Raw genomic sequence first — 55303 nt, forward strand, 5'->3', positions numbered from 1 at the left:
AGCCAGCGTTGAATCTGATTTGCCAACCAAGGGGAATCCCTAGGTCGATTAAATTGTCACTGCGACCTAGAGCGTTTTCAGCAAAAGTGGATACCACCTTTTGCGATTCGAAAACGCGGCAATTCAAGAACTTAGAGCTCCCGTTCTGATTCAATCAGAACGGGAAAGGCTCTAGTGCTCGATGCCCTTCCACAGGCGGTTCTTGACCGCCCACATGAGGCCGGCGAAAACGACGAGAAAAAGAAGCACCCGGAAGCCCGTCTCCTTGCGCGAGACAAGGTGCGGCTCGGCCATCCACATCATGAAGGCCGATACGTCCCTGGCGTACTGGTCGAGCGTCTCGGGTACGCTTGCTCCGCCCTCGCCCTCCTCATAATCGACCGCGCCGTCGAAGAGCGGCGGAGACATCAAGATGGCGTTGCCGGGGAAGACCTCGTTGTAAAAGGCGGCGGGTGGCAGCTCGACGCCCTCGGGCGGTTCGTCGTGATAGCCAAGCAGCAGGGCGTGGATGTAGTCCGGCCCGCCTTCCTGGTAGCCGGTGAAATAGTTGAACGCCCAGAACGGGAACGCGTCGGTGACGCCGCGGGCCTTGGCCAGCACCGAGAAATCCGGCGGCACGGTCCCATAGATCTCGCGCGCCTCCTGCTCGGAGGCGAAGGGCGCTGGCCAGCGGTCCGCCGGAATGCCCGGGCGCGTGCCGCCCTCGACGCTCTCGTCGGGGATCTGGTACTCGGCCGCGAGCGCCTTGACCTGTTCCTCGGAAAAGCCGGGACCACCGGGTTCCGCCAGGTTGCGGAACGCCATCAGCCGGGCACTGTGGCACTGCGCGCAGACCTCGCGGAACACCTGGAAGCCGCGTTGAAGCTGATGCTCGTCATAGGTGCCGAAGATACCGGCGAACGTCCAGCTTTGCTTTTCGATATGGGCGGCCCCGTGCCCGCCGGCTTCCTCTTCCGCGGCGGTCACGGGTCCGGCAAGCAAGGCGCCGGCCAGGGCCAGCACCGCGATGATGGTCTTGGTGTCGATCATGATCTCTAATGCCCTGCCGTTACGCGTTTGCCTTGCCCAGGACGCTTTCCGAGATGCTGGCCGGCAGCGGCTTGGGCACCTCGATGCGCGCGAGCACCGGCAGGATGATGATGAAGTAGGCGAAGTAGTAGGCCACGCAGATCTTGGCGATGAGCACGTAGGTGCCTTCTGCCGGCTGCGCGCCGAGATAGGTGAGCGTGATGAAGTTGAGGACAAAGAGCCAGTAGAACCAACGGAACATCGGCCGGAAATTGCCCGAACGGACCGGCGAACGGTCGAGCCAGGGCAGGACCAGGAGGATCAGCAGCGCACCGCCCATGGCGATGACGCCGCCGAGCTTGGAGTCGATGAACAGCACGTTGAAGTCGATGGCCCGCAGGATCGTGTAGAACGGCAGCAGATACCATTCGGGCACGATGTGGGTCGGGGTCACCTGGCTGTTGGCTTGGATGTAGTTGTCCGGATGCCCGAGGATGTCGGGCGCAAAGAATACGAACCAGGCGAAGGGGATGAGGAACACCACCATCGCGAAGGCATCCTTCATCGTATAGTACGGATGGAAGGGCACCGTATCGCGGCTCGATTTCACCTCGACGCCGATCGGGTTGTTGTTGCCCGGCACGTGCAGCGCCCAGATGTGCAGGACGACGAGCGCGGCAATGATGAACGGCAGCAGGTAGTGCAGCGAGAAGAAGCGGTTAAGCGTCGGATTGTCGACCGCGAAACCGCCACGCAGGAGTTGCAGGATCGGGTCGCCGACGATCGGAATCGCCGAGAAGATATTGGTGATGACCGTCGCGCCCCAGAAGCTCATCTGCCCCCAGGGCAGCACGTAGCCCATAAAGGCCGTCGCCATCATCAGGATAAAGATTGTGACGCCGAGAATCCAGAGGATCTCCCGTGGGGCCTTGTAGGAGCCGAAATAGAGACCGCGGAAGATGTGGACGTAGACGGCAAAAAAGAACATCGAGGCGCCGACCGAGTGCACCGCCTGGAGTTCGCGGCCCGCGTTGACGTTGCGGCGGATATGCTCGACCGAGTCGAAGGCCATCTCGACATTGGGCGTATAGTGCATGGCAAGGATGATGCCCGTGACGATCTGTACGCCGAGGCACATGGCCAGGATCGCCCCGAAGGTCCACCAGTAGTTGAGGTTCTTCGGGGTGGGAAAATCCATCAGGTGTTCTTTGGTAAACCTGACGACCGGCAGGCGGTCATCGAGCCACTTCTCGACGCCGTTTGCCGGATTGTAAGTCGAATGTTCAGACATCTGGCTCCCCCTCACCCGATCTGGATCAGCGTATCGCTGAGGAATTCATACGGCGGAACCACCAGGTTGAGCGGCGCCGGCCCACGACGGATGCGACCGGCCGTGTCGTAGTGCGACCCGTGGCATGGGCAGAACCAGCCGTCGAAATCCCCCGATTCTCCGACCGGAACACACCCCAGATGCGTGCAGTTGGCGATCATGACCAGCCACTGCTCATGGCCGGGCTTGGTGCGCTCTTCGTCGGTCTCGGGATCCTTCAAGTCGGAAAGCGGAACCGCCTTGGCCTCCTCGATATCGGCCGCCGTGCGATGGCGGACGAACACGGGCAGGCCGCGCCAGAGGATGGTGACCGTCTGACCTTCCTCGATACCGTTGAGGTTGAACTCGATGGTGGCCAGGGCGAGCGTCGAGGCATCGGGATTGAGCTGGTTGATCAGCGGCCAGGTGACGGCAGCCGCGCCCACGGCCGCCACGGAGCCGGTCGCGACATAGAGGAAATCCCGCCGTGTCGGTTGGTGTTCTGCTTGCGTTGCCAAGATATGGTCCCCGTCCATTGTAAAACGGCAGGCCGGCGTTGGCAGCCCTGCCGCCTATGCCAAGCGGAATCGCGCGCCCCCGCCCTCAAGCGGCCCGTCTTTTGCGGACCCTTTTTGCACTGTCCCATGCGCTTGTCCAGTATGCCCCGGCGCGACAAAAGCGAACTGCGACACTATACCCGGTTTCGTCTGGTCCCGCCTTGCGCCACCAGCATTTCTGACCCGTCGCGGAAGGCCCTGCATGCCCTTCGAACTTGCGCTCTACCAGCCCGACATCGCCCAGAACACGGGCACGCTCATGCGCCTCGGCGCCTGCTTGGGCATCAAGCTCCACATCATCCACCCGACAGGCTTTGCCTTCTCGCGTGCGAGCCTGCGGCGCTCCGGCCTCGACTACCTCGACTTCGTCAATTTCGAGGAGCATGTGAGCTTTGCCCGTTTCGACGACTGGCGGCGTGAGGCGCGCAGACGCCTGGTGCTGGCAACGACGAAGGGTAAGCTTTCGGTCTATGATGCGACCTACGATCCGGGCGACATCGTCATGGTCGGACGCGAAAGTGCCGGCGTGCCCGACGCCGTGGCCGCGACAGCTGACCTCAAGGTGCGCATTCCCATGCGGCCCGGTTTGCGCTCGATCAATGTCGCCCTCAGTGCCACTCTCATTCTCGGCGAAGCCATGCGTCAAACCGACAGCTTCAAGGATCTGACATGACCATCGAGACGACCCTGCCCGACGACATCGACTCAAGGAAGGCCGAGGCGGCTGCCTGGTTCCGCGACCTGCGTGACCGTATCTGCGCCGAACTCGAGGCGATCGAGACCGAGGTTCGCGGCCCCAACGGCGTAATGGCTCCGGGCCGGTTCGAGCGCACGCCCTGGGACCGCGCGGCGGGCGGAGGCGGCGAGATGTCGATGATGAAGGGCCGCGTGTTCGAGAAGGCCGGAGTGCACATCTCCACGGTTCACGGGCAGTTCTCGCCCGAGTTCGCGAAGCAGGTTCCCGGCACCGAGGCCGGCGGCGCCTTCTGGAGCTCAGGCATCTCGCTCATCATCCACCCCTGGAACCCCCATGTGCCGGCGGTGCACATGAACACGCGCATGATCGTGACAGGCAAACTCTGGTTCGGCGGCGGTGCCGATCTGACGCCGGTGCTCGACCGGCGGCGGACGCAGGACGATCCCGATACTCTCGATTTCCACGCCGCGATGAAGGCCGCATGCGACGCCCATCCGCATATCGACTACCAGCGCTACAAGGACTGGTGCGACGAATATTTCTTCCTGCCCCACCGCAATGAACCGCGCGGCATCGGCGGCATTTTCTATGACCACCTCAATTCCGGTGACTGGCAGGCCGATTTCGCCTTCACCAGGGACGTGGGCCTTGCGTTCCTCGACATCTATCCCAAGCTCGTGCGACGCAATTTCGAGACCGCCTGGAGCGAAGCGGACCGCAACGAGCAGCTCATCCGGCGTGGGCGTTACGTGGAGTTCAACCTGCTCTACGACCGCGGCACGACCTTCGGCCTCAAGACCGGCGGCAACGTCGACAGCATCCTGTCGTCCATGCCCCCGGCCGTGCGCTGGCCATAGATCTGCGCTCCAGACTGTAGCCTCATGATCCCATGTCGCCGGACCGCTCGGCCCGGCGCGCGGCCATGCGCGCCTGTCGCAGCATGCGGAATCGCGTGACCAGCACGCGCACCAGCACGTAGAACACGGCATAAACGATGATCGCCAAGGGAACCGCGCCGACGAACATCGTCTTGAACGCCGGCCAGATGGCCGTGAGCCCGCCCGAGAACAGGCCCTCGCTCAACTTGTCGCCGGTCGCATCGAGGCTTGCCGCATCGATAGGCTCGCCGCCCAGGATCCAGTGGCCGATGTTGTAGGAGGCTGCAAAAAAGAAAGGGAAGGTGAAGGGGTTACCCCACGCGGTGCCGATCGCGGCGGCGATCATGTTGCCGCGCGTGAAGAATGCCAGCACGAAACCGAGGATGAAGTGCAGCCCGATGAGCGGGAACATCGAGACCGCCGCGCCCGAGGCGACCCCTGCCCCGACCGCGTGCGGGCTCGCCGAGAGCCGCAGTACGCGCTTGCGCAGATACGTTCCATAACGCCGGAAACCCATCCGCGGCCAAACCACGTTGCGGATCCTGTTCCACCTGCTGGACGCCATACGTCGGAGATCCTCTCCTTTCGGGCCTTTGTGTTGCGCGGACCCTTGATACTTGGTTAGCGTCGTGGCCGTTTCCACCTACCAACCCATCGGCTCATTGCAAAACGAAGATGCCGTGATCGTAACGATTGCTGAGAGGGCGCGGGCTTGAGCCTTACGGACATCGAAATCGTCGGCTATCGCTCGGTTCGCGCCATCCGTTTCCCGGTGCGGCGCCTGTCGGTGCTGGTCGGCGGCAATGGGGTGGGCAAGACCAATCTCTATCGGGCGCTCGAACTGGTACATGCGGCAGCGCTCGGCACGCTCGCCGAGGAGATTGCCCGCGAGGGCGGCCTTGCCTCGGCCTTCTGGGCCGGCGAGCGCAAGGTCGGCGACCAGTCGCGACTGACACTCAAGGTCAAGCTCGACGATATCGGCGAGGACGTGCCTGCAACTTACGAAGCCGAACTTGGCTTCGCGCCGCAGTATGAATTGGAAGTGGGCTTCCGCATGCCGACGGCGGCCGCCTTTCTGCTCGAGGCCCAGATCAAGCGGGAAGCCCTGACGATCCGCATGGGCAGGCGTGAGGTCACTGTGCTGGAGCGCAAGGGCAGTGCGGCTTGGATACGCGACGCGCAAGGCCGGCGCGTCGAGTTGCCGGGCACCTTGCTCGCCAGTGAAACGGCGCTTGCCAATGCGCGCGGCTTTCCCGAGATCGATGCCGTGCGCCAGACGCTTGCCGCGTGGCGCTTCTACCACAGCTTCCGCACGGATGTGGAAAGCCCGCTGCGCCGGCCGTCGCTGGCAGTGACTTCACCGCTGCTCAACGCGAACGGGTCGAACCTTGCGGCAGTGTTCGCAACCCTCCGGCACATCCGTGAGGACTCGGTGGACCTCGACGCGGCCATCGAGAACGCGTTCCCCGGCGCCAGCCTTGACGTGCCGATGCCGGATCAGGACGCGACGTTCTCGATGACCTTCCCCGACCTGCCCAAGCGGCCGTTCGCCGCGCGTGAGCTCTCGGACGGCACGCTGCAGTTTCTTGCGCTCCTTGGCGCCCTGCTTTCTTATCGCCTGCCGCCGCTCGTCGCGCTCAACGAACCGGAAACCAGCCTGCATCCGAGCCTGCTGCCGGCACTGGCCAAGACCATCGCGCGCGCAGCCGAGCGCACCCAGGTCTGGGTGGTGACCCATTCGCGCGAGCTGGCTGATGCGCTGGCCGCCGAGACCGGCGTGCTGGCGCGAGAGGTCGTGCGCCGCGACGGCGCCACCTGGCTCGAAGGACTGTCGCCACTCGGGATCTTTCCGGACGATGATTGACCTATAGGTCAACGGAACTGCCTTGTAGCTGTCGCGTTCCTCTGGTCCACTGACGATGTGACAACCCAGACGGGGAGAACGAGATGAAACGCTTCGATTCAGGAACCCTGATCCCCGGTTCCACCTGGCGCGCCGAGGCCGACAGCGAGGCCGAGGTGGTGCGCCGCGCCGTTGAAAACCTCAAGAACTTCCACGGGGAAACAGTGGTGCGCCCCGACATGATCGAACGGATCAAGGAGCGCATCGTCGACGTGGATGACAACGAGACCAGGCACTAGAACGGGATGCACTAGAACCCCTCGACCTTCGAAAGCAGCTCATCCCGGCCGAGGGCGAACTCGCTGTCGATCCATAGCCGTTCGAGGCGTTTCAACTCCCGGCCGAGCTCCGGACCGGCAGTGAGGCCATGTCCGACAAGGTCGGCTCCAGTGAGTGGAAAATCGCGCCGCTCGACCGCGGAGAGCCTTTCGTGCACGGCGGTCTTGCCCGCCCCCCCCCAGCCGGCGCGCACGGCGGCAACATCGAGGGCCGCTTCGGCAATCTGCGGGAAGCGGTAGACCGTCTCATGAAGCTTGAGTTCTTCGATGAGCTGCGCGGCCGCGCGCAGGTTCGTCGCCGCTGCGATGTCATCGTTCGAGAGGCGCCATCGCGCCTGCAGTAACTCCGCATCGCCGGCCTCGAGAATGAGAGCCAGGCGTGCCGGAAATGTCGGCTCGGCGATCTGCCGCTCATAGGCCCGCAGGGCCGCGACGATCGATTGCGACAGGTCCAGGAGCCCAATCTGCACCATCTTCCTTACGGTCGATGCCACGTGCGGCAGGCCGAGCATTCGCTTGAACTCGCTCCCCACCCGCTCGGCCGACAGGTGCCCGAGTGATCCGACGGCCGCCGCACAGGCTTCGAGCCCTTCCGGATCGAAGGTCTCGCGGCCATGGCTGGCGGTGAAGCGGAAGAAGCGATAGACGCGCAACCCGTCCTCGGCGATGCGCCGGGCCGGATCGCCGATGAAGCGCACGCGCGCATCAATGCAGTCGGCGAGCGCTCCCAGCGGATCGAAGAGGACCCCGTTCATGTCGGCATAAAGCGCGTTGAGGGTGAAGTCGCGCCGCGAGGCATCGGCGGTCCAATCGGTGCCGAAGTGCACACGTGCGTGCCGGCCGTCTGTCTCGATATCCTCGCGTAGCGTCGTGACCTCGGCAACCACCGATCCGTGCCGCAGCGTCACCGTGCCGTGGTCGATGCCGGTGGGATAGACCGCTATGCCTTCTGCACGAGCCCGGTCGGTCACCTGCTGCGGCGTAAGTTCGGTCGCGACGTCTATGTCCGATCTGTCGCGCGCCAGATCGAGAACCGTATCACGCACCAACCCGCCGACGACCCGCGAGCGCCCGGCCTCGCCGTCGAGCATGGCAAGAATGGCCCGCAGCTCGGGAAGCCTCACCCAGGCCGCATCGCGCAGCCGCGCCTCGGCTGTCGCCGCCCCGATCACGACCCCGCCTCCGCAGCAAGCACCATGTCGCGAAACCGGCGGGTGAGGTTGGCGGTGATGCCCCAGATAACATGCCCCTCGTGGTCGATCTGCCAGGTCCGGTGCTCCTTGCCGCCGCGCTTGATGCGGTAAGTGCCGTAACTCTCGTTGCTGAGGATGCGTGCGAGCGGCACCTCGAACACCGAGCGCACCTCACGTGGGTTGGGCACGAACGGCCGTCCGGGAGCGACCAGCGCTACTACCGGCGTGATCAGGTAGTTGGTGCCGGTGAAATAGGTCGGCATGAAGCCGATGACGTGCGCGTCGCCTCGCCGCAAGGCCACCTCCTCGCTGGCCTCGCGCAGGGCCGCATCGGCCGCGTCGGCATCGGTCGGATCGATCTTGCCGCCGGGAAAGGCCACCTGGCCGGAATGGGAGCGCAGGTCCGGCGACCGTTCGGTATAAAGAATCGTGTGGCCTTCCGGTCGCGCAACGAGGGCAATGAGCACAGCCGCGGCGACGGGTGGCCGATCGAAGGCGGTTGCCGGCGCCCAGTCGGGAACCAGTTCGCCATGGGCAGCAAGCGCCGGCGGCTCGGAAAGGAGCCGGCCGGCGATGCGGTCGATGTCAATGTCCTCGATGGCCACGCGGCGGGCTCCGGTATCGGGGAATCCGTTGCACCCGATCAATCTAGGCGACGAAGCGCCCGCCCGCATCCCCCCAAAATTGGGCAGCCGGTTTGAGCGAGGGTCAAACCAGCCTGCGCCTTATCAACGGAAGGCGGCGATGGGACCGGCGAGCGTCGTTGCCAGGGTCTCGTCATGGGTAAAGACCAGGACACGATCGTAGTCGACGGGGCCGGGAAAACCGATGGCGCCCTTGACCGTTGGCTGCCAGCCGAGCGGGCAGTAATAGTCCTGATCACCGATCAGCAGCACGAACTGCCCCTCTCCGCGCGCCAGCGCGTGGGCCGTGACCTCGCGCGCCAGGAGCTTGCCGGCGCCGCGCTTGCGAAAACCGGGATCGGTGGCGAGCGGGCCGAGGAGATAGCCGTTGACGCCCCCCACGCTGACCGGCGTCATCCACACCGCGCCGCACGGCACGCCGTCGACCTCGGCGATGAGGCTGAGGCTTTCATCTATCGGAAAGCGCTCGCGCACCCGGAAGGCCGTGCGCGCGAAGCGCCCGGGACCGAAGGCGATGGCGTGCAGTTCTTCGACAAACGTATCGTCGGCTGGGGTGGCCGGTCGGACGTAGGGAATGCTGGGAAGGTGCGTGACAAGGGGCGCGGCGACAGCGGCCTGGGGAGCGATCATGGTCGGAAGTCCGGATGAATAAGGGCAGAAACAAGCGGGCTGCCAAAGGGGCAGCCAAAAAGCGACCGGCTAGGGTCGTCGTGTTGCTCGTAAAACCTTTATCATCCTGGGCGCCTCCACGCCTGAAGGGCGAATTATCACCAAGCCGGCCCTCGCGCAAACGGAAAGATGCAACGCTCTGTCAACCGAACGGGCACTAGCAACGTTCCGGTCGACGCACCTATTTCAGCGGGCAAATGCGTCGCCATCACGACGGAAAGGACGACATCGTGGGACAATTGATCGACGGCCGCTGGTCGACCGGGTGGTACGACACCAAAAAGACCGACGGAAAATTCGTGCGCAGCGAGGCCGGCTTCCGCAACTGGATCACCGCCGACGGCAGCCCCGGCCCCTCCGGTGAAGGTGGCTTTGCAGCCGAGGCCGGGCGCTATCACCTCTATGTCTCCCTCGCCTGCCCCTGGGCGCACCGGACCCTGGTCTTCCGCAAGCTCAAGGAACTCGAGAACCTGATCTCGGTGTCGGTGGTCTCGCCCAAGATGCCCGACGAAACCGGCTGGAGCTTCAGGACCGACGAAGGCTCGACCGGTGACTCGGTCCTCGGCAAGGATTTCCTCTGGCAGGTCTATGCGCAGGCAGGCCTCGACTATACCGGGCGGGTGACGGTGCCGGCCCTTTGGGACAAGGAGCGCGGCACAATCGTCTCCAACGAGAGCTCGGAAATCATCCGCATGTTCAACTCGGCCTTCAACGAGCTGACCGGAAACACCGACGACTACTATCCCGAACCGCTGCGCGACCAGATCGACGCGATCAACGCGCGGGTCTACGACGACATCAACAACGGCGTCTACAAGGCTGGCTTTGCCACCACGCAGGCTGCCTATGACGAGGCTGTCTCCAAGCTCTTTGCGGCGCTCGACTGGGTCGAGGGTCTGCTCGGGGAGACCGCCTATCTGACAGGCGACACGATCACCGAAGCCGACTGGCGGCTCTTTACCACTCTGGTTCGGTTCGATGCGGTCTATGTCGGCCACTTCAAATGCAACAAGCGCCGCATCGCCGACTATCCCAACCTCTCACATTACCTGAAGGCGCTCTACGAGGTGCCCGGAGTAAAAGACACCGTCAACCTCGAGCACATCACCACGCACTACTATTGGAGCCACACCACCATAAACCCGCACCGGATCATCCCCATCGGGCCAGAACTGCCGTTCCTGAAATAACCCGCGGCGCCGCGCCAGGTGGATCCGCAGTCTATTGCATGCGGGCCTGACCACCCTCTTCCCTTGAGGGAGAGGGACAGATTTTTCGCGTTCAGCGAAAAACAGGGTGAGGGGTTGCGATGCTGCAAGAAGCACAAGGTCAGGTGCGTCTTGCGTCATCGCAAACCCCTCATCCGGCGCCACGCGCCACCTTCTCCCTCAAGGGGAGAAGGGAACACCGTGCCTCTGTCCGGTTCGGTGCCATATGCGATAGCCCTGGCTGGATCCGGGGCTGGCGCAACTCGCTTCAGTACCCCCAGATCGCTCGCTTCTCGACCCGGTCGAAATACTCGTCGATCCGCTGGGAGGTCGAGGGCGTGATCTTCTCGGGAAGGGCTGACTTATCGAACCAGCCGATCTCGGCGATTTCGTGGGTCGACTTGAACTCGAACGCTTTCTCGAACCGGCGCGCCACGAAGAACGCCACATGGTCGCGGTTGGTGATGGGGTTGTTGTTATGATAGAGCCCGAAGAGTTCCATGGCCCCGATAGGCCGGTAGCCGGTCTCTTCCACGACCTCGCGCAGCGCACTCTCTTCAGCCGTCTCGCCCGGCTCCACGCCACCGCCCGGAAAGGCCCAGCCCGGAATGTAGGAATGGCGAATGAGCAGCACCTTGTCCCCGTCGACCAGCATCACTCTGGACCCCAGCGTCATACGGCGGCGCAGGCCGACCGCGTTGAGATAGAACCAGACGCTGAGACGCTGCCAGCGATTCATCTGCATGAAGAGGGCTCCTTTTCGCCTACCGGTAGCAGACGATCGCGTGCGACAAAATCGGCTCGCGCGCCAATTGATCATTTTCTTGGCCGGCCGGTCGTGGCATTAGGCCCGCAATGACAACCCTTGCCCACATTTCGGACATCCATCTCGCCCCGCTGCCGCGAGTCAGGCCCAGGGATCTGGCGGGCAAGCGCATCACCGGCTATCTCAACTGGAAGCTGACGCGCAAGTCGGTGCTGAGCGGGGAGAGCCTCAAAACCCTCATCGACCATTTGCAGACGCAGAATGCCGATTTCATCGCCGTGACCGGCGATATGGTGAACCTGGCGCTCACCGAGGAAATCACCCGTGCGCGGGAGTGGCTGAAGACTCTGGGGCCCGCCGACAGGATCTGCGTGTCGCCCGGCAACCACGACGCCTATGTGCACGGCGCGCTGGAAAAGGCCCTCAATCACTGGGGCGACTACATCACCGGTGAGACGCTGGAAAAGAACACGCGTTTCCCGTTCGTGCGCCGCGTCGGGGACGTTGCCGTCATCGCCTGCTCGAGCGCTGTGCCAACCGCACCTTTCCTCGCAGTCGGCGAGTTTGGCCGAGATCAGGCGGCGCGCCTCGCCGGTATCCTGAAAGTCACGCGCGAGGCGGGCTATTTTCGCGTCGTCATGATCCACCATCCGCCCAATGTCGAGTTGCAGCATCCCTCCTTCGGGCTGCGCGGCCACAAGCTCTTTCGCGACATTGTCGAGCGCGAGGGCTGTGAGCTGGTGCTGCACGGCCATACCCACCGCTCGTCCATCCACTCGATTCACGGTCCTGAGGGCGAGGTGCCGGTAATCGGGGTCGCGGCCGCCAGCGCCGCCCAGGGCGGCCGCCTCGATGACCCGGCGCGCTACAATCTCTTCCGCATCGAGCGCAACGGCGCCGGCTGGGCCTGCACCATGCGCGAATTCGGCTTCCAGCGGCTCGGCAACGACATCGTCATGCGCCTGCAGATGCGGATTTACTGATCCTTCCGGCCAGCTCCCTAACCGGCCACAGTTGTCCTATATTGCCGGAATCAACGCTGCCACTCAGCGCACGGACCTGAACGAGATTTTGAGCCAGATCTTCCACATCGCGCCGCCGCAGTTCGACCCGACTACGGGTACCGCGCGTTTCGGCTACGGCCTCGACGGCCGGCTTTTCACCGAGATACTCGAGTTTCCGCGCGGCATCGACCCCGAAAAGTCGCGTTCGGACGCGTTCGTCAAGCTTCTGGGCCTGACGGCCATCGTCCTTGGCGTCTCCTATTTCAAGCTCAAGGCGCCGCTCGCGATCGAGATCGAGGGCATACCTCTCACCGCCGCCGAGCGAGATTTCGTCATCGACGTCTATGAGAACGGCCTCGGCGAGTTCTATGCCCGCAACAACCTCATCCGCTTCGGGCGTCTCGTGCTGGAGGCGCCCGAGGCTCCGGGGCCTGCGCCGGGAGCCGTGACCCTCGAGGACCGCACGCTGCTGCCCATCGGCGGCGGCAAGGATTCGCTGGTCAGCGTCGAGCTGCTGAAGGCTGCGGGGGTGGACTTCACCCCCTTTGCGGTCAACCCGAAGGGTCCGATCCTCGGCTGTGTCGAAGCGATCGACAAACCCGCGCTCTACGTCAGGCGCACGCTCGACGCCGAGATGATTCGCCTTTCCGGCCAGCCCGGCTTCTACAACGGCCACGTGCCCTCGACGGCCATCAACTCGATGATCGCGGCGCTCTGCGCACTGCTGTTCGGCTACAACCGGATCGTGCTCTCCAACGAGCGATCGGCGAGCGAGGGCAATGTCGTCTTCGACGGGCGCGAGGCCAACCACCAGTATTCCAAATCGCTCGAGTTCGAGACGCGGATCGCAGCCGTCCTTGCCGGGGCGACCGGAGGCGCGCTGACCTATTTCTCGCTGCTGCGCCCTTATTCGGAGGCGCGGATCGCCGAGCTTTTCGCACGCGAGACCCGCTACGACCATGTGTTCTCGAGCTGCAACCGCAACTTCCGCCTGTCGGGTCACGATGGTCCCCTCTGGTGCGGCGAATGTCCCAAGTGCCATTTCGTCTTCTTGATCCTGGCCCCGGTGATGCAGAAGGACCGGCTAGTCTCAATCTTCAAGCGGAACCTGCTCGCCGAGCGGCAGCATGAGGCTTCGTTCCGCGAGTTGACCGGCCTTGCCGGCCAGAAGCCCTGGGAGTGCGTCGGGGAGATCCTTGAGGCGGCCGCCTGCCTCCACGTGCTGACGGGACGGCCCGAATGGGCTGGGGATGCGATCGTTGCGGCTTTGCGAGACGACCTCCTCGCCCAGTATGGTGAGCCGGTGCTGCTGGAGGCGATGCGCGAGCTGATGACCGACAGCCCAGACCATCACGTACCTGCAGAGCTCGCGGCCAGGATCGCCACCCATGCGCTTTGACGAGCCCGTGCTGCTCTATGGAGCCGGGCGCGAGGCGCGCTCGACGCGCGCATTCCTCAAGGCCCGCCAACCCGACCTCAAGATTTACGTGACCGTCGACAGCGGCGAGGCTGGGATCGAGGAGGCCGAATTCCTCGCACCCGCAGAGCTCAAGGCGGCCATCGCCGCGCGCCGCTTCGGGCTGATCGTCAAGAGCCCCGGGGTCTCGCGCTACAAGCCCATATTCGACGCCGCCCGCGCCGCCGCCATTCCGGTGACCTCCAACCTCAATCTCTGGGGCCTTGCCTATCGCGCCGGACGCCGGGTGATCGCCATCACCGGCACCAAGGGCAAGTCGACGACGGCAACGCTGACGCATCTGATGCTGGAAAAATCCGGCATCGATGCCGGCCTTGCCGGCAATGTCGGGCTCGCGCCGCTCGACATCGCCGACAGGCACGAGACGGTCGTCTTCGAGCTTTCAAGCTACCAAACCGCCGACATGAGCTTCCTGCCCGACATCGCGGGCCTCACCAACCTTTATCCCGAGCACGTCGACTGGCACGGGAGCGTCGCCCGCTACTTTGCCGATAAACTGCACCTCATCAGTCGCGAGGGCGATTTTCGCGTCGGGCTCGGCGCCGGCGCGGCAACCAACGCGCTGGTGCTGGCTGCGGTGAGTGACCACCGCCGCTTGCTGCCGCCCCTCCCCCGGACCGAGGACGACGCCCTGACGGTCGCCGTCACCGCTTCGCGTCTCAAGGGCGCTCACAACCTCGACAATGCACGGCTCGCGGCCCAGCTCGCGCTGGCCGCCGGCGCGACGCGCGAGGGGATCGCCGAAGGCATCGCTGCCTTCCAGCCGTTGCCCCACCGGCTGGAGGAGCACAGGTTCGGCGAAACGCTCTTCGTCGACGATTCGATCTCGACGACGCCGGAGGCGACCAAGGCGGCGCTCGCCGCCTATCACGGCCGCCGTATCGCGCTCATCGCCGGCGGGCACGAGCGCGAGCAGGATTATGGTGAGCTCGTCCGGCTGATCGAGGGCCACGGTGTCACAACGCTCGTCTGCCTGCCGGTGACGGGCTTCCGACTGGCCCAGGCGGCACACGCCGCCGCTCCCGGCGTCGAGGTCGTCCCGGCCCATGACCTCACCGAGGGCATGCAGGGCCTCGCCGGGCGGAGGGGCCGGTTCGACACCGTCATCCTCTCGCCCGGCGCGCCGTCCTACAACCAGTTCAAGAATTTCGAGGAACGGGGCGACCGGTTCGTCGCACTGGCGCGCGAGCTGTTCGCGACGTCGCAGTAGCAGCCTCCGCATGGCGATGCCGGCCCGGCTACTCGGTATGCGGCGATGCGTCGGCCGACTTGCCTCTTGTTATCAGTAAGTGATAACCTAAATCATGTCTGGACAGAAACCCGATAGCAGTCTCAACACCTTGGTCGAGTTGCACGGTCAAAGGTTATTCATCGATGACGAACATTGGGTGAAGTTCATCGTCGTGCGCGTGGAGGTTACGCCTGAACGCCCGCATGGCCTGAGCTACTCGCTGACCTTGCATGATGGATCAGGCGAGAGACTTGTCGGTTTCGATAATGCCCATGCGGTGAGCGATGTCAAAGGTCCGAGCGGCAAAGGCAAGCGTAAGTTCGACCATAAGCATCGCCTGCGCACGATCCGGCCCTACGACTACAGAGACGCTGCCACTCTGCTACAGGACTTTTGGGCCGAGGTGGATGCGGTATTGCGTGAGAAAGGAGTTCTGAAATGACGACATTGCACGTCGGCATTGCCAGCTACGACGACATGAAAGCCCGCACCATGGCGATTGCGCGGGGCGAGTTGAAGCCGAAAAAGGGTGAGCCGACGGTCTGGTTCACCTCGGTAGAGAGTTTTGCCAAGATTTTGTCCCAGCGAAACCAGGCTTTGCTCGACCTCATCGCCAAGCGAAAGCCCGAATCTCTGGCCGAACTCGAAGAGCTTTCGGGGCGGGCAAAATCCAACCTCTCGCGTACTCTGCGTACGATGGAGCGCTACGGCTTGATTGAACTGGCCGACGGCGAGCATGGCCGCATTGTGCCGCGTGTGCGGTACGATCGGATCACGCTCGATATGCCCGTCCTTTCGCATAGTTGAGCAGTCCAAGTGCCAACCAAGCTCTATCGATATCGTTCTGGATCGTGACGCACGCCTACCTCAAGGGCATGGCCCGTGCGCGTTCTTCGACATCGTCGGCGGCGGTCTTATACCTGAACTCGACATTTTTGCCGATCGCGCTGCTGTGTTGCCGCTGGCTCGATCCGCGGTGGCCTCAATAAGGACCCTCGAGCGCGGCGACGGGAACGCCGGCCTCCAGCAAACCCCAGCGGATGCTGCCGATCAGGCCCCGATCGCCGATACGTTTGCGCAGTTGGGGCAGGATGCCATTGGCCTTGAAGCTGACGGTATCGAGAACCTGCGGCAGGAAGCGATTGACCATGTCGGCATTGCCCATGTTGAGGGCCGCCAGCGCCGCAAGCACCGCCCCCAATTCCCGGTCCGCGCGCGTATAGGTGCCGGCTCGTCCGGCGGCAGTGGCGAAATCGCCCGCGCGGAAGGCCGTAATCGCCGGTGCGCCATAATACCAGTCCGGCGGCGGCTGCGGCGTGCCGGTCAGCGCCACCGCGCCGAGCTCGGCGGAAGCATCGATGTCTCCGTGGAGCGCGAGCAACAGGGCAAAGGCCGCCATGGCGTCAGCGTTGGCCGGATTGAGCTGCAGCGCCGAGCTATAGGCCTGCCGCGCCAGATCGAGGTGCCCATGCGCCTGATGGATCCGGGCGCGCTGCTCCCAGACGAAGCTGCTCAGCGCGCCGTCGTCCATGGCTTCGGCAATGAGCGCTTCGGACGCGGCGGCGGGATCGCCGTCATCGATGATACCCCCTTCCGCGATGAGGCTGGCCATCGCCGCCTTCGCCACGGGGCTTACCCGCTCGGCATCCGGAAGGTCCGCAAAGCAGGCACTCGCGCTATCCGCCCCCTCAGTGCCGTTCGTGTCCCGGTAGCGGTGGAACATCATCAGGCAAACATAGAGGCTGCGCGGTTCAGCCGCCGGCACACCCGCTGCGATCAGCGAGCGCATGCTCGCGTGCAGCGGTCCTCGGGAGCTGCCGAGCAGCAGGCTGAGATCGCGTGAGAGGTCGTCGGCGAGGGCACGATTCGTTGCGGTTTCCGGGCGCTCGAGGACGTGGCTCCATTCCACCGCTTGCGAAGCCGACCGGGTGAGGATCGCGCTGTACTGCACGCGCCCGCCGCTGTCGCGCGCGATGCCCGTCAGCACGAAATCGCTGAGCGACCCGCCCGCTGCGCGGCCGCCATAGTGGGCATCGATCTCGCCGAAGAGGTCGAGGTCGGTCACCAGCTCGACCGCGAGCCCGGCCATCGCGGCGTCCAGATTCCTGTTGCCGGTCAGGTTCTGGAACTCGACGACGCCGACGCGCGGCGGCGCGATCGCCCCGGTAGCCATCGGCTCCTCCGGGGCCTGGCGCATCGCCAGCGCGAATACCGCGACGCCCGCACCGATGCCGATAAGGAGGATGAACTCCATGAGCCATGACATTTGGAAAGCAGGCCGGCGCGTCGGCGCGGGCGACGGTGCGGGCGAAATGGCCTCCGCGCTGCGGACGAACTCAGGGACGTAGCGACCGACCGGCAAGACGATGCGCAGCGGCTCGTTTCTTCCGGGACCCTCGTAATATTCTGCAAGCAGGTTCCGCAGCCGGCGCGCCTGCACCCGCACGATCGGATCACCCTGTGGATCGAAATCAGGCGGTCGATCGAAAACGTCGACTGCGATGGTATAGGCCTTGATCGCCTCCGCATTGCCGGTGAGCGTGCGCTCGACGATATAGTCGAGGAGCCGTGAGAGCTGAGGAGAGCGCGCAATTCCCTGCCAGCTCTGGAGCCGTTCCAGAGCCGCTCTGATCTCCCCGGCCGCCTGACCATCTGGCCCCGGCATAGATCCCAGCCTCCCAAGTACGGATTGTCCCGATTTTACATGTAAAACACAAGGCCGGTTACCTGGCTTTACCCGGTTTTGCCTTACGCACGCCGCGACGTGCGCGCATAAGCGCCACGCTGCTGGCCCATCAGGCCATGGATCGGCCAATGCTTCTATTGCCCGACCGACAGCGCCAACCAGACCGTCCGCTCGCCCCGCCGCCGATGCACCCGGCACCAGGAAGCGTTGCCGCTGTTCGGTTTGCCAATCCGCGCGGCGCGGATCGAGAGGTATGCGATGACTGTTGCCTTGGAGAAGGCGCCCTATCTGGCGCTGGTGGATGATGACGCGCATTCGGTGCGGCTGCTGACCCGCACCCTCGCGGCGCAGGGCGCGCCGCGTCTCGAATGGCTGGGTAACGCCGAGGACGGCTTGAGACGCCTCACGGAGCGGCTCTCCCCGCCGGTCACTACCCGCCCCGCCCTGCTGATCGTCGACTTGCGCGCCAAAAGCACAGCGACTCGCGACTTCACTGCCGCGGTTGCCGATGTTGCCTGCAAGGCCAGCATTCCGATCGTTGCCATGGCATCGACCGCTGATCCCGCAGAGCGCCAGGCGCTCATCGCGGCTGGAGCTGCCGCCGTGGTCCGCCGTGAGGCCGAACGCGAGGCCTATCGTCGCGAGGTCGCCAATATCGTCAGTTTCTGGGCGCGCAGCCAGCGCCTGGACGCAGTCGGCATGTAACTCCTGCGTCCAGGTTCATGCCTGGCAGGAAAACCCGTTGTGCCGGTTTGCCGGACGGCGTTCCCAAATGGGCTCCTGCCGTTTCTCCCGCCTCACGGCCTCGGACGCTGTGAGGCGGAAGCTGACAGCCTTGCTCCTGGGCTGTCGACGGCGCGCGGTCGCGGCTCTTCCTCCAGCCCGTCGATCGCGCAAGGGGAGAAGCACGGTTCGCGCGATGTCCCTCCCGCGCGCAAGGCCCTCCAGCCGCCGTCGCTTCTCCCCTGTCGCCGCGCTTGACGCGCATGAAGGCTTGCCGACATGGTGTCCGCCTCATCCCCTGGGGGTTCACATGCGCCTGCTTTCTGCGTTGCTATGTTCGCTGATCCTCGCGCATGCCGCTTCAGCCAAGGACAAGCTCGACTTCACCCCCTTGCAAGGTGTTGCCTTTGCCCAGGCCCCGGAAGCGGGCCTCGGCGTCTGCTTCGGCGAGGACGCCGTGGATACTATCTCCTGCGCGCAGACCAGATGCATGGACGAGAGCGGCCTTGGCCCCGAGGACTGCGTAGTCGACCTCTGGTGCTTCCCGCATCGCTGGGTCGCCGACATCGCCATGCTGCATCAGGAGGGCATCCATTGGCACGGCTTCGTGTGTGACGCCATGGACCGGCCCGAGCTCGAAGCCCTTGTCGCCACCAAATGCGACAGCGAGCGGCTGATCGAGTGCAGCATCGTCCAGATGTGGGACGACGACGGCAATGAGATCGCGCTGGAAGAGTAGAGACACGAGGGCTAACGGTCGTCGACACCGCTGACGAAGTGGTGCGAGAAGCGCCGCAGCAGCGCCAGCACCACGATAGCAAAGAGCGAGACCACGAGCCCGGTCACATAGTAGCCGAGCGCGCAGGCGACCCCCACCGCTCCCGCCAGCCACATGCCCGCGCCCGTCGTCAGCCCCTGCACGTTGCCGCCGCCGCGGAATATGGCACCGGCGCCGAGGAAAGCGATGCCGGCCGTCACCGCCTCGATCGCCCGGATAGGATCGGCCCGGTTCTCCGCCCCCTCGATAGTGTGAAAGATCTCGAAGGTGAGGATCGTGAAGAGACACGCCGCGACCGCGATCAGGATGTGTGTGCGAAGCCCCGCCTCCCCGGCGGTGTGCCTGCCGCGCTCGAAACCGATCATCGCTCCGAAAATGGCGGCGATGCCGAGGCGGATGAGAGTGATGCCTAGGGGCAGATGGCTTTCAACGAGGCCGAAGACATTGCCGCTATCCATTTGAAAGCCCCCACTGTTGAACCCTATCTGACAACTGCGCGCACGCGCTGTGGTTCCGGCGGAGCTCGTCCTGTGGACGGTCATGCAACCGTCACCAAACCGACATCACAGTTTAACCGGCCGATCCTAGACCCCCCGAAGTCAACTGCAAGGGGGACGGCCAGTGCTCGAGCTGCATCGCGTAACGCGCCGCTTCGGTGACAAGACCGCGGTCGACAACGTCTCCCTCGTCGTCTCCGAGGGCGAGATGGTCGGCATTATCGGCGCATCAGGCGCCGGCAAGTCGACGCTTTTGCGCATGATCAACCGGCTGGCCGATGTCAGCGAAGGCAGGATCGTCTATTCGGGCCGGCTGGTTTCGGGCTTGAAGGGCTCGGACCTGCGTCGCTGGCAGCGCGACTGCGCCATGATCTTCCAGCAGTTCAACCTGGTGCCGCGTCTCGACGTCATCACCAACGTCATGCTCGGCCGTCTCAACCAACGCAATTCGCTGATGAGCCTGTTGCGTATCTTCACCGAGGAAGAGCAGCTCCTCGCCCTCAAGGCGCTCGAGCGTCTCGGTATCGCCCAGACGGCAACCCAGCGCGCCGGCGAGCTTTCGGGCGGCCAGCAGCAGCGCGTGGCCATCGCCCGGGCCCTTATGCAGGGTCCGAGGATGATGCTGGCCGACGAGCCCATCGCCTCGCTCGACCCGCGCAACGCTCAGGTAGTGATGGAGACCTTGAAGTCCATCAACCGGCAGGACGGCATCACCGTCATCACCAACCTCCATACCCTCGACACCGCCCGCACCTATTGCGACCGCATCATCGGCATGGCGGCCGGCCGCATCGTCTTCGACGGCACGCCCGCAATGCTCACCACCGATGTCGCCCGCATGATCTACGGCGCCGAAGGCCTCGAGGACGCTTTCTCGGAGGCCATGACCTCCACCAGCCTTGCACCGGTCAGACCGCGCGCCGAACGCGCCAGCGCCAAGGGCAACAGCGACAAGGAACTCGCTTCCACCGGTCCCCTGTCGAGCTGACGTCGATCACTGCCCCTTCCCTCAGGAGAGAACCCTATGACCATGCTCCGCAAATCGATCCTCACCGCCGTGATGGCCGTTGCCGTCACCGGTACCTCCCTTGCCCAGGACAACGTCCTGCGCATTGGCCTGCTCGGCGGCGAGAACGAAGCCGACCGCCTGCGCGACAACCAGTGCCTCGTCGACCTGATGAAGGCCGAACTCGGCTTCTCCGACGTCCAGCTCTTCCCGGCTGCCGACTATGACGGCGTCATCCAGGGACTGCTCGGCGGCACCCTCGACTATGCAGAACTGGGCGCTTCCGGCTATGCCGCCATCCACCTGCGCGATCCTGATGCTGTCGAGCCGATCCTGACCACCGAGCAGACTGACGGCTCGACCGGCTATTATTCCGTCATGCTCGCCCGCGCCGACAGCGACATCACCTCGCTCGAGGACATGAAGGGCAGGAGCCTCGGCTTTGCCGATCCGGACTCGACCTCCGGCTATCTGATCCCGCTCGTGACCCTGCCCAACGACATTGGCGCGCCGGTCGAGGAGTATTTCGGCGAAACCGGTTTCGGCGGCGGCCATGAGAACAACGTTCTCGCGGTTCTCGACGGCCAGTTCGATGCCGGCGTCACCTGGGCTTCGGGCGTCGGCGAGTTCTCCGAGGGCTACACCTCCGGCAACATCCGTTCGATGGTCGACAAGGGCATGCTCGACATGGAGGACGTCGTGCAGATCTGGCAGTCGCCGCTGATCCCCAACGGTCCGATCGTCGTACGCTCGGGGCTGCCCGAGGAAACCAAACTGGCCATCAAGGACTTCCTGATGGCGCTCCCCGAGACCAACTACGAGTGCTTCCGCGCGGCCCAGTCGGGCGACTACAACGGCTTCGTCGAGGTCGACGCCTCGTTCTACCAGCCGATCATCGACGCCCGTAAGGCCACCATCGGCGGCTGAACCAATCCCGGCGCGGGTCGGCTTCTCGAGCAGGAGCCGGCCCGCTGCTTTTTTAAGGACTCGAGGGCCTCATGACCGACGCCACCGTGCCCCACGCCAGCCTCACACCCGAGACCATCGACGTTCACAACCACTACCGGCAGCTGGTGGCGACCCGCCGTCTTTATACGATCGGCACGCTCCTTGTTCTTGCCGTGGTGCTCGTCGGCGCGCTGATCTTTGCCAACGACGCCAGCGCCGGTAAATTCCTCGACCGGCTGCCCTATCTCCTCGATTTCATCAAGACCTTCACGCCCGACGATCCGGTCGAGATCGTGCGCGCGCTTTTCGACCTGCCCTCGCCCTACGCCGACGGCTCATTCAAATACGACTACGAGGAAGGCCGCCACTATCTCTTCGGCGACGTCTATCTGCCCGAGTATTTCTACCAGATGCTGGTGACGCTCAACATCGCGTTCCTGTCGACCCTCGTCGGGGGCTTGTTTGCCTTCTGCCTCTGCTTTTTCGCTGCCACCAACCTCGTTGGCGCTGGCCCCGTCCGTTTCATCGTGCGCCGCGTGTTCGAGCTGCTGCGCGCTTTCCCCGAGATCGTCATCGCCGGGCTCTTTGCCGCCATTCTCTCGCTCGGCCCCATCGCGGCGATCTTTGCCGTCTCGCTCCACACCATCGGTGCCCTCGGCAAGATGTTCTTCGAAATCGTCGAGAACGCCGACATGAAGCCGGACGACGGTCTCAAGGCCAGCGGCGCCAACTGGTTCGAGCGGGTCCGTTTCGGCATCGTGCCGCAGGTGCTGCCCAACCTCGTTTCCTATTTTCTCCTGCGCGCCGAGATCAATGTGCGCGCCTCGACCATCATAGGCGCCGTCGGCGGCGGCGGCATCGGCGAGGTCTTCCGACAGTCGATCGGCCGCGATCACGCCGCCAAGACCTATGCAATCGTCATCCTGCTGTTCCTGACCATCGTTGCTGTCGATCAGCTCTCCGGCTGGCTGCGCCACCGGCTCGTCGGCAACCAGGCCTTCCAGTTCGGCGGCACGTGAGAGGCTTAAAGAGATGAGCGCGATCACCCTGACCAACACCGAACGCCAGGCCTTGCGCGAAGCGCACGCGAAGGTGCTCCGCCCCAGCCTTGTCAAGCGCATCGCCGGTCCGCTCGTCATCCTTGGCACCATCGCCTATGCGGTCTTCTGCTGGTTCTTCTTCGATATCGGCACCACCATCGCCGAGGGTCGCTGGGATCGCACCGTTCCCTATCTTGCCGATTGGGTGACCTGGGAAGCCCAGCCGCGCTATCGCTTCCGCGACGGCGGCGTCGTCGAGATCGAGCATCAGCGCTTCTCGCCCCTGGGCGAGAACCCTGATCCTGACTGGATGCTGAGGCTGCCCGACGGGCGTGATGCCGTCACCTTCCGCGACTTTGCCGACCGCGTCGAGATCGCCCCGAGAGAGGTCCTCGTTTATCTCGCCGGTACACCGTACGGCGTGGCGTTGACCGACGGTGCGGCGGTAATGCCGCCCGATGCCCCGGCTGCGTTCGAAGAAAAGAACGGCCGCGTCACCGTCCATTTCGGCTTTGCCGGTTCGGCCGAGATCCGCAACACCCAGGTGCTCATCCGCCGCCGCTTTTTCGGCTGGGAGAACTTCTGGTTCGACACCCAGTCTCCCTTCTGGGACATGAGCCCGCCCGAGCTGATTGCTTCGGCCGTCTCGTCCGAACGTATCGATCCGGCCCGATCGAACCTGTCGCTGATCATCAGCGAGTTCCTCACCAATTCCGAATGGCAGCACGGCGACGTCTTCAACAAGCTGCTGCAGACCATCGTCATGGCCTTCGTCGGCACGCTCTTTGCCTGCCTCCTCGCTTTCCCGCTCGCCTTCATCGCCGCCCGCAACATCACCCGCAACCGCCCGCTCAGCTGGATCACCAAGCGCTTCTTCGACTTCACCCGGTCGGTCGACATGCTGATCTGGGCGCTGGTGTTCGTGCGCGGCTTCGGCCCCGGACCGCTGGCCGGCATATCGGCGATCTTCGTGACCGACACCGGCACCTTCGGCAAGCTCTATTCGGAAACGCTCGAAAACATCGACGACAAGCAGCGCGAGGGCGTGAAGTCCGTCGGCGCCGGCCCGATGAGCGTCCAGCGCTACGGCGTGATGCCGCAGGTCCTGCCGGCCTTTGCCTCCCAGGCGCTCTACTTCTGGGAGTCCAATACCCGCGGCGCCACCATCATCGGCGCGGTCGGTGCTGGCGGCATTGGTCTCAAACTCCTCGAAGCCATGCGCACCAATGCCGACTGGGAGAACGTCGCCTATATGGTCTGCCTCATACTCGTCGTCGTCTACGTCTTCGACGGCATTTCCAACGCCATCCGCTCCCGGCTCATCGGGCGCGCCTCCCGCTGAGCGTCCCCACCTGGGGAAAACCTTCAGCCACGCGCATTTGTGATTCGGCCTCGGGGCGTTTTCGCGCGGTTGTCACACGGATCAGCTAGCCAGAACAGATTCTGGAAGTACCCGATCATGCGTTGTGCCATCTACTTCATTCCTGCCCGCAACAATCCGCTGACTGTGGCGGCGACGCGCTGGCTGGGCCGCGACGCCTATACGGGCGAACGCGTCAAGAGCGGTGGCGTCGAAGGCCTGATCGAGGAGGACCGCGCGTTCCTGACTGCGCCGGTGCGGCGCTTCGGCTTCCATGGCACGCTGCGAGCGCCTTTCCAACTCGTGGAAGGCTTTTCGATCGAGGCCCTGGCCAGGGCTCTGGCGCGCTTTACCCGCCAGCGACCTTCTCTCCTCATCCCTCGTACCGACATCCGCCTGCTCGACAGCTTCTTCTGCCTCTTGCCCGACGCCCCTTCGCCGGAGGTCAATGCGCTTGCCGCGGAAGTCGTGATGAGCTTCGATCATTTCCGGGCGCCCATGAGCGAGGGTGAATTGGAGCGGCGCTATCCGCTCCGGTTGACCGACCGACAGCACGCCAACCTCCTCGCCTGGGGACACCCCTTTGTCCTCGACGACTACCGCTTCCACATGAGCCTGACCGGACCCGTGCCCCAGAACGAGCAAACCTACGTGCTGACGGTCCTCAAACGCTATTTCGGCACGCTGACCAGCGCGCCGCTGCTGATCGATCAGCTTGCGCTCTTTTATGAGCCCGAGCCCAACGCGCCCATGTGTATCCATTCGGTGCACAGGCTGGCCGAGCTGCGCGCCTTGCGCAGCGCCTGAGTGACAAACGCCAGCCCCACCGCCTAACATACCTCGATCCATACGGACCGACGGCGCAATGTCCCTTCGACGGGAACACTCATTTCCCCCTTTACCTCAACTGCACTTGAGGTTGTAGAGACTAACGTGATTCCGGTGGGCATCGGCCTCTCCGGCTCCAAAATGTCGAAGTCTGAGCAGGTTGAGGACCCAACGATGAGCGCAGATCAACAGGGCTGGCGCATGATGTTTGCCGAAGGCCGTGCTCTCGCGGTCGTCGTCTTTGCCGGCGGCGTCGGCCTCCAGGCCATCGAAACCTTCATCGGCTCGACCCTGCTGCCGTCGGTTGTCGCCGACATCGGGGGCCTGGAGCTCTTTGCCTGGAACACCACGGTGTTCATCGTCGCGTCGATCGTTGCCGCGATCTTTGCGGCGGTCCGGCCCTTCGGCATCGGTCCGAGGGGCAGCTACGTGCTGGCCGCATTGAGTTTTGCCCTGGGCAGCCTCATTTGCGGGGCCGCGCCCAACATGCAGGTAATGCTTGTCGGCCGGGCGGTGCAGGGCTTCGGTGGCGGGCTGATCACCGCGATGAGCTACGCCATGATCCGCATTGTCTTTCCCGAGGCGCTGTGGGGCCGCGCCTTCGCACTGATCTCGAGCGTCTGGGGTGTCTCGACTCTGATCGGCCCAGCGATCGGCGGTGTATTCGCCAGTCTCGACGCCTGGCGTTGGGCCTTCTGGCTCCTGGTACCACTGGCCGCCCTCCTCGGCGTCTTCGCTTTTCGCGTGATCCCGGCAAGGAGCGGCGAGGCCGGCATGTCGTCTTTTCCTGTTCCCCAGATCCTGCTGCTCGTTGGCGCCGTACTCGCCGTTTCCCTCGCCTCGATCCTGACCGAGAACGTGCCGACGTCCGCGCTGCTCATTGTGCTGGCGGTGCTGGCCATCGTTGTACTGGGCGTCCTCGACCAGCGCAGCAAAAGCCATCTTCTTCCACGAGGCACCTTTGCGCCTAGCAGCAGACTCGCTCCGCTTCTTGCCGCCATGCTGCTAGTCAATCTCGCCATCATCTGCGATATTTTCGTGCCGCTGTTCGTCCAGAACCTGCATGGCCAATCGCCGCTGATCGCCGGCTACATGGTGGCCCTCGTCGCCCTCGGGTGGAGCTCGGGCTCCGTCGTGGCCTCGAGCTGGACCGGCGCGCGAGCGCGCATCGTCCTCGTGCTCGGCCCGACCTTCCAGGCCGTCGCGACGGTCGGGCTTGCCCTCTTCCTCGGGCTCGACAATCGCAATGGCGATCTGCTGCCGCTGCTTCCGGTCGGCATCGCACTGATCCTGCTTGGTGCCGGCATCGGCATTTCATGGCCGCATCTGTCGACCCGTCTGCTGCGCGCGGCCCCGGAAGGCGAAGGCGATGTAACCACGGCGTCGATTTCGATGACCCAGGCTTTCGCTGCCGGGTTGGGCGCCGCTGTCGCCGGTGTCATCGTCAACGCCGCTGGCCTCGCGTCGGCACAGACCACCGCGGCACTCGTCAACGCCTCCACTTGGCTCTTTAGTCTGTTTACCCTGGTGCCACTCGTGGCGATCCCGATCGTCTGGACGATCGTGCGCGGCGAGCAGTTGGTCGCGGTGGAGGAGCCGGCCGAGTAGACGGGTTTCCTACACAGTCTTCAGCCATCCGCCATCGACGAAATAAGTCGACCCGGTCGAGTAGCTGGCCTTGTCCGAGCACAGGAACACGAAGAAATTCGCCAGTTCCTCGGGCGAGGCGAACCGCTTCATGCCGCCGGCCTCGTCGGCGACCGACTGCAGATAGGCTTGATACCCGTCTTCGCCATGCAACTGCTTTGCCGTCTTGATCCAGTCGGGGGTGAGGACCAAGCCGGGATTGACGCAGTTGACGCGGATGTTGTCGCCGACCACCTCGTTGGCCAGCGTCTTGGAGAACATCATCAGCGCCGCCTTGGTGGTGTTGTAGATCGGCTCGTACCACAAGGGCTGTACCGCACAGATCGAGGCGTTGTGGACCACCACCCCACCGCCACGCGCCTTCATTGTCGGAACGATGCCGCGCGCGAGCCGCACGGCAGCCATCACGTGCAGGTCCCAGTAGTACTGCCACTTGCCGTCGTCCGCTTCGAGGATGGTCTCGTTGGAACCAGTGCCGGCATTGTTGATAAGGATGTCAGCGCCGCCGAAGGCCGCGTGCGTTTCGGATACGACGGCATCGCATCCCTCAGCCGTCGCGACATCCGCGGCGACAGCGATGGTCGAGACGCCGAACGCCTCGGCAATGCGCGTTGCTTCAGCGCTGCCACGTTCCTCGTTCCGCCCGACCAGCACAAGACTGGCGCCTTCGGCCGCCAGTCCCTCGGCCACCGCCAGCCCGATACCGACCGTTCCGCCGGTAATAACCGCCACTTTGCCGGAAAGTCCGAGATCCATGGGATTACTCCACCATCCTGATCTGCAGCTTGACGTCGCCAGGGCGGCCCTCCACGGCCCTGTCGAACGCCTTGACCGAGTCCTCGAAGGTGAACGTCTCCGAAATCAGCGGCTTCAGATCCACCCGCCCCGACCCCATCAACGCGATAGCGCGCTCATATTGGTGGGCGTAGCGGAATACGTTCTCGATGCGCAGCTCCTTGGTGGAGGCGGCGGCGATGTCGACCGCTACGGGCTCCACCGGCAGGCCGACGACGACGATGGCGCCACCCGGACGCGGCAGGTCCATGATCGTTTCCCAGGCTTTGGGTGAACCCGAGCATTCGAAGACGACGTCGGCGCCCCAGTCGTCGGTCAGCCGCCTGACCTCCTCGATGATGGATTTTTCCCGGATGTTGACCGGAATGACGCCCTGATAGCGCGCTGCGATGTCGAGCTTGGGCTGGGCGAGGTCGGCAACGATCGCCCTGGCGCACCCACCGGCGAGCGCGGCGATGGCGACCATGGTGCCGATCGGACCCGCGCCCAGCACCACGGCGGTATCGCCCGGTGCAATCCTGGCTTTGTGCGCTGCCTGCATGCCGACGGCGAACGGCTCGACCATCGCCCCTTCGGCAAACGAGACGTTGTCGGGCAGCTTGAAGGTGTAGTTGGCCGGATGCACGACTTCGCGCGTCAGCACGCCATGCACGGGTGGGGTCGCCCAGAAGCGGACTGCCGGATCGACATTGTACATGCCCAGCCGGCTCGACTTGGAATTGGGATCGGGAATACCCGGCTCCATGCACACGCGGTCACCGACCTTGAGATGCGTCACCCCCTCGCCGACCTCGACGACGGTGCCCGCCGCCTCGTGGCCGAGGACCATGGGCTCCTTGACGACAAAAGGACCAATCTTGCCATGCGTATAGTAGTGGACGTCCGACCCACACACGCCGACCGTGTGGATGGCGACTTTGACCATCCCGGGACCGACCTCGAGCGGCAGCTCGATATCGCGCAGGGCCAGCTCATGCTGGCGTTCGAGAACGAGGGCACGGACTTGGCTCATATCTTATCCAGAAGCATCGGTTGGCAGGAATGGCCTGAGCTTCAGGTCAGGCCGAGTCGAGAGAGGCGGTTTACGAGAACCGGAGCGCAGCGTACTCCAAAGTACGTGAGCACCGGAAGCGCAGAAAACTGCCTCTCGCAGGCCGGCATCACCTGAAGATCAGGTCATTCCCGGGGGCTTCATCGCGCCGGTCATGATCGCGACCGCGTCGGACATCGTAAAGTCCTTCGGGTTGATGACCGCGAGGCGCTTGCCCAACCGATGGATGTGAATACGGTCGGCGACCTCGAACACGTGCGGCATGTTGTGCGAGATGAGGACGATGGGCAGGCCGCGCCGCTTGACGTCGAGGATGAGCTCGAGCACACGCCGGCTCTCCTTGACGCCGAGCGCGGCCGTCGGCTCGTCCATGATGACGACCTTGGAACCGAATGCTGCAGCTCGTGCCACCGCAACGCCTTGCCTCTGGCCGCCCGAGAGCGTTTCGACCGATTGGTTGATGTTCTGGATGGTCATCAAGCCGAGTTCCGAGAGCTTGGCGCGAGCCCGCCGGTTCATTTCGCCCCGGTCCAGCAGGCGCAGGAACCGCCCGAAGGGTCCACCCTTGCGCATTTCGCGGCCGAGAAACATGTTGTCGGCGATCGAGAGCGCCGGCGAGAGCGCCAGGTTCTGGTAGACCGTCTCGATGCCCGCCTTGCGCGCGTCCATGGGCGAAGCGAAATGGACGGGACTTCCGTCGATCTTGATCGTGCCGGCATCCGGAATCACCGCTCCGCAGAGCGCCTTGATCAGCGTCGACTTGCCCGCTCCGTTGTCGCCGATGACCGCCAGGATCTCGCCCGGCATCAGGTCGAAATCGGCGTGGTCGAGGGCGACGACGCGGCCGTAACGCTTGACGAGCCCCCTCGCCTCGATGATCGGATTCGGCCCGGCGATGGGCGTGGCGGAAAGGCTGGCCGGTTGCGTGTCCATGCTCATGCGGAGATCTTCCTGATCCACTGGTCGATGGTAACCGCGACGATGATGAGTCCGCCGACAGCAAACTCCTGCCAGAGCACGTCGACGCCCGCGAGCGCGAGGCCGTTGCGGAAAATGCCGACGATTAGCGCGCCGATCAGCGTGCCGATGATCGAGCCGCGCCCGCCGAAGAGCGAAGTGCCGCCGATGACGACCGCGGTAATGGCATCGAGGTTGGCATTCTGTCCGGCAAGCGGGCTTGCCGCTCCGATCCGCCCGATGACCACCCAACCGGCCACGGCACAGATGAGCCCGGCGATGGAATAGACGCCGATAAGCGTCGCCTTGGTGTTGATGCCGGCGAGCCGCGCCGCCTCGGGATCATCGCCCGTGGCATAGATGTGCCGCCCGAACGCGGTGTGGTTGAGGATGTACCAGACGAGGCAGGCCAGGAGGATCATGACGATCGACCCGGCCGTGAGGATCGCCCCTCCCCCGAGCGCGACGCGCGCGCCCATCCACTGCAGCATCGGGGCGATCGCCGCGATATCCTGCGAACGAATGGTCTCGGACCTCGATATGAGGATGATCAGCGCCCCATAGATCGACCAGGTGCCGAGGGTGACGATGAATGGCGGCAGCCGCACCAGCGCCACCAGCACGCCGTTGACGAAGCCGCAGGCTAGGCCGGTCAGAAGTCCGAGAACGAAGCTGATCTCGACCGGCACACCCGCCACCACCGACAGCCGTCCCATGACGATGGACGACAGGATCATGATGGCCCCGACCGAAAGGTCGATGCCGGCGGTGAGGATGATGAGCGTCTGGGCGATGCCTAGCACGCCGATGATGGTCACCTGCTGCAGCACCAGAGACAGGTTGAAGGGCGCAAAGAACCGGGTGCCGGCGGCAATGGTGAAGATCAGGATGCCGACAATGAGGACGATAAATGGGATCGCCGTCGGGTAGCTGTGCAGGAAACCCTGTATCCGGCGGAGCGGCCCGTGCCGCGTATCCTCGAAACTGGCGACGTCGTGAGCGCCGGCGTTCAATCCCTTCTCCGCCAGCGTCGAGCCGGCTGCGTCGTCACTCATGAGCTATCCCCTCCCAAGGATTCGTAGGGCAGGAAGGGCCGCATGCGCGCCCCTTCCGATCTCGTCCGCTCGGCAGGTCAGCCCCAGCAGAGCTCCATGCCCTCATCGGTATCGATCGATTCGACGCCTTCGACCGGTGCGTCCGTAACCAGCGTTGCGCCGGTATCGAAGAAATCGAGACCTTCGGTCACCGTCGGCTTTTCACCCGTTTCGGCGAAGTTCTTGATCGCTTCCATGGCCATCGATGCCATCAGCAGCGGATATTGCTGGCTGGTCGCGCCGATCACGCCGTCTTTCACATTCTGGACGCCGGGGCACCCGCCGTCCACTGAAACGATCAGCACTGAGCCGTCGTCCTTCCCGACCGCGCGCAGCGCTTCATAGGCCCCGGCCGCCGCCGGCTCGTTGATGGTATAGACGACGTTGATGTCAGGGCACTTCTGCAGTAGCGTTTCCATGGCCGTGCGCCCGCCGTCCTCGGCGCCGCCCGTCACTTCCGAACCGCAGATGCGCGGGTCATCCTCATCGCCGATCAGGTTGGGATCCTTGACATCGACGCCGAAGCCTTCGAGGAACCCCTGATTGCGCAAATAGTCGACCGTCGGCTGATTGGGCGACAGGTCGAGGAGCGCGATCTTGGCGTTCGCCGCCTCGTCGCCGAGCGTGCCCGCTGCCCACTCGCCGATAAGCTGCCCGGCCTTGCGGTTGTCGGTGGCGAAGGTCGCATCCGCCGCGTCGATCGGATCGAGCGGGGTATCCAGCACGATGACCAGCAGGCCCGCGTCACGCGCCTGCTGGATAGTCGGCACGATGGCGCTCGAATCCGAAGGCACGATGGCAAAGCCGATAGCACCGGCCGAGATCAGGTTCTCGATCGCCGCCACCTGGCTGTCATTGTCGCCATCGAACTGGCCCGCCGCCGTACGCAGTTGCAAGCCCAGTTCGTCAGCCTTGGCCTGGGCGCCCTCGCGCATCTTGACGAAGAACGGATTGCCTTCGGTCTTGGTGATGAGCCCGACGATTTCCTGGCCGTAGGTGGCAGAGCCGCCCATCAGCCCCATCATCACGGCCCCCGCGGCCGCGATCTTCATGAACCTACCCATCGATTTTTCCTCCCTTTCGATGAAATCTTGATGCCCCGATCGCGCGGTCCGCGCACGCCGGAGATTGCGTCTCCCCTCAGCCCTCCAGCCGTGAGCCTCTGCTTCCGGTCCGGAGGTGTTGAGATGGAACTGGTTATGTGATTGCGCCTGCCAGCGTGGTTCGTCGTGGCGTTCGCGCTTTGCGTTGCTCTCCTCTCGCGCCTCCTCCGGCGCCAACCTCATGCACTCCAACAGATCGATTTGAGGCTGTCAATTAGTTTATCCAATAGATTTATTAATTGACAGCCGTACCGGCTGTGTCGCATCGTTTGTGTCAGGGAGGACGGCAAGTGCATGAAATCGATTGCATTCCCGGGCGGAATGCGGCCAGGAACGTTCGCATGAACGTTGGCGGAGCGTGGCCGTGTCTACCGCAATGAACCAGGCCGGCCGCGGCAAACCGGGGGCGTTGAACCGGGGGACGAACCAGGCTGGCGGCCGGCTCTACAACGAGCGCCTGGTGCTTTCGCTCATCCGCCGGCACCGGAACCTGCCCAAGGCCGAGATCGCCAGGACGACCGGCCTTTCTCCTCAGACCGTCTCCATCATCGTCAATCAGCTGGAGGCCGATGGCCTGCTGAAGCGCCTGGCGCCGCTGCGCGGCCGGGTTGGTCAGCCGCTCGTCCCCTACGCGCTCGAACCGCGCGGGGCATTCTTCCTCGGATTGAAGGTCGGCCGGCGCTCGAGCGACGTCGTGTTGCTCGATTTCGAGGGCAATGCCCTCGGCAGGATTCACGAGCCCCACCCCTACCCGACACCGCATAGCGTCGTTGCGCTGGCGCAGCGCGGCATTGATGAACTGGGCGGAAGCCTCGCCGGGACCGAGCGCGCCCGCATCGCCGGTTTCGGCATCGCATCGCCCTTCGAAATCTGGAACTGGGAAAGCCAGTTCGCGGCGCCACCCGACGTGCTCGAGGCCTGGCGCGAGACCGATGTTCAGGCAAGCATCGCCGGAGTTTCACCCTGGCCGGTCTATTTCCACAATGACGGCACGGCCGCCTGCGCCGCCGAACTGGTGCTGGGCCAGGGCACCAAGCACGAGGATTTCCTCTATATCTTCATCGGTTCCTTCATCGGCGGCGGCGTGGTGCTGAATGGGCACCTGTTCCCTGGCCGTACCGGCTATGCAGGCGCCGTCGGTCCGCTGCCCGTGCCCGCCCCTGGGGGCGGCTTCCAACAGATCCTGAAGACCGCCTCGATCTATGTACTGGCCGAAAAGCTCGCTGCCAACGGCGCCGATCCCGCCGTACTCTGGCGCGACCCCGATACATGGGGCGATCTCGGCGCACCGCTCAATGAGTGGATCGAGGCGAGTGCCCGCGACCTCGCCCAGGCCATCGTCACCGCCGTCTCGATCATCGATTTCGGCACCGTCATCCTCGACGGCGCCTTCCCGCTTTCCGTGCGCACGCGGCTCATCGAGCGCACACGTGAGCTGATCGCCGGCTTCGACCTGCAGGGCCTCGCCGATTTCTCCCTGATCGAGGGCACTCTCGGCTCCGGCGCCCGCGAGATCGGCGGCGCCTGCCTGCCGCTCCTTGCCAATTTCACCCAGGACCGCGAAGTGCTGTTCAAGGACGCCTGACGGCTTAGTCCGGGCTTGACCTGACGATCGGGTGAGTTGAGGCTCCGGCAAAACAGCAGGGACGTTCGTATGACATCGCAGGCTATGCTTTCCCGTATGATCGAGGCCGGACAGGGCAAGATCCCGGCGGACCTCGTTATACGGGGCGTCAGGCTCCTCGATGTCGTTACCGGGCAAGTCAGCGACACCGACATCGCCATCGTCGGCGATCGCATCGTCGGCACCCATCACCGTTACGAAGGCAAGGCTGAAATCGACGGGCGCGGGCGCTTTGCCGTTCCCGGCTTCATCGACACGCACCTGCACATCGAGTCCTCGCTCGTCACGCCGCTCGAGTTCGATCGTTGCGTGCTGCCTCATGGGGTAACGACCGTTATCTGTGACCCGCACGAGATCGCCAACGTGCTCGGCGCGCAGGGCATCCGCTATTTTCTGGATTGTGCCGAGCGCACCGTCATGGATGTGCGCGTCAACCTCTCGTCCTGCGTACCGGCAACGGCCTTCGAGACGTCGGGGGCAGCTCTCGAGATCGCCGACCTCCTGCCCTTCCGCGACCACCGCAAGGTTATCGGCCTTGCCGAGATGATGAATTTCCCCGGCGTTCTCGCGCTCGATGCCGGCATCCTCGCCAAACTTGCGGCATTCCAGGACGGCCATATCGATGGTCACGCGCCGCTGCTCTCAGGGCAAGGCCTCAATGGTTATCTTGCCGCCGGCATCCGCACCGATCACGAGGCGACCACAGCTGCCGAAGCGCGCGAGAAGCTTTCAAAGGGCATGGCGATCCTTATTCGCGAGGGATCGGTCTCCAAGGATCTCAACGCGTTGGCCGAGGTGCTCGATGAGAACACGTCGAGCTTCGTTGCACTGTGCACCGATGACCGCAATCCGCTCGACATTGCCGAGGAAGGGCATCTCGACTCATCCATCCGGCGCCTTATTGCCAAAGGACGGCCGCTCCACCACGTCTACCGTGCAGCCAGCCATTCGGCAGCGCGCATCTTCGGGTTGAGGGATCGCGGACTTCTGGCGCCCGGCTGGCGGGCCGATATCGCGCTCCTCGACAGCCTCGAAGATTGCCGGGTCTCGGACGTCGTTGCCGCGGGCCGGCTGGTGACGCCGGAGCTTTTTGCCGCGCGCAGCGAAGTGGCCCCGGTTGGGCTGGCCTCGATGAAGGCAACCCCTGTCACTGCCGGGGCTTTTCTCGTGCACAACGAGCCCGGCCGCAACGAAACCCCGGTCATCGGTGTCAAGCCCGGCCTGATCCTGACTTATCGCGAAAGCGCAACGCTCGCCTCTGGCGAGAACGGCCTCGAGCCGGACCTTAACGCCGACGTCATCAAGGTCGCCGTCATCGAACGGCACGGCAAGAACGGCAATATCGGCCGAGGGTTCGTGACCGGCTTCGGCCTCAAGCGCGGCGCCATCGCCTCCTCGGTCGGCCACGACAGCCACAACATCACCGTCATCGGGGCGAGCGACGCCGACATGGCCAGCGCCGTCAACCGGCTGATCGAGATGGGCGGGGGCTTTGCCGTCGCCGACGACGGAGCGATCACCGCCGAGCTGGCGCTGCCCATCGCAGGCCTCATGAGCCTCAAATCCTTCGAGGCGGTCACCCACGACCTGCATGGCCTGCGCGAGGCGGCAAAGGCGCTGGGCTGCACGCTGCCGGAACCTTTCCTGCAGGTGGCCTTCCTCGCCCTGCCCGTCATCCCGCACCTGAAGATGACCGACCGCGGCCTCTTCGACGTCGATGCGTTCGACTTCGTGAGCTAGCGTCTTCTATTCCTATTCGCCATTGCTATCCGCTTCTCGCCTGTCGCGCCTTCACCTGCGCGCGCCGGGCATGGAGAACCGGTTCGGTATAGCCGGAGGGCTGATCAGCGCCGTGGAGAGCGAGGTCGAGTGCGGCCTGGAAGGCAACAGACTGGAAGTTCTCCGACATGGGCCGATAGAGAGGGTCTCCCTCGTTCTGCTTGTCGACGACCGCCGCCATGCGCTCGAAGACCGAGGTCACCTCGTCCTTGGAGACGAGCCCATGCCGCAGCCAGTTGGCGACCGCTTGCGAAGAGATGCGGCAGGTCGCCCGGTCTTCCATCAGCGCCACGTTGTTGATGTCGGGCACCTTTGAGCAGCCCACTCCCTGCTGCACCCAGCGCACGACATAGCCGAGGATGCCCTGGGCGTTATTCTCGAGCTCGCGCACGATCTCCTCGCGCGACAGTGCGAAGGGCTCGAGCACCGGCATCGAGAAGAGTTCAGCAAGCGGCGGCAGTGGTTCGCCACGGCGGACCTTCTGTGCCTCGAACACGTCGACCATGTGATAGTGCAGCGCATGGAGCGTCGCCGCGGTCGGCGAGGGCACCCAGGCTGTGTTGGCGCCCGACTGCGGATGCGCGACCTTGGCCTCCAGCATCGCGGCCATGTCCTCGGGCCGCGCCCACATGCCCTTGCCGATCTGCGCCCGGCCGGAAAAGCCGGTCGCAAGGCCGATCAGGACGTTGCGGTCCTCGTACGCCTGCAGCCAGCGCGCCGCCTTGATGTCATCCTTGCGCAGCACTGCGCCCGCTTCCATCGAAGTGTGGATCTCGTCACCGGTGCGGTCCAGAAAACCGGTGTTGATGAAAAAGACGCGCTGGCGGGCCTCGAAGATCGCGGCCTTGAGGTTGGCGGAGGTGCGCCGCTCCTCGTCCATGATGCCGATCTTGATGGTCAGCGGTTGCAGGCCCAGCATCTTTTCAACCGAGGCGAAGATATCGCAGGCAAAAGCGACCTCCTCGGGCCCATGCATCTTGGGCTTGACGACGTAGATGGCGCCGGTACGGCTGTTGACCTTGTCGCTCATGGCGCAGAGCGCCGTGACGGCCGCATCCATCAGCCCCTCGCCGATCGGCCTGCCGGCGGTATCGAGCACGGCGTTCGTCGTCATCAGGTGCCCGACATTGCGCACCAGCAGCAGCGCGCGGCCCTTGAGGGTCAGCGGTTTGCCATCGGGATCGGTATAGGTCTTGTCGGCGCGGAGCTTGCGGGAAATAGTCCGCCCGTTCTTCTCGAAAGTCTCCTGGAGCGTGCCGTTCATCAGGCCCAGCCAGTTGCGGTAGACATCGACCTTGTCCTCGGCATCGACCGCCGCAACCGAGTCCTCGCAATCCTGAATGGTGGTCAGCGCACTTTCGACGACGACGTCGGCAAGGCCTGAGGCCTGGCTGATGCCGATGGGGTGGGTCTTGTCGACGACGAGGATGGCGTGCAGCCCGTTGTGCCGCAATACGACCTCGGCACGCTCGCCCTGCTGGCCATAAGCGGCGAAGGCGGACGGGTCCTTCAGCATTGTCGGACCGGCCGCGGTGTCGATGACGAAATTGGCAAGCCCGGCCTGCTCGGCCACCACGTAGGCCGTCGCCTCTCTATGACTGCCTTTAGCGAGTGGAAAGGCGAGATCAAGGAATTCGGCCGCCTTGTCGATCACTGCCTGGCCGCGCGTGGCATTGTAGGACGAGCCCGGTGCAAGCTCTCCCTCACGGCTGATGGCGTCGGTGCCGTAATAGGCGTCGTAAAGGCTGCCCCAACGTGCATTGGCGGCGTTCAGCGCGTAGCGGGCGTTGGAGACCGGCACCACGAGCTGGGGGCCGCAGAGGGAGGTGATCTCCGGGTCGAGCCCCGTCGTTTCGATCTCGAAATCGGCCGGCTCATCGACGAGATAGCCGATCTCGCGCAGGAAGGTTTCATAGCCGACAGGGTCGCCGGCGATGGCGCCGTGGGCCCGATGCCAGTCGTCGATGCGGCCTTGCAATTCGTCGCGCTTGGCCAGCAGCCGCGTGTTGGTCACACTATGCTCACCGACAAGTCCGGCAAAGCCTGACCAGAACCGTTCGGCGAAAACACCGGTGCCGGGGAGCGCTTCGTTCTCGATGAAATCTACCAGGAGCGGATGAACCTTGAGACCGGATTTTTCCTGGTAGTCGCTCATGGTCGCATCCTTCCGTCGTACTCGCGGGTACGCGTTCTAAGTCACCGCCGCTGGCCTGCCAACCCTAGAGAACGGATTTGGCCCTTGCGCCTGCGACATAGGCTTCGGCAACGCTCCGATCGTCTCCTAGGGTCTGGAGGAGGAATAATTCCTCAGCGAGGGTTTCGACAGTCGACATTCGTAGGGCCATGGCGGGCGTCGCACGCGCATCGAGCACGACGAGGTCGGCGGAGGCACCCGGCATGATCGATCCGATAGTGCCTTCGAGCAAGAGCGCCCTCGCGTTGCCGAGGGTCGTCATGTAGAACGCATTGAGCGGCGTCAGCCTCTGGCCGCGCAGCTGCAGCACCTTGTAAGCCTCGTCCAGCGTGCGCAGCATCGAATAGCTCGTCCCCCCGCCAATGTCGGTCGCAACACCTATTCGCACCCCGCATTGTCTCAGACGCTGATGGTCGAAAAGGCCGCTGCCGAGGAAGAGATTGGAGGTGGGACAGAAGACCGCCACCGCCCCGGTCTCCCCCATGAGCTTGGCCTCGCGGTGGCTCAGATGAATGGCATGCCCCATCAAGCTCCTGGGGCTGAGGAGGCCGTAATCCTCGTAGATGCCCGCATAGTCCTTGGCCTGTGGATAGAGCTCCATGGCATAGGTCACCTCGGCGGCATTTTCCGAGAGGTGGGTCTGCATGTAGCAGTCCGGGTGCTCGCCGACGAGCGCGCGTGTGGCCTCCATCTGCTCGGGCGTCGAGGTCAGCGCGAATCGCGGCGAGATGGCATAAAGACCCCTGCCCCGTCCGTGCCAGCGCGCGATGAGCGCCGTGGTGTCGTCGTAGCCCGATTGCGCCGTATCGAGTAGCGGCTCGGGCGCATTGCGGTCCATCATCACCTTGCCGCCGATCATCAGCATGTTGCGCTTTTCGGCTTCGGCGAAATAGGCATCGACCGATTGCGGGTGCACCGAGCAATAGGCGACAGCGGTGGTCGTGCCGTGGCGGATGAGTTCGTCGTAGAAGGCGGAAACGACGTGGTCGGCGTGCCCTTGCTCGGCGAACTTCTGTTCGGCAACGAAGGTATAGGTATTGAGCCACTCGAGCAGCGAGCCGGCGTACGAGGCAATCATCTGGCTCTGCACATAGTGCAGGTGCGTGTCGATGAAACCGGGCATGATGAGGTGCGGCCGGTGGTCGAATATCTCGGCGCCGGCGGCGAGCGCCGGCGAATAATCGGTGAGCTCGACCACCTTGCCGTCTTCTATGACGACCGCGCCGTCCTCCAGATACCGGTAGCTTTCGGTATCCTCGAGACCCTGCGGCTCGTCGAGGAAGGTCAGCACGCGCCCGCGCAGGATCGTGCGGCTCATCGGCCCGAGCCCTCGCGGTACCACTCGACGAGGATCGCGCGTTCCTCGTCGGTCATCTCGGTCACGTTTCCCGGCGGCATGGCGTGGCTCCAGCCGGCCTGGATGACGACCTCATGCGCGGAGTTGGCAATGGCGATATCATTGTCGAGGATGACGTTCTTGGGCGCTTGGTGGATGCCGGGCCAGACAGGCTCAGCCGTATGACACATGGAGCAGCGGGTCTGGACCGTCATGCTGGCAGCTGCGAAATGCTCGGCCTCGAGAAACGGGCCGGCGCCATGAGATGCCACCTCCGCCGCTGAACCGTTGATCTTGGGGCCGGTCGAAAGCCAGGCGATCACCAGCATGAGGACCACGGCCGCCGCCCAGGTCCAGTGCGGGTTACCCTTGCGCGCATGCCTGGTGTTGAAATAGTGCCGGATGACGACGCCGACGAGGAAGATCAGCGAGGCGATGATCCAGTTCCACTGCGTGGCGAAGGCCAGCGGATAGTGGCTGGAGAGCATGAAGAAGACGACGGGCAGCGTCAGGTAGTTGTTGTGCAGCGAACGCTGCTTGGCGATCTTGCCGTATTTGGCGTCCGGCACGCGCCCGGCCTTGAGGTCCGCCACCACGATTTTCTGGTTCGGAATGATGATCATGAACACGTTGGCGCTCATGATCGTAGCGGTGAAAGCGCCCATGTGGAGGAGCGCCGCGCGGCCGGTGAACACCTGCGTATAGGCCCAGGCCATTGCAGTCAGCAGCACGAACAGCACCAGCATCAGCCCGTTCTGGCTCTCCCCGATCGGAGACTTACAGAGCGTATCGTAGATGATGAAGCCGACGGCGATCGAAGCCAAGGAGATGAGGATTGCGCCCCACTGCGGGACGTCGAGGACGTTGCGATCGATGAGGTAGATGTCGGCCCCGACATAGTAGACGATGACGAGGAGCGAGAAGCCGGACAGCCAGGTGGCATAGCTCTCCCACTTGAACCAGGTCAGGTGCTCGGGCAGGAACTCCGGCGCCACCAGGTATTTCTGAATATGATAAAAGCCCCCTCCATGCACCTGCCACTCCTCGCCATGGGCGAGCGGCGGCAGGCTCGAGGTTTTCCTCAACCCCAGGTCCAGCGAGATGAAATAGAAGGACGAGCCGATCCAGGCGATGGCCGTGACCACATGCAGCCAGCGCGCCGCAAAGCTCAGCCATTCCCAAAAGATTGCGAAGTCGCCCATTCTCGTTTCCCTGTTTCGGAGCCTTGACGTGCCACAAGCACGGTGGGCTTCCCTCCCCCTAGAGGGGAGGGATTGAGGGTAGGGGTGGTTCAGCTGGCCGCCGATGGACCCCCTCCCCCGACCCCTCCCCTCAAGGGGGAAGGGAGCCCCAGCCCAGGTGGTCAGCATGAAAAGAGGCGGGACAAGCCCGCCTCTCCCGATTTCCCACGGGCGCTAGTTACGCCGGCGGAATGACGCCCTCCACATACCAGTCCATGGTGAGCAGTTGCTCGTCGGTCATGGTCTCACCCGCCGCAACGCGCTCGGCACCGGTGTGGTCGTTGATCGGGCCGGTGAAGATGTGGAGCGAGCCGTCGATTTGCCCGTTCTTGACCGCCTCGGCCGCCGCGACGACGTCCTCGGGAATCTTCTCGTTGTAGGCCCCGATCTGCACCTCGCCCTCCTTGAGGCCAGGCCAACGGTCCCCGCTTGTCCAGGTGCCGTCGATCACCGCCTGCGCGGCTTCGACATAGTGCGGTCCCCAATTGTCGATGATGGAGGTCAATTGCGCGTTGGGCGCGAAAGCGCTCATGTCCGCGCCCTGGCCGAAGCCGCCGACGATCCCCCGTTCCTCGGCCACCTGCAGCGCCGCCGGCCCGTCGGTGTGCTGAGCGATGATGTCGATACCCTGGTCGACCATGGCGCGGGCCGCGTCCGCTTCGCGAGCCGGATCGTTCCAGGTCGAGATGTAGACGGGCGTCATCGTGAAATCGGGATTGACTTTGCGGGCGGCGAGCGCGAACGCATTGATGCCCATCACCACCTCGGGGATCGGGAACGAGCCGATATAGCCACCTTTGCCGGTCTTCGACATGTGCCCCGCGATGGTCCCGCACACCGCCCGACCTTCGTAGAAGCGGGCGTTGTAGGTGGCGACATTGTCCGAGCGCTGGTAGCCGGTCGCGTGCTCGAACTTCACGTCCGGGAACTGCTGGGCGACTTTGAGGACATAGTCGCCATAGCCGAAGCTGGTCGCAAAGATCAGTTTGTGACCCGACTGGGCCAGTTCTCGCAGTACGCGCTCGCTGTCCGGCCCTTCCGGCACATTCTCGACATAGGTGGTTTCGACAGCATCCCCGAGCTGCTCCTCGAGATAGATTCTGCCTTGGTTGTGCGCGTAGTTCCAGCCATTGTCGTTGATGGTCCCGATATACATGAACCCGACCTTCAAAGGACCATCCTGCGCCAGCGCGCGGCCGCCGACCAGCGGCAGGGCCGCCGCGGCCCCGCCCAGGACAAGGACGTTGCGGCGATTGAACTTCATCATGTTTCTCTCCTGATTTGATCTTTTTCAGTCATTAGGGAAGGCGTTGTCCGCTCTCCTAATTGGTTGCGAGGAACGGCTTGCCGAGGCAAGCGGGCGCGCTCGTGCTGCCCGCCCGCCGCAGCGAGATCAGCACCAGGACAACGACGGTGGCGATATAGGGCATCGCCGCCCACAGTTCGGCGGGAACCGCCGAGAGCGGACCGCCGCCGGCCTTGGAATAGAGCTCGACGGTCATGACCAGCCCGAAGAGATAGGCGCCGGCCAGCAGCCGGAACGGGCGCCACGAGGCAAAGACGACGAGGGCAACCGCGATCCATCCGCGTCCGGCCGTCATCCGCTCGGCCCATTGCGGGGTAAGAAGCAGCGGGAACGCCGCGCCGGCGATCCCCGCCATCGCTCCGCCGAAAGCAACCGCCGCGTAGCGGATGCTAATGACCGAATAGCCGATGGAATGGGCCGAAAGGTCGTTCTCGCCGACGGCGCGCAGGATCAGGCCGGGACGCGTACGCTTGAGGAACCACCAGACGACAAAGACCATGATGAGCGAGAAATAGACCAGCGGCGAGTGGCCGAAGACGAGGCGCCAGACCGGATGTCCGGCGAGCTCTGCCGGAAAGACCGAGCGGAAGATGCCGACCGGCCGGGCAGAATACTCCTGCCCGGCGAGCGCCGAAAAGCCGGTACCGAAAATGGTCAGCGCCAGGCCTGTCGCCACCTGGTTAGCCGAAAGGCTGAGGGTCAGGAAAGCGAAGATCATCGAGGACAATAGGCCGGCCACCGCCGCTGCGAACACCGCGAGCCACGGATTGCCGGTCGTGAACATGACGATGAAACCGGTGACCGCACCGATCAGCATCATCCCCTCGACCCCGAGATTGAGGACACCCGCCTTCTCGACGACCAGTTCCCCGAGCGCGGCGATGAGGATCGGCGTCGAGGCGCCGATAACCGTGATGACGACGGCGATGAGGAGATCGGTGCTCATGCCCGCGCCTCCGCGCTCTGGTGCACCACGCGTTTAACTCGATAGCGCACGAGGATGTCTCCGGCGAGGAGGAAGAAGAGCATCATCGCCTGGAAGATGCCGGCAGCCGCGGCCGGCAGGCCAATGGTCGTCTGGGCGAGTTCACCGCCGACGAAGGTGATGGCGAGCACGATCGCGGCGAAGATGACACCCAGCGGATCGAGCCGACCAAGGAAGGCGACGATAATGGCAGTAAAGCCGTAGCCGGTTGGAAAGCCGGGCACGAGCCGCTGGAAGGGCCCGGCGACCTCCAGCATGCCGGCAAGCCCCGCGAGCCCGCCGCTGACGAGAAACGCAAGCCAGATGGTGCGGTTCTCGCTGAACCCGCCATAGCGGGCAGCGTGCGGGGCCGCGCCCACTACCCGGATCTGGAAGCCGAACAGCGAGCGGGTCATGACGAACCAGACAAGGAGCGCAACGACAATGGCGATCGGCACCCCGAGATGGACGATGGTGCCGGGAATGATCGTCGGCAGGCGCGCCGCTTCCGAAAAGATCCGCGTTTGTGGAAAGCCCATGCCCATTGGGTCCTTCCAGGGCGCGCGTACGAGGTAATAAATGAGCTGCACCGAGGCGTAGGTCAGCATCAGGCTGGTCAGGATCTCGTTGACCCCGAGCCTGGTGCGCAGCACCGCCGGGATCGCCGCATAGGCCGCGCCGCCGGCGATACCGGCAATGGCCATCAGCGGCAGCACCCACCAGCCCGTGACGCCATAGGTGGTGAGTGCAACCCCGGTCGCGAAGACGCCGCCCATGACGTACTGCCCCTCGGCGCCGATATTCCACACGTTAGCGCGGTAGGCGACCGCGAGCCCCACACCGATGATGATGAGCGGTGCCGCCTTGATGCCGAGGTCCTGCCATTTGTAGGAGTTGGTGAGCGGGGTGAGAAAGATCTCCCTCACCGCTCCCATGCCGTCATAGCCGATGAGCGAAAAGATCGCCCCCCCGATGAGCATGGTCAGCACTACCGCCGCCACGGGTGTCAGATAGAGCATGGCCTGGCTCGGCCGCGGGCGCTTCTCAAGCTTGAACTGCAACGCCGCCTCCGGCTTCGATGCTGACCTGTTCGGGCGTGCCGTGCACCCCGCCCATCAAGAGGCCGAGCTCCTCGATCGAGGCCTCGCCGACCTCGAGCGTGCGACTGAGCCGCCCCTCATTGATGACGGCGAGCGTGTCGCAAAGCGTCAGAAGCTCGTCGAGGTCCTGGCTGATGACGACGATGGCCGAGCCTGCGGCGGCAAGGTCGACCAGCGCCTGATGGATGGCGGCGGCCGCGCCGGCATCGACCCCCCAGGTCGGCTGGCAGACGACCAGCACCGACGGGCGCTGCAGGATCTCCCGGCCCATGATGAACTTCTGCAGGTTTCCACCCGAGAGGGAACTCGCCATCGACAGCGGTCCCAGCGCCTTGACGGCGAATTCGGCGATGACGCGGCCCGTATAGGTTCGCGCCGCGCCTGAATCGATGAGGCCGCCAACGACCATTTTCAGCCTGTCGCGGGCGGTGAGCACGCTGTTGTCGGCAAGGGTGAAGTCGCCGACGGCAGCATGGCCGTTGCGCTCTTCAGGAACAGCGCAAAGTCCGAGCTTACGCCGTCCGGTGGTGTCGAGGAGCCCGAGCGGGTGCCCCTCGAGGGTGATCGCCTGGCTGTTCTCGCCGAGCACCTCGCCCGAGAGCGCATCGAGCAGCGCATTCTGCCCGTTGCCGGCAACCCCTGCGATGCCGAAGATCTCACCCGCCCTGACGCTGAAACCGACGTCTTCGACGGCGATACCGAACTCATCCTCCGCCTTGGTCGACAAACCGCTGACGATGAGTTTGGGCTCGCCGAACGTGCGGTTGGGATCCTTCTTGATGTCTTTGAGGCTCGCCCCGATCATCCTCTCGGCCATCGAGCGCGAGGTCTCCTGCTTCGGATCGCAGGTGGCGACGACCTTGCCACCTCGCAGTATGGTGGCCGTATCGCAGAGCGCCTTGATCTCGTGCAGTTTGTGGGAAATGTAGAGGATCGAGCAGCCTTGGGCGGCGACCTGCCGCAAGGTCTTGAACAGCGCCTCGACCTCCTGTGGGGTCAAGACCGATGTCGGCTCGTCCATGATGAGGAGCTTGGGATTGAGGAGCAGCGCGCGCACGATCTCGATACGCTGACGCTCGCCGACCGAGAGGGTGGCAACGATCCGACGCGGATCGAGGTTCAGGCCATAGGCAATCATGACCTCGCGGATGCGCGCCTCGAGGTCGCGCGATCGGATCGAAGCGTCCATGCCGAGCGCGATGTTCTCCAGCACCGTCAGCGCCTCGAAGAGCGAGAAGTGCTGGAACACCATGCCGATGCCGAGCTTGCGCGCCTGCTTGGGATTGGCGATCTCGACCCGCTCGCCATCAAAGGCGATCTCGCCGGCATCGGGAGCCATGATGCCGTAGATCATCTTGACCAGTGTCGACTTGCCCGCCCCGTTTTCGCCGAGCAGCGCGTGGATGTCGCCGGGCCGCACCGAAAAGGTGACACGATCGTTGGCGAGGACGCCGGGGAACTGCTTGGTGATGCCCGAAAGCTGCAACCGGAAAGGCAGGTTAGCGTCCATCGACGGCTCCCGATTCGATCGTGGCCGGCCGGCTTGCACCAGAAACTTCCCGTCGCCCAATGTGGACCATTATTTCGGCTGCCGCCAGAGCCGCAATGACTTCCGGCCGCTTATCCCCAATCCCCATCTGCCCGATGGGCAGGGTAAGCCGATCGAGCGCCGGGAGATCGCCGCCTTCGGAAAGGAACCACTTGGCAAAGCGCGCCCGCTTCGTCCTCGATCCGACCATGCCGACATAGGGCGCATCAGTCCGATTCAACGCTTCCGCGGCGATGAGGAAATCGAGCGCGTGGTCGTGGGTGAGGATCACATAGGCACTGCCGCGGGGCGCCGAGCGCACCACTGCTTCGGGCATGGCCGAAGCATGTGTCGAGACGTTCTCGGGCAGGTCGCTCAGTTCCTCGCGGCGGGTGTCGACAACATGCGTCTTGACCGGCAGCAGGGCGAGGCACCGCGCAAGCGCGCGTCCGACATGGCCCGCGCCGAAGACGTAGACATGCGGCCGCTCCGCTTCCTCCGCCGCGAGCCGCGCCGAGAGTTCCCGCGCCAGGTCCGGCGTCACGTGCCGAAGGCTCACCCCGACCCTGCCGCCGCAGCACTGGCCGATCTCGGGCCCGAGCGGCACGTCCATCACCTCGCTGGCGCGGCGTGCAGCGATAAGCCGCCGTGCATGGGCAATGACCAGGTATTCGAGCGCTCCGCCCCCTATGGTGCCAAAAATCGATTCTGCGCCGACGAGCATAAACGTGCCCTGCGCGCGTGGGCTCGACCCGCGGACAGTGGTCAGTTCGGCGACGATGGCGACGGGCTCGCGGGAAAGAAACGTGGCGACGTCCGGCACCAGACGGGTCATCAGTCTTTCACCTCCCGGCGCATCCGCTCGACCCCCATAAGCACACGCTCGGGCGTCAGCGGCGTATCGAGCCGGGGCGCGACCCGGTAGTCGGCGACCGAGGCGACGGCCATCGACAGCGCCTCGACCACAGAGATCGCCAGCATCAGCGGCGGCTCACCCACCGCCTTGGAGCGGCCGATGGTCGGCTCGCGATTGACCGACCATTCGGCAATCCTGACGTTGAAGACCGGCGGCACATCCGAGGCTAGCGGAATCTTGTAGGTCGATGGCGCATGGGTGCGCAATTGCCCCTTCTCGTCCCAGACGAGTTCCTCGGTCGTCAGCCACCCCATGCCCTGAATGAAGCCGCCCTCGATCTGGCCGAGGTCGACGGCCGCATTGAGCGACTTGCCGACGTCATGGAGGATATCGACCCGATCAACCGCGTACTCGCCCGTCAGCGTGTCGATGGTGACCTCGGAAACCGAGGCGCTGTAGGCGAAGTAATAGAAGGGATGACCGCGGCCGGTTGCACGGTCCCAGTGGATCTTGGGCGTCCTGTAGAAGCCGGCGGCCGAGAGCTGCACGCGGGCCAGGTATGCCGAGGCGATGAGCGATTTCCACGGCACGAATTCATCGCCCGCCATCAAACCGCCAGGCACCCACTCGCACGCGGCCTCTTCGCACTGATAGACCTGCGCTGCGTGAGTCATCAGCCGCTCCTTGATCTGCCGCGCGGCATCCCATGCGGCCATGCCGTTGAGGTCCGATCCCGACGAGGCGGCAGTAGCCGAGGTATTGGGCACTTTGCCGGTCGTGGTGGCGTTGATCTTGACGTCGGCGAGGCCAACGCCGAAGGCATCCGCCAAGACCTGCGCCACCTTGATGTAGAGCCCCTGCCCCATCTCGGTGCCGCCATGGGAGAGATGGACGGAGCCGTCGCGATAGACGTGCACCAGCGCGCCCGCCTGGTTGTACCAGGTCGCGGTGAAGGAGATGCCGAACTTGACCGGGGTGAGCGCGATGCCTTTGCGCAGCACCGCGTTCTGCCGGTTGAACGCCAGCACCTGCTGCCGCCGTGCCTGATAGTCGGAGCTTGCTTCCAGCTCCTCGACGAGGCGGTGGATGATATTGTCCTCGACCACCTGATGGTAAGGCGTGACGTTGTTGTCCTCGACACCGTAGAAATTTGCCTTGCGGATATCGAGCGGGTCCTTGCCCAAGGCATAGGCGATATCCTCGACCCAGCGCTCGCAAGCCATCATCCCCTGCGGTCCACCAAAGCCACGGAAGGCGGTGTTGGAGACGGTATTGGTATAAAGCGGCTCGGAGCGGGCCCGGACGGCTGGATACCAATAGGCGTTGTCGCAGTGGAACAGCGCCCGGTCGGTCACCGGACCGGTCAGGTCCGATGAATAACCGCCATTGCCGCCATAGACCGCATCGACCGCGAGGATCCGGCCGGCATCGTCGAAGCCGACCTCGTAGTCGACGACAAAATCGTGCCGCTTGCCGGTTGCGCTCATATCGTCGTCCCGATCGGGACGGATCTTGACGGCCCGGCCCCACGTCTTGGCCGCGAGCGCCGCGACCGCCGCGAAGAGGTTGCCCTGCGTTTCCTTGCCGCCGAACCCGCCGCCCATCCGCCGCACGTTGACCGTGACAGCATGCTGGTTGATGCCGAGCACTTGGGCGACCATCAATTGCACTTCGCTCGGGTGCTGAGTGGAGGAGAAGACGACGACATCCTCGTCCTCACCGGGGACAGCAAGGGCGATCTGCCCTTCAAGGTAGAAATGGTCCTGCCCGCCAATCCTGATCGCACCCTTGATGCGCTTCGGCGCGGTAGCGAGCCCGGCAGCGACATCACCGCGCTCGAGCTTCAAAGGCTCGGTGACGAGCCGGCCGCCCGCCGCCTGCGCGGCGCGGACATCGGGGATGAACGGCAGGTCGCGGTATTCGACCCTCACCTTCTGCGCGGCACGACGCGCCGCCTCACGGGTTTCGCCGATCACCGCGAACATCGGCTGACCGAAGAACTGCACGAGCTTGTCGGCAAAGACCGGTTCGTCATGCTTGTGCGAAGGGCTGACGTCGTTCTCGCCGGGGACGTCGGCGCTGGTCAGCACCCCGACGACACCGGGGGCGGCGAGAACATCGGCAAAGTCGATGGAGAGGATCTCCGCATGGGCGCGGGTTGAAAGTCCGAGATAGGCGTGGAGTGTGCCGGCCGGCTCGACAATATCGTCGATGTATTCGGCCGTGCCCGCCACATGTTTTGGACCGCTGTCATGGCGGGTCGCGGTATGGAGTTTGGTGGCGGTGATCGGGGTCTGCTTGTTCATCACGCGACCTCGCGCGTCAGCCGCGCGGCTTCACCCTGCGTCTCGAGGTAAAACCGGCGTAAGAGGTTCTGCGCGGCAAGCAGGCGGTATTGCGCCGAGGCGCGCATGTCGGTGATCGGAGTGAAGTCCTCGGCAAAGGCCGCGGCAGCCGCATCGATCGTCTCTGTGGTCCAGGGCTGTCCGACGAGCGCCGCTTCCACGGCCCTCGCCCGCTTGGGTATCACCGCCATGCCACCGAAGGCGATGCGCGCCATGCCGACCTGGCCGGCATCGTTGATGAAGACGCGGAAAGCCCCGCAGAGCGCCGAGATATCCTCGTCGCGCCGCTTGGTGAGCTTGTAGACGGCAAACCGTTCGCCCGCCGGCAGGTCGGGTATGGTGACGCTCTCGACAAACTCGCCCGGCTGCCGGTCCTGCTTGCCGTAGGCGAGAAAATAGTCCTCGAGCTTGATCTCGCGCCGATGCTCGCCTTTGCGCAGCATCAGCCTGGCGCCGAGCGCAATGAAGGGCGGCGGTGTGTCGCCGATGGGCGAGCCATTGGCGATGTTGCCGCCGATCGTACCCATGTTGCGCACCTGCTCGCCGGCGAACCGGTTCATCAGCTCGGCCATCTGCGGGAAATGCTCGGTGAGCACCGGCGCCGCCTGCGTATAGGTGACGCCGGCATAGAAGCGCACCTCCCCGTCATTCTCGGCGACGCGCTGCAGCTCGGGAATGTTGCCGATGAAGATCACCGGGCCGATCTCGCGCATGAACTTGGTGACCCAAAGGCCGACATCGGTCGAACCGGCAACCACCGTCGCCTCCGGCTCGGCCTCGTAGACCGCGGCGAAGTCGTCGAGGTTTGCGGGAACGATGAACCGGTCGTGCCCCTCCCCGATCTCGACGCGCCTGCCGTCCCGCAGGGCCGCGAGGCGGTTCCGGACCATGGTGCGATGGGCGTAAAGCGGGTCCGCTTCCACGGATCCGTAGCTCGCAACGGCCTTGGCCGCGCGGATGATCGGCGCATAACCGGTGCAGCGGCAGAGATTGCCCTGCAGTGCCGTCTCGATGTTCGCCCGCGACGGGTTGGCCTCGCGCATCCACAGGCCGTAGAGCGACATGACGATGCCCGGCGTGCAGAACCCGCACTGCGAGCCGTGGTGATCGACCATCGCCTGCTGCACGGGATTGAGCGCCCCACCCTTGGTGAGATGCTCGACGGTGACCACATGGCAGCCGTCGAGGCTGGCAACGAACCGGATACAGGCCGTGACCGACTCGTAGACCAGCTCGCCGTCGACGAGACGGCCGACGAGCACGGTGCAGGCCCCGCAATCGCCCTCGGCGCAACCTTCCTTGCTGCCCCGCAGGCGCCTGTCGAGCCGCAGGAAATCAAGCAGCGTCTGCGTCGGCGCCACCTCGGTCAGGGTGACCTCCTCTTCGTTGAGGAGGAAACGGATGGCGTTGCGGGTTTCGACCATCGTCAGCTCCCCCGATAGGTCGAATAGCCGAACGGGCTGACCAGCAGCGGCACGTGATAGTGCGCGTCCTCGCTGATGGTGAAGCGGATCGGCACCACGTCGAGGAACGGCGTTTCGAGCTCGAGCCCGAGCCGCGAGAAATACTGCCCCACGTGAAAGTGCAGCTCGAACTCGCCCTGCTGGAACTGGTCATCGGCGAGCAGCGACTGGTCGAGCCGCCCGTCCGCATTCGTATAGCTTTCCATCAGGTGATGCGTGTGGTCGCCATGGATGAAGAGAAGATCGATCCGCATGCCGCGCGCCGGCTTTCCGTGCGCGGTGTCCAGAACATGGGTCGTCAGGCGACCGGAACCCGCCATAAGCTGCTACCTTAAAATTGCCCCGAACTCCGACACTAACGCAAATGGAGCGTGTTCCAAGAGGGGCAACAACGATTTTTTACCAACTGGTCCAATTTCTGCGGGCTTGCGCGCCGCGGGCGGGCGATTAGACTTCGCCAAACCCTTGAGCGAGTTGACCAATGCGCTATCCCCGCGACATGTTGGGCTACGGCCCCAATCCCCCAACCGCCAACTGGCCGGGGGGCGCGAACGTCGCAGTGCAGTTCGTCCTCAACTACGAAGAGGGCGGGGAGAATAATGTCCTGCACGGCGACGGGCAGTCGGAGGCATTTCTCGCTGACGTCATCGGGGCCGCGCCCTGGCCCGGCCAGCGCCACTGGAACATCGAGTCGATGTACGAGTATGGCGCACGTGCCGGTTTCTGGCGGCTCCACCGGCTTTTCATGCAAAACCACATTCCGGTGACCATCTACGGCGTCGCCACCGCCCTGATCCGCGCACCGGCCCAGGTCGAGGCCATGCTCGAGGCCGGTTGGGAAATCGCCAGCCATGGCTACAAATGGGTCGAGCACAAGGACATGCCGCCCGACGTCGAGCGCGAGCAGATCCGCGAGGCAATCCGCCTCCATACGCTCGCGACCGGCAGCCGCCCGCTCGGCTGGTATACCGGCCGCTGCTCACTGAACACCGTCGACCTCGTCTCCGAAGAAGGCGGCTTTGCCTACATCTCGGACACCTATGACGACGACCTGCCTTATTGGCGCGTCCATGACGGACGCCCGCAGCTCATCGTCCCCTATACGCTTTCAGCCAACGACATGCGGTTCGTGACCGCCTCCGGCTTCAGCAACGGCGAGGAGTATTTCCAATTCCTCAAGGACAGCTTCGACTGCCTCTATGCGGAAGGAGAGGCCGGCAGCCCGAAGATGATGTCGATCGGCCTCCACTGCCGGCTGGTCGGTCAGCCTGGCCGTTTGCAGGGCCTGAAAAGATTCGTCGACTACATCAAGGGGTTCGACAAGGTCTGGACGCCGACGCGGCTGGAAATCGCCCGCCACTGGGCGAGCGAGCACCCCTATGAGGCGCCGGACCTCGTCCCCTCGCAAATGACCCGCGATGCGTTCGTCCACCGCTTCGGCTCGATCTTCGAGCACTCCGCTTGGATCGCCGAACGCGCCTTCGATGGGGAGCTGGGACCAGCCAACGACACGGCGCTCGGCCTGCACTTCGCCTTGAAGATGCAGTTCCGTGCTGCGAGCGAGGGGGAGCGCCTCGGCGTTCTGACCGCCCATCCGGACCTTGCGGGCAAACTCGCGGCCGCCAGGCGTCTGACGGCGGCTTCGAGCGAAGAACAGGCCTCGGCCGGACTCGATGCGCTGACCGACGGGGACCGGGAAACGTTCACCCGGCTCAATACGGCCTATACGGCAAAGTTCGGCTTCCCGTTCATCATCGCGGTCAAGGACAACACCAAGGCCTCGATCCTTGCCGCTTTCGAGCAACGGCTGAACAACTCGCGCGAGCAGGAGTTCGCTACGGCCTGCGCCCAGGTCGAACGGATCGCGCGTCTGCGCCTCGAGTCGCTTTTAGCCTAACCGTCCTCGCTTATCGTCGTATCGCCGGCGTCCGCGCCGGCGATGCCCGTCTCGAAGAGCGAGAACAGCAGGGCGAGGATCGCCAGCCAGGGCAGGTTGTGCTGCACCCAACCATGGGCGGTGTCGCCATGAAAAGTGAATGCTTCCATGGGCGACACTTTAACTGAGGAAAGTTGAGAATCCGGTAACGCTAACGCCGCGTTACCTTAATGGTCTCACCATGCCTCCGGCTCGCGCACCAGATGGACGATGCCGGCCGGATTGAAGAACCAGCCGCCACGGAATCCCTCGCCCAGCGGCTCGATGGCATCGTTGCGCGTGATGCCTGTTGCTGTGAGCTCGACAGCCGCCTGTTCAAAATCCGGCGTAAACAGCTCCAGCCACACCTCGGCCTGCGAGAGTGTTCCCACCTCATCGACCCACAGGCGATTGGGGCCGTAGATAAACCCAATATGAGGATGCTTTTCGGTGAACGTCTCGAGGCCGAGCGTATCGCGGTAGAACGCCACGGTCTCCTGGTACTGATGGGTCGGCACCTTCATGGCGATATTGATGCCGCCATAGATATCCCTAGGCATTTGCGTACTCCGATGTCGCAGCGCTATTTGTAGAACCCCTCACGCAACTTGATGCCGTGCTCGAGATAGACCTTCAGAGCGCAGAGCATGCCGGTCCAACCCTCGCAATTGCCGAACGACGCCTTGAGCGCAGCGGGGGTCTCGCGCCAGCCCTCCTCGGTGATCGCAACCAGCGTTCGACCGTCCTCGATCGGCGTGAACGTCATGGTGACCGTCGTCTTGTAGCCGGCCGGCTGCGCCATTTCGGGACTGTCGCCCTCGGCTGCATCCCAGCGCAGGACGATGCGCCTGTCCTTTTCGACCTCGACCACCTCGACGGGAAACGCGCCGGGGAAATCATGGAAGTCCCAGGTCACCGTCGCGCCCGTCTCGAGCCGGCCTTTGGCCCCGCCGGTGGTGAAATAGCCTGACAGCTGCTTGGGGTCGACCACCGCCTCGAATACCTCGCCGACGGGCTTGGCAATGCGGCCTGAAACCGTGAATTCGTAAGCCATCTGGTCCTCCTTTACGCTTGACCGCAACCACGATATGTTATAAAAATATAACATGTCAAGTGACGAATCGAACGACAAGGTTTTCAAGGCTTTAGGCAACGGCTTGCGTCGCCGCATGCTGGATGCACTCAAGGACAATCCGCAGACGACCGGAGCGCTCGCCGAGCGGTTTTCCGAGATCGACCGCTGCACCGTGATGCAGCACTTAAAGGTCTTGGAGGAAGCTGACCTCATCCTCGTCGAGCGGCGCGGACGCGAGCGCTGGAACCACCTCAACCCCCTGCCTATCCACGACATCCACGAGCGCTGGATCGGCCCCTATGCCGCCTATGCGGTGGAGAAGCTGGCCGATCTCAAATCGCGGCTTGAGCCTTGAAGGCAGGGGTTGCGGGCACCTCAACCGGAGGCTATCCGGGAGAACCATTTTCTCGCGGAGTATCCGACGGTGCAGACCCTTCACATCGCCAATAAGAACTATTCGTCCTGGTCGCTGCGTCCGTGGGTGCTGATGAAGGTGCTGGGTATCGCCTTCGAGGAGGTCCTGCATCCGTTCTCCCCCGGATCCAACTACGAGACCTTCCGCGCCTTCTCGCCGACCGGCAAGGTGCCCTGCCTCGTCGACGGCGACATCGCCGTCTGGGAATCCCTCGCCATCGTTGAATACCTTGCCGAGAGCCACCCCGCCGTCTGGCCGGCCGACAAGGCGGCACGCGCCTTCGCCCGCGCGGTGAGCGCCGAAATGCATGGCGGATTCTCGACCCTGCGCAACATCTGCACGATGAACTGCGGCCTGCGCGTCGCGCTCAACGAGATCACCCCGGCACTGAAGAGCGACATCGATCGCATCGATGCCATCTGGAGCGAGGGACTGTCGCGCTTCGGCGGCCCGTTCCTGGCCGGCGACAGCTTCACCGCTGCCGATGCCTTCTTTGCGCCGGTTGCCTTCCGGGTAAAGACCTACGGCCTCGAGCTCAGCGCTGCAGCCGCCGCCTATGGTGAACGCCTGCGCGCGCTGCCGGCGATGATCGAATGGTATGAGGCCGGCGTTGCCGAAACCTGGCGCGAACCCGGCCATGAGGCCGAGGCACAGGCGGCCGGCACCATCACAGCGGATTTGCGCGCCACCGCATAGCGCCGGACAAGGCGCACATTTTCACTTTCCGGAAAACCCTCTAGTGTCGAGCCAGTTTTCTCGCGGGTCGAAAGTGTCCATGTCACCATCCTACGCATCCCCGGTCGCGGGCCTCCCTTCGCAGATGGCCCTCCATACCGGCCGTGCCGTCTTCACCGAGGCCTATGCTCTGATTCCGCGCGGCGTAATGCGCGACATCGTGACCTCCACCCTGCCGCATTGGCGTGACACGCGCCTCTGGGTCATCGCGCGCCCCCTCTCCGGCTTTGCCGAAACCTTCTCCCAATACGTGGTGGAAGTCCTGCCCGGCGGCGGAAGCGAGCAGCCGGAAGCCAACACGCAAGCCGAAGGCATTCTCTTCGTGGTGGAAGGCGAGATCGAGCTGACCATCGGGAGCGATCGGCACCGGCTTGAAGCCGGCGGCTACGCTTTCCTGCCCCCCGGTTCCCAGTGGACGCTCACCAACACATCCGCCGCCCCTGCGCGATTCCACTGGGTGCGCAAGCGCTACGAGCCCGTGGAGGGCATCGATGTGCCGTCCGCCTTCGTCACCAACGAGCAGGACGAACCGATCCGCTGGATGCCGGATACAGGTGATACCTGGGGGACCACCCGCTTCGTCGACCCCGACGACGTGCGCCACGACATGCACGTCAACATCGTCACGCTTGCACCCGGCGCCGTCATCCCGTTCGAGGAAACCCACGTCATGGAGCATGGCCTCTATGTGCTCGAAGGCAAGGCCGTCTACCGGCTCAATCGCGACTGGGTGGAGGTCGAGGCGGGCGACTTCATGTGGCTGCGCGCCTTCTGCCCCCAGGCGTGCTATGCGGGACCGGAGCGTTTCCGGTATCTGCTCTACAAGGACGTGAACCGTCACGCCAAGCTCCCGTTCTAAAGCCATGGACACTGCGCACACCATCGCCATCGAACCGCTGACCGCAGAGGCCTTCGCCCCGTTCGGACAGGTCATCGAGACCGCAGGCGCCCACCATTATCCGATCAACAACGGCAAGACTGAGCGTTATCACGACCTGGCGCGGGTGGAACTGGCCGGCGTCCACGCCCGTCCGCTGATCTCGATCTTCCGCGGCCAACCTTATGACCTGCCGCTGACCCTCGCCATGGTCGAGCGCCACCCGCTCGGCAGCCAGGCCTTCTATCCGCTCTCGGAGCGTCCCTTCCTCGTCATCGTCGCGCCCGACGAGCCCGATGGTCCCGGCACCCCCCGCGCGTTCCTCGCCACTCCGGGTCAGGGCGTCAACATCGCCATGAATACCTGGCACGGCGTCCTGACACCCCTCGAGGCCGAGAGCGACTTCCTCGTCGTCGACCGCGGCGGCGAGGGCAACAATTTGGAAGAATTCAACTTTTCGACGCCCTACCAGATCGTACTGGCCGACTGAGCGGCTACCCCAACCCCTTGCGCGGCACGCGGCAATCGTCGAGCATGGCGCCATGAACGACCTGCTTCACGACACACCGGCTTTGATCGGGCGTCTCTTTGACGTGATCGAAACCGATATCGCCGCCAGGACCCGCGCCAGCGTTGCCGCCGGCAACAAGATCTTCGGCGCGGCCATCCTGCGCAAATCCGACCTCTCAGTGGTTGTCGCCGAGACCAACAACGAAGTGGAAAACCCGCTCTGGCATGGCGAGATCCACGCCATCAAGCGCTTCTACGAGCTTAGCCCCGGGAAGCGCCCGAACCCCAAGGATTGCCTATTCCTTGCCACGCACGAGCCCTGTTCGCTATGTCTCTCGGGCATCACCTGGGCGGGGTTCGACAATTTCTATTTTCTCTTTTCGCACGAAGAGAGCCGCGACAGCTTCGCCATCCCCTACGACATCCAGATCCTGCGCGAAGTCTACGCGGTACCCGACCCCGGCAAGAACGAAGCGCCGCCCGACCGGCCGCTCTACAACCGCACCAACCGCTTCTGGCAGAGCCACGACATCACCCGCATGATCGCCAGCCTCGACCGCGGCAATCGCGAACAGCTGCTTGCGCGGCTCGACGACATCGGCGCGCTCTATGCCGACCTCTCGGCCGCCTATCAGAAGGGCAAGGGTGGGCGAGGCATTCCCCTCGCCTAATGCCGGACGCGAAGAAGCCTGTCCCGGACTTGAT

55 protein-coding genes are annotated in these 55303 nt (G+C 64.2%); 26 read left to right on the plus strand and 29 right to left on the minus strand.

The annotated features are described in order from the left end of the window. Nucleotides 1–171: 171 nt before the first annotated feature. Genes QQK18_RS14410 through petA form a run of 3 tightly spaced genes read right to left on the minus strand, consistent with a single transcriptional unit; the run spans nucleotide 172 to nucleotide 2853 of the window. On the minus strand, nucleotides 172–1029 hold the full coding sequence (locus QQK18_RS14410) for a cytochrome c1 (protein WP_284341051.1): 858 nt from the start codon (nucleotides 1027–1029) through the stop codon (nucleotides 172–174). Nucleotides 1030–1048: 19 nt separating this feature from the next. Continuing rightward, the gene (locus tag QQK18_RS14415) at nucleotides 1049–2299 is read right to left on the minus strand and encodes a cytochrome b (protein WP_284341052.1); all 1251 of its coding nucleotides are present in this window, start codon (nucleotides 2297–2299) and stop codon (nucleotides 1049–1051) included. A gap of 11 nt (nucleotides 2300–2310) precedes the next feature. Further along, nucleotides 2311–2853, minus strand: coding sequence for a ubiquinol-cytochrome c reductase iron-sulfur subunit (gene petA / locus QQK18_RS14420; RefSeq protein ID WP_284341053.1), 543 nt, complete (start codon nucleotides 2851–2853; stop codon nucleotides 2311–2313). A gap of 223 nt (nucleotides 2854–3076) precedes the next feature. Here petA and QQK18_RS14425 point away from each other — a divergent pair, with 223 nt between their 5' ends. Then, complete coding sequence (locus QQK18_RS14425; protein ID WP_284341054.1) at nucleotides 3077–3547, plus strand: tRNA (cytidine(34)-2'-O)-methyltransferase; 471 nt, start codon at nucleotides 3077–3079, stop codon at nucleotides 3545–3547. Then, nucleotides 3544–4428 (plus strand): oxygen-dependent coproporphyrinogen oxidase, encoded by an 885-nt coding sequence (gene hemF, locus QQK18_RS14430; RefSeq protein WP_284341055.1) that lies wholly within the window; start codon nucleotides 3544–3546, stop codon nucleotides 4426–4428. The genes QQK18_RS14425 and hemF overlap by 4 nt, the downstream gene beginning before the upstream one ends. A gap of 22 nt (nucleotides 4429–4450) precedes the next feature. Here hemF and QQK18_RS14435 read toward each other — a convergent pair whose 3' ends face one another. After that, a complete protein-coding gene (locus QQK18_RS14435; protein ID WP_284341056.1) occupies nucleotides 4451–5014 on the minus strand; it encodes a DUF2062 domain-containing protein in 564 nt (187 codons plus the stop codon). Between the two features lie 147 nt (nucleotides 5015–5161). Here QQK18_RS14435 and QQK18_RS14440 point away from each other — a divergent pair, with 147 nt between their 5' ends. Next, nucleotides 5162–6313, plus strand: coding sequence for an AAA family ATPase (locus QQK18_RS14440; protein WP_284341057.1), 1152 nt, complete (start codon nucleotides 5162–5164; stop codon nucleotides 6311–6313). Nucleotides 6314–6396: 83 nt separating this feature from the next. Further along, nucleotides 6397–6591, plus strand: coding sequence for a DUF1059 domain-containing protein (locus tag QQK18_RS14445; RefSeq protein WP_284341058.1), 195 nt, complete (start codon nucleotides 6397–6399; stop codon nucleotides 6589–6591). 11 nt (nucleotides 6592–6602) lie between these two features. Here QQK18_RS14445 and QQK18_RS14450 read toward each other — a convergent pair whose 3' ends face one another. From QQK18_RS14450 to QQK18_RS14460, 3 genes are all read right to left on the minus strand, one after another. Next, a complete protein-coding gene (locus QQK18_RS14450) occupies nucleotides 6603–7802 on the minus strand; it encodes a CCA tRNA nucleotidyltransferase (protein WP_284341059.1) in 1200 nt (399 codons plus the stop codon). Continuing rightward, on the minus strand, nucleotides 7799–8428 hold the full coding sequence (locus QQK18_RS14455; protein WP_284341060.1) for a CoA pyrophosphatase: 630 nt from the start codon (nucleotides 8426–8428) through the stop codon (nucleotides 7799–7801). Before QQK18_RS14455 ends, QQK18_RS14450 begins: the two co-directional genes overlap by 4 nt. Nucleotides 8429–8551: 123 nt before the next feature. Next, on the minus strand, nucleotides 8552–9097 hold the full coding sequence (locus QQK18_RS14460; protein ID WP_284341061.1) for a GNAT family N-acetyltransferase: 546 nt from the start codon (nucleotides 9095–9097) through the stop codon (nucleotides 8552–8554). Between the two features lie 269 nt (nucleotides 9098–9366). Between QQK18_RS14460 and QQK18_RS14465 the strand changes: the two genes are divergently transcribed. Next, entirely contained in the window at nucleotides 9367–10326 is a 960-nt protein-coding gene (locus tag QQK18_RS14465; RefSeq protein ID WP_284341062.1) for a glutathione S-transferase family protein, read from the plus strand. A gap of 286 nt (nucleotides 10327–10612) precedes the next feature. Here the strand turns inward: QQK18_RS14465 and QQK18_RS14470 are convergent, their stop codons facing one another. After that, entirely contained in the window at nucleotides 10613–11089 is a 477-nt protein-coding gene (locus QQK18_RS14470; protein ID WP_284341063.1) for an NUDIX domain-containing protein, read from the minus strand. 110 nt (nucleotides 11090–11199) lie between these two features. Between QQK18_RS14470 and QQK18_RS14475 the strand changes: the two genes are divergently transcribed. The 5 genes from QQK18_RS14475 (at nucleotide 11200) to QQK18_RS14495 (ending at nucleotide 15629) form a co-directional block, all read left to right on the plus strand. Then, nucleotides 11200–12093, plus strand: a complete 894-nt coding sequence (locus QQK18_RS14475; protein ID WP_284341064.1) for a metallophosphoesterase family protein — start codon at nucleotides 11200–11202, stop codon at nucleotides 12091–12093. A gap of 88 nt (nucleotides 12094–12181) precedes the next feature. Then, nucleotides 12182–13513, plus strand: a complete 1332-nt coding sequence (locus QQK18_RS14480; protein WP_284341065.1) for a MurL-like N-terminal domain-containing — start codon at nucleotides 12182–12184, stop codon at nucleotides 13511–13513. Then, nucleotides 13503–14801: a UDP-N-acetylmuramoyl-L-alanine--D-glutamate ligase gene (gene murD / locus QQK18_RS14485; protein WP_284341066.1), complete on the plus strand. Its 1299-nt coding sequence runs from the start codon at nucleotides 13503–13505 to the stop codon at nucleotides 14799–14801. The genes QQK18_RS14480 and murD overlap by 11 nt, the downstream gene beginning before the upstream one ends. 94 nt (nucleotides 14802–14895) lie before the next feature. Then, nucleotides 14896–15264 (plus strand): toxin-antitoxin system TumE family protein, encoded by a 369-nt coding sequence (locus tag QQK18_RS14490; RefSeq protein WP_284341067.1) that lies wholly within the window; start codon nucleotides 14896–14898, stop codon nucleotides 15262–15264. Then, a complete protein-coding gene (locus QQK18_RS14495) occupies nucleotides 15261–15629 on the plus strand; it encodes an HVO_A0114 family putative DNA-binding protein (RefSeq protein WP_284341068.1) in 369 nt (122 codons plus the stop codon). The genes QQK18_RS14490 and QQK18_RS14495 overlap by 4 nt, the downstream gene beginning before the upstream one ends. A gap of 175 nt (nucleotides 15630–15804) precedes the next feature. Here QQK18_RS14495 and QQK18_RS14500 read toward each other — a convergent pair whose 3' ends face one another. Beyond that, nucleotides 15805–17487, minus strand: coding sequence for a hypothetical protein (locus tag QQK18_RS14500; RefSeq protein ID WP_284341069.1), 1683 nt, complete (start codon nucleotides 17485–17487; stop codon nucleotides 15805–15807). A gap of 279 nt (nucleotides 17488–17766) precedes the next feature. On the opposite strand from QQK18_RS14500, the gene QQK18_RS14505 reads away from it, so the two are divergent. Together QQK18_RS14505 and QQK18_RS14510 are read left to right on the plus strand one after the other, a co-directional pair. After that, nucleotides 17767–18213, plus strand: coding sequence for a response regulator (locus QQK18_RS14505; RefSeq protein ID WP_284341070.1), 447 nt, complete (start codon nucleotides 17767–17769; stop codon nucleotides 18211–18213). 328 nt (nucleotides 18214–18541) lie between these two features. Beyond that, the gene (locus tag QQK18_RS14510; protein WP_284341071.1) at nucleotides 18542–18970 is read left to right on the plus strand and encodes a hypothetical protein; all 429 of its coding nucleotides are present in this window, start codon (nucleotides 18542–18544) and stop codon (nucleotides 18968–18970) included. 11 nt (nucleotides 18971–18981) lie between these two features. Here the strand turns inward: QQK18_RS14510 and QQK18_RS14515 are convergent, their stop codons facing one another. After that, nucleotides 18982–19467: an MgtC/SapB family protein gene (locus QQK18_RS14515; protein ID WP_284341072.1), complete on the minus strand. Its 486-nt coding sequence runs from the start codon at nucleotides 19465–19467 to the stop codon at nucleotides 18982–18984. Nucleotides 19468–19630: 163 nt separating this feature from the next. On the opposite strand from QQK18_RS14515, the gene phnC reads away from it, so the two are divergent. From phnC to QQK18_RS14545, 6 genes are all read left to right on the plus strand, one after another. Next, entirely contained in the window at nucleotides 19631–20494 is an 864-nt protein-coding gene (gene phnC / locus QQK18_RS14520; RefSeq protein WP_284341073.1) for a phosphonate ABC transporter ATP-binding protein, read from the plus strand. 42 nt (nucleotides 20495–20536) lie between these two features. Next, nucleotides 20537–21439 (plus strand): phosphonate ABC transporter substrate-binding protein, encoded by a 903-nt coding sequence (gene phnD / locus QQK18_RS14525; protein WP_284341259.1) that lies wholly within the window; start codon nucleotides 20537–20539, stop codon nucleotides 21437–21439. Between the two features lie 71 nt (nucleotides 21440–21510). Beyond that, nucleotides 21511–22479, plus strand: coding sequence for a phosphonate ABC transporter, permease protein PhnE (gene phnE / locus QQK18_RS14530; protein ID WP_284341074.1), 969 nt, complete (start codon nucleotides 21511–21513; stop codon nucleotides 22477–22479). Between the two features lie 13 nt (nucleotides 22480–22492). Then, a complete protein-coding gene (gene phnE / locus QQK18_RS14535; protein WP_284341075.1) occupies nucleotides 22493–23842 on the plus strand; it encodes a phosphonate ABC transporter, permease protein PhnE in 1350 nt (449 codons plus the stop codon). Between the two features lie 117 nt (nucleotides 23843–23959). Further along, nucleotides 23960–24667, plus strand: a complete 708-nt coding sequence (locus QQK18_RS14540) for a DUF1045 domain-containing protein (protein WP_284341076.1) — start codon at nucleotides 23960–23962, stop codon at nucleotides 24665–24667. 195 nt (nucleotides 24668–24862) lie between these two features. Then, nucleotides 24863–26296 carry an MFS transporter gene (locus QQK18_RS14545; RefSeq protein WP_284341077.1) on the plus strand — a complete coding sequence of 478 codons (1434 nt, stop codon included), beginning with the start codon at nucleotides 24863–24865 and terminating at the stop codon, nucleotides 26294–26296. A gap of 9 nt (nucleotides 26297–26305) precedes the next feature. Here QQK18_RS14545 and QQK18_RS14550 read toward each other — a convergent pair whose 3' ends face one another. The 5 genes from QQK18_RS14550 to QQK18_RS14570 all read right to left on the minus strand — a co-directional run bounded on the left by QQK18_RS14550 (nucleotide 26306) and on the right by QQK18_RS14570 (nucleotide 31296). Then, nucleotides 26306–27091 (minus strand): SDR family NAD(P)-dependent oxidoreductase, encoded by a 786-nt coding sequence (locus QQK18_RS14550; protein ID WP_284341078.1) that lies wholly within the window; start codon nucleotides 27089–27091, stop codon nucleotides 26306–26308. Nucleotides 27092–27095: 4 nt separating this feature from the next. Continuing rightward, nucleotides 27096–28142 carry an NAD(P)-dependent alcohol dehydrogenase gene (locus tag QQK18_RS14555; RefSeq protein WP_284341079.1) on the minus strand — a complete coding sequence of 349 codons (1047 nt, stop codon included), beginning with the start codon at nucleotides 28140–28142 and terminating at the stop codon, nucleotides 27096–27098. A gap of 159 nt (nucleotides 28143–28301) precedes the next feature. After that, entirely contained in the window at nucleotides 28302–29114 is an 813-nt protein-coding gene (locus QQK18_RS14560) for an ATP-binding cassette domain-containing protein (RefSeq protein WP_284341260.1), read from the minus strand. Between the two features lie 2 nt (nucleotides 29115–29116). Continuing rightward, nucleotides 29117–30193: an ABC transporter permease gene (locus QQK18_RS14565; protein WP_284341080.1), complete on the minus strand. Its 1077-nt coding sequence runs from the start codon at nucleotides 30191–30193 to the stop codon at nucleotides 29117–29119. A gap of 77 nt (nucleotides 30194–30270) precedes the next feature. After that, on the minus strand, nucleotides 30271–31296 hold the full coding sequence (locus QQK18_RS14570) for a sugar ABC transporter substrate-binding protein (protein WP_284341081.1): 1026 nt from the start codon (nucleotides 31294–31296) through the stop codon (nucleotides 30271–30273). 415 nt (nucleotides 31297–31711) lie between these two features. Here QQK18_RS14570 and QQK18_RS14575 point away from each other — a divergent pair, with 415 nt between their 5' ends. Further along, nucleotides 31712–32920 carry an ROK family transcriptional regulator gene (locus QQK18_RS14575; RefSeq protein ID WP_379996102.1) on the plus strand — a complete coding sequence of 403 codons (1209 nt, stop codon included), beginning with the start codon at nucleotides 31712–31714 and terminating at the stop codon, nucleotides 32918–32920. A gap of 69 nt (nucleotides 32921–32989) precedes the next feature. Further along, entirely contained in the window at nucleotides 32990–34699 is a 1710-nt protein-coding gene (gene ade, locus QQK18_RS14580) for an adenine deaminase (protein ID WP_284341083.1), read from the plus strand. 25 nt (nucleotides 34700–34724) lie between these two features. On the opposite strand, the gene QQK18_RS14585 is transcribed toward ade, so the two are convergent. The 11 genes from QQK18_RS14585 to uraH all read right to left on the minus strand — a co-directional run bounded on the left by QQK18_RS14585 (nucleotide 34725) and on the right by uraH (nucleotide 49391). After that, nucleotides 34725–36893, minus strand: a complete 2169-nt coding sequence (locus QQK18_RS14585; protein ID WP_284341084.1) for a malate synthase G — start codon at nucleotides 36891–36893, stop codon at nucleotides 34725–34727. 64 nt (nucleotides 36894–36957) lie between these two features. Continuing rightward, nucleotides 36958–38250 (minus strand): guanine deaminase, encoded by a 1293-nt coding sequence (gene guaD, locus QQK18_RS14590; protein ID WP_284341085.1) that lies wholly within the window; start codon nucleotides 38248–38250, stop codon nucleotides 36958–36960. Beyond that, nucleotides 38247–39470, minus strand: a complete 1224-nt coding sequence (locus QQK18_RS14595) for a urate hydroxylase PuuD (protein WP_284341086.1) — start codon at nucleotides 39468–39470, stop codon at nucleotides 38247–38249. Before QQK18_RS14595 ends, guaD begins: the two co-directional genes overlap by 4 nt. A 217-nt stretch (nucleotides 39471–39687) precedes the next feature. Beyond that, nucleotides 39688–40776: a BMP family ABC transporter substrate-binding protein gene (locus QQK18_RS14600; RefSeq protein WP_284341087.1), complete on the minus strand. Its 1089-nt coding sequence runs from the start codon at nucleotides 40774–40776 to the stop codon at nucleotides 39688–39690. Nucleotides 40777–40831: 55 nt separating this feature from the next. Further along, nucleotides 40832–41761 (minus strand): ABC transporter permease, encoded by a 930-nt coding sequence (locus QQK18_RS14605; RefSeq protein ID WP_284341088.1) that lies wholly within the window; start codon nucleotides 41759–41761, stop codon nucleotides 40832–40834. Next, entirely contained in the window at nucleotides 41758–42840 is a 1083-nt protein-coding gene (locus tag QQK18_RS14610; protein WP_284341089.1) for an ABC transporter permease, read from the minus strand. The genes QQK18_RS14605 and QQK18_RS14610 overlap by 4 nt, the downstream gene beginning before the upstream one ends. Beyond that, nucleotides 42824–44389, minus strand: coding sequence for an ABC transporter ATP-binding protein (locus QQK18_RS14615; RefSeq protein ID WP_284341090.1), 1566 nt, complete (start codon nucleotides 44387–44389; stop codon nucleotides 42824–42826). Before QQK18_RS14615 ends, QQK18_RS14610 begins: the two co-directional genes overlap by 17 nt. Further along, entirely contained in the window at nucleotides 44379–45242 is an 864-nt protein-coding gene (xdhC, locus tag QQK18_RS14620) for a xanthine dehydrogenase accessory protein XdhC (protein WP_284341091.1), read from the minus strand. The genes QQK18_RS14615 and xdhC overlap by 11 nt, the downstream gene beginning before the upstream one ends. Then, complete coding sequence (xdhB, locus tag QQK18_RS14625; protein WP_284341092.1) at nucleotides 45242–47569, minus strand: xanthine dehydrogenase molybdopterin binding subunit; 2328 nt, start codon at nucleotides 47567–47569, stop codon at nucleotides 45242–45244. Before xdhB ends, xdhC begins: the two co-directional genes overlap by 1 nt. Then, nucleotides 47569–49032: a xanthine dehydrogenase small subunit gene (gene xdhA, locus QQK18_RS14630; protein WP_284341093.1), complete on the minus strand. Its 1464-nt coding sequence runs from the start codon at nucleotides 49030–49032 to the stop codon at nucleotides 47569–47571. Before xdhA ends, xdhB begins: the two co-directional genes overlap by 1 nt. Before the next feature lie 2 nt (nucleotides 49033–49034). Continuing rightward, nucleotides 49035–49391, minus strand: coding sequence for a hydroxyisourate hydrolase (gene uraH, locus QQK18_RS14635; protein ID WP_284341094.1), 357 nt, complete (start codon nucleotides 49389–49391; stop codon nucleotides 49035–49037). Nucleotides 49392–49552: 161 nt separating this feature from the next. Between uraH and puuE the strand changes: the two genes are divergently transcribed. Then, on the plus strand, nucleotides 49553–50968 hold the full coding sequence (gene puuE, locus QQK18_RS14640) for an allantoinase PuuE (protein WP_284341095.1): 1416 nt from the start codon (nucleotides 49553–49555) through the stop codon (nucleotides 50966–50968). Here the strand turns inward: puuE and QQK18_RS14645 are convergent. From QQK18_RS14645 to QQK18_RS14655, 3 genes are all read right to left on the minus strand, one after another. Then, nucleotides 50965–51117, minus strand: a complete 153-nt coding sequence (locus QQK18_RS14645; protein WP_284341096.1) for a hypothetical protein — start codon at nucleotides 51115–51117, stop codon at nucleotides 50965–50967. The genes puuE and QQK18_RS14645 overlap by 4 nt on opposite strands. 66 nt (nucleotides 51118–51183) lie before the next feature. Beyond that, nucleotides 51184–51546 (minus strand): VOC family protein, encoded by a 363-nt coding sequence (locus QQK18_RS14650; RefSeq protein ID WP_284341097.1) that lies wholly within the window; start codon nucleotides 51544–51546, stop codon nucleotides 51184–51186. Nucleotides 51547–51569: 23 nt separating this feature from the next. Then, nucleotides 51570–52040: an SRPBCC family protein gene (locus QQK18_RS14655; RefSeq protein WP_284341098.1), complete on the minus strand. Its 471-nt coding sequence runs from the start codon at nucleotides 52038–52040 to the stop codon at nucleotides 51570–51572. Nucleotides 52041–52092: 52 nt separating this feature from the next. Here QQK18_RS14655 and QQK18_RS14660 point away from each other — a divergent pair, with 52 nt between their 5' ends. From QQK18_RS14660 to QQK18_RS14680, 5 genes are all read left to right on the plus strand, one after another. Beyond that, nucleotides 52093–52416, plus strand: a complete 324-nt coding sequence (locus QQK18_RS14660) for an ArsR/SmtB family transcription factor (RefSeq protein ID WP_284341099.1) — start codon at nucleotides 52093–52095, stop codon at nucleotides 52414–52416. Nucleotides 52417–52485: 69 nt separating this feature from the next. Continuing rightward, nucleotides 52486–53172 (plus strand): glutathione S-transferase family protein, encoded by a 687-nt coding sequence (locus QQK18_RS14665; RefSeq protein WP_284341100.1) that lies wholly within the window; start codon nucleotides 52486–52488, stop codon nucleotides 53170–53172. 79 nt (nucleotides 53173–53251) lie between these two features. Next, complete coding sequence (locus QQK18_RS14670; RefSeq protein WP_284341101.1) at nucleotides 53252–54070, plus strand: bifunctional allantoicase/(S)-ureidoglycine aminohydrolase; 819 nt, start codon at nucleotides 53252–53254, stop codon at nucleotides 54068–54070. A gap of 4 nt (nucleotides 54071–54074) precedes the next feature. Beyond that, the gene (locus tag QQK18_RS14675; RefSeq protein WP_284341102.1) at nucleotides 54075–54578 is read left to right on the plus strand and encodes an ureidoglycolate lyase; all 504 of its coding nucleotides are present in this window, start codon (nucleotides 54075–54077) and stop codon (nucleotides 54576–54578) included. A 52-nt stretch (nucleotides 54579–54630) separates the two neighbouring features. Then, the gene (locus QQK18_RS14680) at nucleotides 54631–55269 is read left to right on the plus strand and encodes a nucleoside deaminase (protein WP_284341103.1); all 639 of its coding nucleotides are present in this window, start codon (nucleotides 54631–54633) and stop codon (nucleotides 55267–55269) included. Nucleotides 55270–55303 lie beyond the last annotated feature (34 nt).

The sequence above is a fragment of the Devosia nitrariae genome, assembly GCF_030160115.1.
Classification (GTDB): Bacteria; Pseudomonadota; Alphaproteobacteria; order Rhizobiales; family Devosiaceae; genus Devosia; species Devosia nitrariae.

Excerpts from the sequence above, each read along its gene's own strand:
- QQK18_RS14410 (WP_284341051.1), bottom strand. The coding sequence starts at position 1,029 with ATGATCGACACCAAGACCATCATCGCGGTGCTGGCCCTGGCCGGCGCC.
- QQK18_RS14415 (WP_284341052.1), bottom strand. The coding sequence starts at position 2,299 with ATGTCTGAACATTCGACTTACAATCCGGCAAACGGCGTCGAGAAGTGG.
- petA (WP_284341053.1), bottom strand. The coding sequence starts at position 2,853 with ATGGACGGGGACCATATCTTGGCAACGCAAGCAGAACACCAACCGACA.
- QQK18_RS14425 (WP_284341054.1), top strand. The coding sequence starts at position 3,077 with ATGCCCTTCGAACTTGCGCTCTACCAGCCCGACATCGCCCAGAACACG.
- hemF (WP_284341055.1), top strand. The coding sequence starts at position 3,544 with ATGACCATCGAGACGACCCTGCCCGACGACATCGACTCAAGGAAGGCC.
- QQK18_RS14435 (WP_284341056.1), bottom strand. The coding sequence starts at position 5,014 with ATGGCGTCCAGCAGGTGGAACAGGATCCGCAACGTGGTTTGGCCGCGG.
- QQK18_RS14445 (WP_284341058.1), top strand. The coding sequence starts at position 6,397 with ATGAAACGCTTCGATTCAGGAACCCTGATCCCCGGTTCCACCTGGCGC.
- QQK18_RS14460 (WP_284341061.1), bottom strand. The coding sequence starts at position 9,097 with ATGATCGCTCCCCAGGCCGCTGTCGCCGCGCCCCTTGTCACGCACCTT.
- QQK18_RS14470 (WP_284341063.1), bottom strand. The coding sequence starts at position 11,089 with ATGCAGATGAATCGCTGGCAGCGTCTCAGCGTCTGGTTCTATCTCAAC.
- QQK18_RS14475 (WP_284341064.1), top strand. The coding sequence starts at position 11,200 with ATGACAACCCTTGCCCACATTTCGGACATCCATCTCGCCCCGCTGCCG.
- murD (WP_284341066.1), top strand. The coding sequence starts at position 13,503 with ATGCGCTTTGACGAGCCCGTGCTGCTCTATGGAGCCGGGCGCGAGGCG.
- QQK18_RS14490 (WP_284341067.1), top strand. The coding sequence starts at position 14,896 with ATGTCTGGACAGAAACCCGATAGCAGTCTCAACACCTTGGTCGAGTTG.
- QQK18_RS14495 (WP_284341068.1), top strand. The coding sequence starts at position 15,261 with ATGACGACATTGCACGTCGGCATTGCCAGCTACGACGACATGAAAGCC.
- QQK18_RS14500 (WP_284341069.1), bottom strand. The coding sequence starts at position 17,487 with ATGCCGGGGCCAGATGGTCAGGCGGCCGGGGAGATCAGAGCGGCTCTG.
- QQK18_RS14505 (WP_284341070.1), top strand. The coding sequence starts at position 17,767 with ATGACTGTTGCCTTGGAGAAGGCGCCCTATCTGGCGCTGGTGGATGAT.
- QQK18_RS14510 (WP_284341071.1), top strand. The coding sequence starts at position 18,542 with ATGCGCCTGCTTTCTGCGTTGCTATGTTCGCTGATCCTCGCGCATGCC.
- QQK18_RS14515 (WP_284341072.1), bottom strand. The coding sequence starts at position 19,467 with ATGGATAGCGGCAATGTCTTCGGCCTCGTTGAAAGCCATCTGCCCCTA.
- phnD (WP_284341259.1), top strand. The coding sequence starts at position 20,537 with ATGCTCCGCAAATCGATCCTCACCGCCGTGATGGCCGTTGCCGTCACC.
- phnE (WP_284341074.1), top strand. The coding sequence starts at position 21,511 with ATGACCGACGCCACCGTGCCCCACGCCAGCCTCACACCCGAGACCATC.
- phnE (WP_284341075.1), top strand. The coding sequence starts at position 22,493 with ATGAGCGCGATCACCCTGACCAACACCGAACGCCAGGCCTTGCGCGAA.
- QQK18_RS14540 (WP_284341076.1), top strand. The coding sequence starts at position 23,960 with ATGCGTTGTGCCATCTACTTCATTCCTGCCCGCAACAATCCGCTGACT.
- QQK18_RS14545 (WP_284341077.1), top strand. The coding sequence starts at position 24,863 with ATGAGCGCAGATCAACAGGGCTGGCGCATGATGTTTGCCGAAGGCCGT.
- QQK18_RS14550 (WP_284341078.1), bottom strand. The coding sequence starts at position 27,091 with ATGGATCTCGGACTTTCCGGCAAAGTGGCGGTTATTACCGGCGGAACG.
- QQK18_RS14555 (WP_284341079.1), bottom strand. The coding sequence starts at position 28,142 with ATGAGCCAAGTCCGTGCCCTCGTTCTCGAACGCCAGCATGAGCTGGCC.
- QQK18_RS14560 (WP_284341260.1), bottom strand. The coding sequence starts at position 29,114 with ATGGACACGCAACCGGCCAGCCTTTCCGCCACGCCCATCGCCGGGCCG.
- QQK18_RS14565 (WP_284341080.1), bottom strand. The coding sequence starts at position 30,193 with ATGAGTGACGACGCAGCCGGCTCGACGCTGGCGGAGAAGGGATTGAAC.
- QQK18_RS14570 (WP_284341081.1), bottom strand. The coding sequence starts at position 31,296 with ATGGGTAGGTTCATGAAGATCGCGGCCGCGGGGGCCGTGATGATGGGG.
- QQK18_RS14575 (WP_379996102.1), top strand. The coding sequence starts at position 31,712 with ATGAACCAGGCCGGCCGCGGCAAACCGGGGGCGTTGAACCGGGGGACG.
- ade (WP_284341083.1), top strand. The coding sequence starts at position 32,990 with ATGACATCGCAGGCTATGCTTTCCCGTATGATCGAGGCCGGACAGGGC.
- QQK18_RS14585 (WP_284341084.1), bottom strand. The coding sequence starts at position 36,893 with ATGAGCGACTACCAGGAAAAATCCGGTCTCAAGGTTCATCCGCTCCTG.
- guaD (WP_284341085.1), bottom strand. The coding sequence starts at position 38,250 with ATGAGCCGCACGATCCTGCGCGGGCGCGTGCTGACCTTCCTCGACGAG.
- QQK18_RS14595 (WP_284341086.1), bottom strand. The coding sequence starts at position 39,470 with ATGGGCGACTTCGCAATCTTTTGGGAATGGCTGAGCTTTGCGGCGCGC.
- QQK18_RS14600 (WP_284341087.1), bottom strand. The coding sequence starts at position 40,776 with ATGATGAAGTTCAATCGCCGCAACGTCCTTGTCCTGGGCGGGGCCGCG.
- QQK18_RS14605 (WP_284341088.1), bottom strand. The coding sequence starts at position 41,761 with ATGAGCACCGATCTCCTCATCGCCGTCGTCATCACGGTTATCGGCGCC.
- QQK18_RS14615 (WP_284341090.1), bottom strand. The coding sequence starts at position 44,389 with ATGGACGCTAACCTGCCTTTCCGGTTGCAGCTTTCGGGCATCACCAAG.
- xdhC (WP_284341091.1), bottom strand. The coding sequence starts at position 45,242 with ATGACCCGTCTGGTGCCGGACGTCGCCACGTTTCTTTCCCGCGAGCCC.
- xdhB (WP_284341092.1), bottom strand. The coding sequence starts at position 47,569 with ATGAACAAGCAGACCCCGATCACCGCCACCAAACTCCATACCGCGACC.
- xdhA (WP_284341093.1), bottom strand. The coding sequence starts at position 49,032 with ATGGTCGAAACCCGCAACGCCATCCGTTTCCTCCTCAACGAAGAGGAG.
- uraH (WP_284341094.1), bottom strand. The coding sequence starts at position 49,391 with ATGGCGGGTTCCGGTCGCCTGACGACCCATGTTCTGGACACCGCGCAC.
- puuE (WP_284341095.1), top strand. The coding sequence starts at position 49,553 with ATGCGCTATCCCCGCGACATGTTGGGCTACGGCCCCAATCCCCCAACC.
- QQK18_RS14645 (WP_284341096.1), bottom strand. The coding sequence starts at position 51,117 with ATGGAAGCATTCACTTTTCATGGCGACACCGCCCATGGTTGGGTGCAG.
- QQK18_RS14650 (WP_284341097.1), bottom strand. The coding sequence starts at position 51,546 with ATGCCTAGGGATATCTATGGCGGCATCAATATCGCCATGAAGGTGCCG.
- QQK18_RS14655 (WP_284341098.1), bottom strand. The coding sequence starts at position 52,040 with ATGGCTTACGAATTCACGGTTTCAGGCCGCATTGCCAAGCCCGTCGGC.
- QQK18_RS14660 (WP_284341099.1), top strand. The coding sequence starts at position 52,093 with ATGTCAAGTGACGAATCGAACGACAAGGTTTTCAAGGCTTTAGGCAAC.
- QQK18_RS14670 (WP_284341101.1), top strand. The coding sequence starts at position 53,252 with ATGTCACCATCCTACGCATCCCCGGTCGCGGGCCTCCCTTCGCAGATG.
- QQK18_RS14675 (WP_284341102.1), top strand. The coding sequence starts at position 54,075 with ATGGACACTGCGCACACCATCGCCATCGAACCGCTGACCGCAGAGGCC.
- QQK18_RS14680 (WP_284341103.1), top strand. The coding sequence starts at position 54,631 with ATGAACGACCTGCTTCACGACACACCGGCTTTGATCGGGCGTCTCTTT.